Origin of the sequence: Alteraquisediminimonas sediminicola (genome assembly GCF_019740335.1) — a bacterium.
Lineage (GTDB): Bacteria > Pseudomonadota > Alphaproteobacteria > Sphingomonadales > Sphingomonadaceae > Alteraquisediminimonas > Alteraquisediminimonas sediminicola.
Genome location: NZ_JAHXZS010000002.1, coordinates 57672 through 114657, shown reverse-complemented (window position 1 = coordinate 114657; position 56986 = coordinate 57672). Strand labels below are relative to the sequence as shown.

Here is a 56986-nt window from a genome sequence, read left to right as displayed (position 1 = left end):
ATTTGAAGCAATGCCTGCCCGATTTCGTGGTGGACGCGATCCGCGAGGCCTTGCCGGTCTTTGGGCGGCAGTTGCCGGGCTATGACCATCCTGATGTCGTGCTGACGGGTGTGGAGACGCGCACATCGTCGCCGGTGCGGTTCACGCGCGGCAAGGACTGCCAGAGCCTGAACACCATCGGGCTATATCCGGCAGGCGAAGGCGCGGGCTATGCTGGCGGGATTCTCTCGGCGGCAGTCGATGGCATCCGCGTGGCGGAGACGCTGGCGTTGGAAATCATGCCGCAACAGGGCTGAGTTATACTTCAGCCACTTGCGTGTTTGCGGGCTAGGGCAATGCCAGCCAGATTATGCGACCGCCCGACATGGCGCAGCGTCAGCCGGGTGAACTGGCTGGCCAGCGTGTTGAACTGTGCCTGATGGATTTTCAGCGCAGGCGTGCGGCATTTCCACTGGCCCTTGGCCTGTTGGATGACCAACATGGAATCACCCCATAGATCGAGATCGTCCGCACCCAGCGCTATGGCGATTTCAAGGGCGTAGAGCAGTGCCAGCCACTCCGCATCATTGTTGGTGCCGGTGCCGATGTCATTGCGCTCATAGACCTGTCCACGCGCCACCACGGCGATTTCCATCGGGCCGGGATTGGGACGACAGCCGCCATCGAAAAATAGTTTCAGCCGTTGGCGATGCTCAGTCATGCGCGACTGTCCCGATTGCGCGCGGCGCTGTCAATGACACAGGCTGGCAATATGCGGATAGATGTATGAAACCACCAGCCAGATCGCTTGTCCCATTGCATCTCGCAAATGGGCAAAGCGTTGAAATGGTGACCCCTACGGGAATCGAACCCGTGTTTCAGCCGTGAAAGGGCCGCGTCCTAGACCGCTAGACGAAGGGGCCACATCGCTGTGGTGAAGGGGCCTTTACGGGGTGACTCAGGAGTGGTCAACCCCCGCAAAGGCGATTTTTGATTTAGCTGTGGATCAATCTGCAAAAGCCGCATCGTCGATATGCATTTCTGCGGCCGGACGGCTGCCCCAATCGTCCTTCTTGATCCGCCCTGCCAGCCATAAGCGGCGGTCGCGCGGCAGGGCCAACAGGATCTGGCCAAGTTCCTGATCCGCCAGACGGAAGCCCATCGCCTTGAATGACCCGCCATCATCGCCGCTGACGATCATCCGCAGATGGTTCTGCCCGACAATGTCCGCTTTCACGATCCGGACCGGCCCGGTGACGATGCGCGGCGCGGGCCAGCCCATGCCAAATGGTCCGGCGGCCTCCAATTGTTCGGCGAGGCCGGGATTGATTCCGCGCGGCGCGGTGATGGTATCGACCAAGAGCATCCGATCAAGGCTGGCGGCGGCGACATCGCCTGCTAGACGATCATTGAGGAAATGGGTGAGGCCGTCGACCTGATCGGCATTGATGGTGAGGCCCGCCGCCATCGCATGGCCGCCACCGCCGACCAACAGGCCGTGATCGCGCGCCGCCAGCACGGCAGCGCCGAGATCGACCCCGGTGATCGACCGGCCAGAGCCTTTGCCGATGCCGTCTTCATCAATGGCGATGACAATGGCGGGGCGGTTGAATTTTTCTTTCAGCCGACCGGCGACGATGCCGATCACGCCGGGGTGCCAGCCTTGGCCTGTCGCGACGATGACCGGCATATTGGCCTGTGATACGCACGCTGCCTCGGCTTGTTCCTGCACCTGCGCCTCAATCGCGCGGCGTTCTTCGTTCAGCCGGTTCAGCTCTGCCGAAATCTCGCGGGCCTCGTCTTCATCTTCGGTGATGAGCAGGCGGACGCCGAGATCCGATTTGCCGACACGCCCGCCCGCATTGATGCGCGGGCCAAGGGCAAAGCCAAGATCGCTGCATTGCGGGGCGCGTTCCAGCCGTGCCGCCGACAACAGGGCGTTCAGGCCAATGTTGCGGCGATTGGCCATGACCTTCAACCCCTGTGCCACAAAGGCGCGGTTGAGACCCTTCAGCGCCGCGACATCGGCAACCGTGCCAAGCGCGACAATATCGAGCAATGGCAGGATCGATGGCTCTGGCTGGCTGGCAAAGCGCCCACGCCCGCGTAATTCGCGCACCAGTGCCGCCGCCAGCAAAAAGGCGACCCCCACGGCGGCGAGATGACCATGCAGCGCGGCCTCGGGATGTTCATCCAGCCGGTTCGGATTGACCAGCGCCAGCGCCTCTGGCAGCGCCGCCACGCATTGATGGTGATCGACGACCATGACATCCAGCCCGGCGGCCTTGGCCATGCCCAGCGCCTCAAATGCCTGTGCGCCGCAATCGACGGTGACGACCAGTTGCGCGCCCTGCTGGCCTAGTTCGACCAGCGCCTTGCCGGACGGGCCATAGCCCTCCAGCAAGCGGTCGGGGATATAATAGCCCGCCTGATTACCCAAGGCCCGCAACAGGCGGATAAGCACCGCCGCCGATGTTGCGCCATCGACGTCATAATCGCCGAAAATGACCACGCGCTCATTGCGTTCGACCGCATCGGCCAGTCTTTTGGCGGCGGTCTCCATGTCCTGAAATAGCGATGGGTCCGGCATGAAATCGCGGATCGTCGGGTGGCGATGGCGGTCCAGATCATAGGGCGGGACACCGCGCCCCAGCAACAGGCTGTCCAATAATTGGTCGGGGGTGCCATCATTGGCAAGATAACGCCAGTGCCACGCTTGGCCTGTCATGGAGGTCGGGATTGATTGGATTTTTGGACGCATGAGACAAGCCTTATGCCGTCGCGCGGGGACTGTCCATTGCCACTGCAAGGCGTACGCGATAACGCCCCATAATCGCGCAGGAGGCACAGATGGACGCATTGGCACATTATATCGACGGGCAATGGGTGCAGAGCCAAGGCCGCAGTCAAGACATCGTCAATCCGTCAAATCGCGCGGTGATCGGCAAAGTGGCGCTTGGCACCGTGGAAGAGGGCGAGGCGGCGATCATGGCGGCACGGCGGGCCTTCCCTGCATGGTCCGCAACCAGTGTCGACACGCGCCTTGGCTATTTGCGGGCGATTCTTGATGCGCTGGTCGTGCGGAATGAAGAAATGGCAGACCTCATCTCCTTGGAAATGGGTGCGCCGCGCTGGCTCGCGCAGGGGGCGCAGGCCCCGTCCGGTGCGCAGCAGTTTCGCGAAACGATCAAGGCAGCGGAAAACTACCAGTTCGAATATGCGATGGGCAGCACGCTGATCCGGCGCGAGGCGGTGGGTGTGTGTGCGCTCATCACGCCATGGAACTGGCCGCTCAATCAGGTCGCGGCAAAGGTCGCCCCGGCCTTGGCGGCGGGGTGTTGTATGGTGTTGAAACCGAGCGAACTGGCCCCGTATGACGCCTTGTTGTTCGCGCAGATCGTGGATGAGGCGGGGGTGCCGCCGGGGGTGTTCAACCTTGTGTTTGGCGATGGCGCGATGTTGGGTGATGCGCTGACCCGCCACGCACAAGTGGACATGGTCTCCTTCACCGGATCGACCCGCGCAGGCATGGCGATTGCGGCCAATGCCGCCCGGACGATCAAGCGGGTGGCGCTGGAACTGGGCGGCAAGTCCGCCAATATCATCCTTCCCGATGCCGATCTGGCGGCGGCCATTCCGGCCAGCATCACGACCTGCATGAACAATAGCGGGCAAAGCTGCATCGCTGCGACCCGATTGCTGGTGCCTGCCGCGCATTATGATGAGGTGAGGGCGCTCGCCAAACAGGCGGCGGAGGCGATGACGCTCGGGCCGCCCAATAGCGATGCCGAGATCGGGCCGATTGCCAATGAGGCGCAATATCGGCGCGTGCTGGATCATATCGCGCGGGCCAAGACGGATGGGGCGGAACTGATCGCGGGTGGCGGCGATTGCCCGGCGGGGCTTGCGCCGGGGTTGTTCGTGCCGGTCACGATCTTCGGGCAAGTCACGCCCGATATGGCGATAGCGCAGGACGAAATCTTCGGTCCGGTGCTGGCGATCATGCCCTATGACACGGTGGAAGACGCGATCCGCATCGCCAATGATACGCCTTATGGCCTGTCGGGGCAGGTCTGGGGCAAGGATCATGCGTCGGCGCTGACGGTGGCAAAGCGACTACGCACCGGCATGGTGCATGTGAATGGCGCGCCGCTCGATCCGGCGGCTCCTTTTGGCGGTTATAAAATGTCCGGCCTTGGCCGCGAATGGGGCGTGCAGGGGCTGGAGGAATTTCTGGAGGTCAAAGCGGTCGCTGGCGGAGCCTAAGCCCCTAGGCCGGGTCGAAACTATCCGCCCGCGCTATGCGCCATTGATCGGCATAATGTTCAAACGCGCAATCGCCGGTCAGTAATGCACCGGGGGCGAGATATTCGAACACGCGGTCGAAGGTGCGGATTTCGGTCGGGCTGATCCGTCGTGCGAGATGTTGCGGACGGATTTTGGCTGGATGGTCCAGCCCCGCCGCCGCCAGCAATTCCGCCAGCACATGCAAGGTGCGATCATGATAAGCGCGAACGCGTTCGGCCTTGTCCTTTACCACCAATGCACGTTGACGGCCCGCATCCTGCGTCGCCACCCCGGATGGGCAGCTATTATTGTGGCAAGAGAGCGATTGGATACAGCCCAAGGCAAACATATAGCCGCGCGCCGCATTGACCCAATCCGCGCCCAACGCCATCGCGCGGGCGATGTCAAACGCGCTGATGATCCGGCCCGCCGCGCCGATCTTCACCTTGTCGCGCAAGCCTGCGCCGACAAGGCTGTTATGGACGAACAGCAGCCCTTCGCGCATTGGCGTGCCGATATGGTCGCTGAATTCCGCCGGAGCCGCCCCGGTGCCGCCTTCGCCGCCATCGATGACGATGAAATCCGGCACGATCCCGCTTTGGAGCATCGCCTTGACGATCGCCATGAATTCCCAGCCATGCCCGATGCACAGCTTGAACCCAACCGGCTTGCCGCCTGATAAACGGCGCAATTCGGCGATGAAGGCCAGCATCTCCAATGGCGTGGAAAAGGCCGAATGGCTGGGTGGCGAGATGCAATCTTGGCCCATCGGTACACCACGGGTCAGCGCGATTTCCGCCGTCAATTTCCGCGCAGGCAAAATGCCGCCATGGCCGGGCTTTGCGCCTTGGCTGAGCTTGACCTCGATCATGCGGACCTGCGGGGAGCTGGCTTGCAGCGCAAATTTATCGGGGTCGAACTGACCATCCTCGGTACGGCAACCATAATAGCCGCTGGCGATCTGCCACACGAGGTCGCCGCCAAATTCGCGGTGATAGGCGCTGATGCTGCCTTCACCGGTATCATGGTAGAACTGGCCCAACGCCGCGCCTTTATTGAGCGCGCGCACTGCATTGGGTGACAGGGCGCCGAAGCTCATGGCCGAGATGTTGAACACGCTCGCGGCATAGGGCTGGCTGCATTGGTCATTGCCGATCGTGATGCGAAAGCCGTCCGGGTCGGCGGGGGCATGGGCGCGCGCCGAATGCTGGATGAATTCATAGCCGGTGTCATAGACATCGCTGAGCGTGCCGAAGGGTTGGTCCGACGAGACGCCTTTGGCGCGACGGTAGACCATTGAACGCTGGGCGCGGGAAAAGGGGACGGGGGCGTTTTCGTCCTCGATCAGATATTGACGCAATTCGGGCCGCACCGTTTCCACCAGCCAGCGGACATGGCCGATCACTGGATAATTGCGCAGCACGGCATGTTCGGTCTGCATCATATCCCAGACTCCCAACAGCACCAGCATCCCGGCAAAGAGCGCAAGCGCGATCCCCATCGGGCTGTGCACCCCTAGGCTGATGCTCGCGATTAGCGCGACAATGCAGAGTATGAAAAAGAGATGGCGGCCAAAAATCTGGCGGATCATGTCGATTTGCCTTTCCCCCGATGGCCGACAGCGGCAATCCGGCGGGACCATCATGCCCTATCGGTTGCCGCAGATGCAACCGTTCGCGATAGCAACGCTTGAGTTGCATTAAGATTATTGTTTTTCAGTATCTTGTTAGTTAAACCTCTGTCGAAATCGCAAATATGGGGCGATATAGGTCTTCGCGCAACGTGCGCTTGATATCGATGTTGATCGGGGTCTGTGCAGCGCTCCAGTACCTCTACGCCATCACCCATCGGTTCTAATAATTTATCTTAGATTAACTTCATAAATATCAGTTTTTGCAGTTTATTGCGGCGGAATCGATGGCGGATGCCGCGCCACGCAGGCGGTAGCTATCGGCAAAACCCTGTCCGGTGCTGGAGACGGCCTCCACGCTGATGCTGCGACCGGACCGCATCGACTGGATGATCGCCAGATCTTGGCTGGCGCTCGCCGCCCATGCATCCGAGCCTCGCCCGGTCAGGGCGAAGCGGCGTTGGTCGATGGTCGCGGTGATGCGGCTGCCGGGGCGCAGGTTGAACCGCAGGCGGACATGCAATTGGCCATAGGTTTTTTGCGCCGGGTAGAAACCGATCGACACAAAGGGCTTCCATTCCCGCCCGGGCATCGCGCTTGTTGGCCTAGCAATGGCAAAACATCGGGGCGGTGCCTCGTCGCGAAATGCGCCCCAATTGTGATAAATGCCCAATGTTTCCCGCGCATGCGCCGCCTGCCCACCGATCAGGGCAAGCGTCAGGATGAAAATATGGCCCCGTGTGCGCATCGTCCAAGGCTTTACTGTTGATAGGGGGAGGATTGCAATCGCTCTAGGCGAAGCAGGCCGTTTCCGGTAAGGCTTCCGCCCCATGGCGCAGGAACATCTCTATCTCGTTGACGGCTCGGGTTATATCTTCCGGGCTTATCACCGCCTCCCGCCGCTCACGAACCCGCGTGGCGAGCCGGTGAACGCGGTTTATGGTTTTACCACGATGATGTGGAAGCTGGTCGACGATCTGCACAAGGCCGATGGACCGACCCATTTGGCGGTGATTTTCGATGCATCGGGCAAGAGCTTTCGCAATGAGATTTATGATCAATACAAGGCGCATCGTCCGCCCGCGCCGGAAGATCTTGTCCCGCAATTTCCATTGATCCGCGATGCGACCCGCGCTTTTTCTCTGCCGTGCATCGAACAAATGGGCGTGGAGGCGGATGACATCATCGCGTCTTATGCGCTGGCCGCCCATCAGCGGGGGTGGAAGGTCACGATTGTATCGAGCGACAAGGATCTGATGCAGCTGATCCAGCCGGGCATCGACCTGTATGATCCGATGAAGAATGTCCATCTCGGCCCGGAAGCGGTGATCGAGAAATTCGGCGTGGGGCCGGAACAGCTTGGCGATGTGCTGGCCCTGATGGGTGATAGCGCGGATAATGTGCCGGGCGTGCCGGGGATCGGGCCGAAAACCGCGTCCAAGCTGATTGCCGAATATGGCGATCTGGATAATGTGCTGGCGTCTGCACCAGCGATGAAAAAGTCGAAGATGCAGGAAAATCTGATCGCCCATGCCGATATGGCGCGGTTGTCGCGGACGTTGGTGACGCTGAAGGGCGATTGCGACCTGCCCGATGCGATTGACGATATGGCGATCAAGGGCATCCCGCCGGAACCATTGCGAGCGTTTCTCGATCATCAAGGCTTTCGCACGCTCTTGGCCAAGGTCAAGGGCGGTTCGGGCGATGCGGGCCTTGCCGGCACGGTACAAAATCGTTTCAGCACGAATGGCGAGGCCAGTGCGCCTGCCGTTGCCGCTGCGCCGGTGGTGGCCGCGCATGGGCCGGAAAGTTTCGATCACGACGCCTATGAGACTGTCGTCGATGTGGACGCGCTCGACCGTTGGATTGCCGAGGCGACGGCCTTGGGCGTGGTCGCGGTTGATACCGAGACCGATGCGCTCGATTCCATCGCGGCGCGGCTGGTCGGGGTCAGCCTTGCGACCGGTCCTAACCGTGCCTGCTATATCCCGCTTGGCCATGGCGGCGGCGATTTGCTGTCGGAAGTGCCGGTGCAAATCCCGATGCAAACGGCCATCGCGCGGTTGAAGCCGTTGCTGGAAGACCCGGCGGTGCTGAAAATCGGGCAAAATCTGAAATATGACCTGAATGTGCTGGCGCGGCACAATATCCATGTCGCGCCCTTTGATGATACGATGGTGTTGAGTTTCGATCTTGATGCCGGGCTGCATGGCCATGGCATGGATGAATTGTCGGTCGAACATTTTCAATATCAGCCTATCGCGTTCAAACAGGTCTGCGGCACGGGCAAGAGCCAGATCGGGTTCGACAAGGTCGATCTGCGTGCGGCCACGCGTTATGCCGCCGAGGATGCGGATGTGACGTTGCGGCTGTGGCAGCGGTTGAAGCCACGGCTGGCGCGGGAGCATGTGACCCGCGTGTATGAAATGGTCGACCGGCCCTTGGTGGCGGCGGTCGCGGGGATCGAACGCCATGGCGTGAAAGTCGACCGCGAGGCCTTGTCCCGGCTGTCCACCGAATTCGCCCGCGAAATCGCGGTGCTGGAGGGCGAGATTTTCGCGCTCGTCGGCGAACCCTTCACCATCGGCAGTCCCAAGCATTTGGGCGAGGTGCTGTTCGACAAAATGGGTCTGAAGGGCGGACGCAAGGGGAAAACCGGCGTCTATTCGACAGATGTGACCGAGCTGGAACGGCTGGCGGGCCAAGGGGTTGAGGTCGCGCGCAAGGTGCTCGATTGGCGGCAATTGTCGAAGCTGAAATCCACCTATACCGATGCGCTGCTGGCCCAGATCAATCCGGACAGCGGGCGGGTGCATACGAGCTACAGCCTTGTCGGCGCACAGACCGGGCGGCTCTCATCGACCGAACCGAATTTGCAGAATATCCCGGTGCGCACCGCCATCGGGCGGCAAATCCGCACGGCATTCATTGCCGAGCCGGGCAATGTCATTCTGGCCGCCGACTATAGCCAGATCGAGTTGCGGCTGGCTGCGCATATGGCGGATGTGCCGGAATTGAAGGCGGCCTTTGCGGCAGGTGAGGACATTCACGCGGCGACGGCGCGGGAATTGTTCGGCGAGGTCAATCGCGACACGCGCGGGCGGGCGAAGACGATCAATTTCTCGATCCTGTATGGCATTTCGCGCTGGGGCCTTGCCGGGCGGCTGGAAACATCGCCGGAAGAGGCACAGGCGATGATCGACGCCTATCACGCGCGTTTCCCTGGCATTTCGCGTTATATGGCGGAAACCATCGCACAGGCGAAAGAGAGCGGCTTCACCACGACCTTATTTGGCCGAAAATGCCATTTTCCCCGGTTGAGCAGCGCCAATGGCGCGGAACGCCAAGGGTCGGAACGCGCCGCGGTCAATGCCCCGATCCAAGGGACCAGCGCAGATATCATCAAGCGGGCGATGGTCCGCATGGGCCCGGCGCTTGAGGCGGCGGGGCTTCATCATGTCCGGATGTTGATGCAGGTGCATGACGAACTGGTGTTTGAATTGCCCGAAGGCGATGTCGAGGCCGCGAGCGCGATCATTCGCGATGTCATGGCCAATGCCGCCGAACCTTTGGTGCAATTGAGCGTGCCGTTGGAAGTGCAGATCGGCCATGGCCCGAATTGGGATGCAGCACATTGAGCGAGAACGGCGGCGATAAGGATATTCAGGCGCTTGCCAAGGGCGGGCGGACGAATGTCGTCGGCTTCGGCCTGCGCCTCGCCGCGCGGATTCCGTTCCTGTTCATCGCGGGCCGCTGGTATGGCGAGGAGGCACTCGGGCGCTTTGCTTATGCCGTGCTGGTCGTCGAACTGGCAGCGCAATTGGCGACATTGGGACTGAAACGCGGATTGGCGGAACAGCTTTCCGCGGCCAAGCGTCACCCGGTCTGGGTGGTGTGGGATGCGTTGTTGCTGGGAACGCTGGCCTCGGCGCTGGCGGCGATTTTGCTCGCGATTTTTCCACAGATCATGTTTCCCAATTCGCAGATCAACGGGCTGGAAGGGCTGTTGCCGCTGACGATCTTTGCCTTGGCGGGGTCGGATATTGCGCTGGCGGCGCTGGCCTATCGCCATGATGTCGCCTCGACCGTGCGGGCGCGGGCGGTGATCGAGCCTTGGGCGATCAGCATCGGGGCCTTTGCCTTCTCCTTTTATTCGCTGCGGGACGGGTTGATCATGTCCTATGTGCTGTCGATGCTGGCGGCATTATTGGCATCGCTTTGGCCATTTATCCGCGCTTATGGCCTGCCACAGGGCTGGCGGCCACATCCGGGCGTGTTGTTTGCGACCGTCCGGCGCAATGTCCCGCTCGCGGCGGCGGATGCGGTGGAATGGGCATCGCGACGGATCGATATTGCGATCCTCGGCCTGTTCTTTTCGCCCGCCATCGTCGGCATCTATTATGTCGCGCAACAGGTCGCGAGTCTGCCGCAAAAGCTGAAAACCAGCTTTGATCCGATCCTTGGCCCGGTCATCACCCGCAATCTGAAAGAAGGCAATCGCGTGGCGGTGGCCAAGCAGGTGTCGCAGGTCGGCTTCTGGATCATCGCCGCCCAGACCGGTATCGGCCTTGCGCTCGGCCTGCCGGGCGAGGCGGTGATGGGCCTTGTCGGTGCGAGCTTTGTGAGCGGCACCGGGGCGCTGGCGTTCCTGTTGGCGGCAGAGGCGGTTGCGGCGACGGCGGCGGTATCGGAAAGCGCATTGGTCTATGTCGCGCGGCATCTTAATCTGATGATCTCGCTGTCGATGATCGCGGTGCAGGCGGCGTTGAGCGTGATATTTATCCTGATCATGCGTGATGCCGGCATGTCTATCGCGGCGCAGGCGGCGGGGCCGGCCATCGCCTTGTGCGTTGCTCTTGGCCTTGCGTCGATTGCCAAGGCGCGATTGCTGTCCCATTTGCTGGGCGCGCCGGTATCGGGCTGGCGCTGGGCGTTGGTCTGGGCGAGCGGTGCTGCAACTTTGGTCGGCGGTGCATTCACCTTGTTGCCCAAGTCGTTTGAATGGGTGGAACTGGCCATCGGCATTCCGGCGGTGCTGGGCGTATATGGCCTGATTATCTGGCGGCGCGGCTTTGGCGCGGATGACCGGGCCTTATTTGCCAAAAAGGGCTGAAGTCCGTTTATCCGTCAATCAGGCGAAGCGGTCGGGTAGATAGGGGCGGTGATCGACGCCTGCCGCAAAATCGAGTGGGGCTTCATCCAGCAATATCGCGGCGGCAATGGCGGCGGCGGCAGGTGCGGTCTGAATGCCGAACCCCCCTTGGCCTGCGAACCAGAAAAAGCCTTTGGCCTTGGGATCAGGCCCATAAACGGGCAGGCGATCCGGCGCAAAGCTGCGCAAGCCCGCCCAACGGCGTTCGACCTTGATCACCCGCCAGTCAGTCGAGCGTTCCAGCCTGTCAATCGCGAGCGCCACATCCAGCTCATCCGGCGCGACATCGGATGGTGGCATCGGGGTTTCGTCATGCGGCGACAGCCAGAGCCGTCCGTCCGCTTCCGGCTTGAAATAAAAGCGGCCGGCAAGGTCAATCACCAGCGGCATCTGTTCCGCTGCCGGTGTATCGAGTTGGACCTGCACGATCGTGCGCCGCAACGGCGAGATCGCAATGGGCAGCGCGCCCGCTAGCGCGGCGATCTCGCCCGCCCATGCGCCCGCCGCGTTGACGATGCGTTCGGCATGGAAAATGCCTTGCGCGGTGTTAATTTCCCAGCCACCCGCATCGGGGCGGAGCGCGGTGACGCGCTGGCGGGTGAAGATTGTCGCGCCATCGCGCCTTGCCTTGGCCAGACAGGCCTGATGCAAGGCCGCCACATCAATGTCGGTGCAGCTTGGTTCCAGCACCGCATGCGCCCAGTCGGGCTTTAGGTGCGGGACCATTTGTTGGCACGCAGCAGCATCGGGCTGTTCGAAGGCGATGCCACTATGCGCAAAGGCATCAAGAAACGCCGCGCGGTCGGCCAGCGCGGATTCATGGGCAATGTGCAATGCGCCGCGTGGCCGCAGGAAAGTTTGCCCGCCATAATCGGCGGGGGGGTGGTGGAGCCATGGGCCGGAGGCGGTCGTCAGCGGTTGGACGCCGGGGCCGCCATAGCTTTCGTTCCAAAAGGCGGCGGATCGCCCGGTCGCGTGATAGCCGGGCTGGTCTTCTTGTTCCAGCACGACAACAGACATGCACCCGGCCAATGCCGCCGCAAGGCTGGCCCCCGCCATACCGCCACCGATGATCGCCAATTGAAACTTCATGCGGGGCGCGGTGCCACATCGTCCAGAAAGGCGTCAATCGCGTTCATCGCCTGATCGCGATATTGATCCGTTTCTCGCAGCAATTCATGAAAGGCACCGTCGATCATCAGCGTGCGGACATCGGCAAGGCGCGCTGCTGCTGCCTGTGTTGCCCGATTGGCGACGAGCCGATCACGACCCGCCATCATCATCAATAGCGGCGTATCGATGCGTTCCAACATGCCGGGCCGATGGAGCAGGGCCAAGGAACGGAATGCCGCGCGCAGCCAGCCCCAGCTTGGCGGGCCGAGTTCCAATGACGGCTGGCGGGCGATCCAGTCCTGTTCGTCTGCATAACGATCCGCATCATGGGTGAGGAGCTGCGCGCGGTTCAGCCACGGCAATAACGGGCGTTCGGCGCGTCGCCATGCGGCATGGCGCGCAAGGCCGAGATGGCACAATATATCGGCGATCTGCAATGCCCAGCTTTCCGGCAAGGGGCCGGTGGGCAGGCCGAGCATCGGCGCGGACATCGCAACGGCATCGACGCGAATGCGTTGTTCGGCCAGTGCGCGCAATGTGACATGGCCGCCCATGCTATGCGTCACCAGCACATGGGGCGGGGGCGTATGGCGCTGCCAATGATCGATGATGCGGGCGAGATCATCGACGAAAACGGCGTAATCATCGATATGACCGATATGGGGATTGGCGAGCAATCGCCCCGAATCGCCCTGACCGCGCCAATCAAAACCGGATATATTCCAGCCAGATTGGTGCCATTGATTGATCGCGCAGAGATATTTTTCGAAAAACTCGCCAAGGCCGGTGATGAACATCAGGCTGCCACGGGGTGGTGCTGAACCGCCTGCTAGATCATTAATCGATTGATAATCAAAGACGCGCACCGGCCAGCCGTCCACCATCGGGACCGTGCCAATCTCCATGCCGGGCGGATGGGTGCGAAGGGCGATGCGTGTTTCTGTCATGTCTCTGGTTAGCCATTATTAACTCTCAGCGTCTAGTGGCTGATTTATGGCGATTAATATTCCTCTGATTCTTTCGGTGTTGCCGATCCTGATTCTCTTGTGCGCAGCATATGGTGATTTGCGGTCGCGGACCATCGAACATTGGATTGTGATCGCAATGGCGGTCACTGCACCGTTGTTCTGGTGGTCTTTGCATTTGCCGATTTTGCCGGATTATGCGTGGGGAGCGCACCCTTGGTTGCAGTTTGCGTCGCTGTTCGACCCGGCCTCTGTCGTGATGATTGTCGCGCTTGCATTTGCGACATTGTTCTTTTTTATGCTGTTCTTTGTGGCTGGCTGGATGGGTGGCGGCGATGTCAAGCTATTGGCAGCGCTCGCTTTGTGGCTGATGCCTTGGGAATTGCCAAAGATGCTGGTGATCGAGGCGATTGCCGGGGTCGTCGTGACGATTGCCGCCGCCATACATCATCATGGCAACCATAAACCGGGCAAAACCGAGGTGCCGCGCGGCATCGCCATCGCGTTCGCGGGCATTTGGATAATCGTTGAACGTTATTTTAACCAATTTGGATGAAACTGCATTTGGGTCGGTATGATCCGGCAGGAGGCTGAAGACGTCATGGATGTGAAGAAGATAGCATTGTTGGTCGGCGCGCTGGTCGTGGCTGCGATCACAGCGCTCATGGCCAAGAGCATGTTTTCGGAACGCGGCGCTGCGGCGCCTCAGGCGGAAGCGGCCATCGCGCAAACCGGTCCCAAGATCCTCGTAGCGACGCGGCCATTGCCGGTCGGGACGATCATCACGGCGGATGCGTTTCGTTTTCAGCCATGGCCCAAGGAATTGATCCAGTCGGCCTATTTTCTGGAAGGCACCGCCGATCTGGCGTCGCTGACTGGCACGGTCGTCCGTCACGCGGTGACAGCGGGTGAGCCGGTGACGCAGGGCGCGTTGGTCAAGCCGGGGGATCGCGGTTTTATGGCAGCGGCACTTGGTGCCGGGATGCGCGCGATCACGGTGGCAGTATCGATGCAATCGGGCGTGGCCGGCTTTATTTTCCCGGGCGACCGGGTTGATCTGGTGCTGACCCAAGAGGTTACAGGCGGTGGCGATGGCCCGCCGTTGAAGGCGGCGGAAACGATTATCAGCAATTTGCGCGTGCTGGCGACCGACCAGCGCACCAACAGCGTTAACGCCGATGGCAAGACCGAGGTCAAGCCATTCGCCAGCGTCACGCTGGAAGTGACGCAGCGCATCGCAGAAAAGATCGCGGTGGCGCAGGCGATTGGCGAGCTGACTTTGTCCTTGCGTTCTATCGCCGATAATGCGGCGGAACTTGAACAGGCGATTGCCTCGGGCGCGGTGAACATGCCGGAAGGCGCGGACGGAAAGACCGAGCGCGCGATGCTGGCATCCCTGATGTCGCGTCCGCGCGATACGAATACCAGCGTCATGACGGGTGGCGAAGTGTCACGATATCAGCGGCGTACCGTTCCGGGCAAGGCTGCGGCAGCCGATCCGACAAGGATGCAGCAACCAAGCATGGCATCGACAGGTGGCGGACCGGCAACCGCAGGCGGTGGGTCTGGTTCGGTGGGGTCGATCGTTCGTATCGCGCGGGGCAACACCGTCAGTCCAACGCCGGTTGGGGGAAATTGAAATGAAGCGTAAAATGACATTTCTGGATCGCGGGATGAGCGCGATTTTCGCGGCGACGATCGCCACCGGCATGGCCTTGGCGGTCAATGTGGTCCCGGCCAATGCCGCGGGTACGGCCAGCAGCCCCCGTGAACTGATCACGCTTTCCATTGGCCGTGGCCAGATGGTGCGTCTCTCGGGGACGATGTCGGACTTGTTTGTCGCCGATCCTGCGGTGGCCGATGTGCAGGCGCCTTCCACCCATGAATTGTTCGTATTCGGCAAGGGCGCGGGTGAAACGACCGTCTATGCCACCGACGCGAGCGGTAATGTGCTGTATTCGGCACATGTCCGGGTGGGCGAGAATTTCGACTCTGTCACCTCGATGTTGCGGACAGCCATGCCGGAATCGAAGATTCAGGCGGCCACCATGAACAAGACGGTCTTGCTGACCGGCACAGTCGCGACGCCGGAAGATGTGGGCGAGGCGCAGCGTCTGGCGCAGGCCTATGTCGGCGACGGCATCAAGATTATTTCACGCCTGAAGACTGCGACGCCATTGCAGGTAAATTTGCAGGTGCGCATCGCCGAAGTCAGCCGTGATTTCAGCAAGAAAATCGGGGTGAACCTGACATCGCTCGATAACACCGGGGGCTTTTTGTTCGGCATCGGTCAGGGCCGGGGTATCGGCACGATCGAATCGAGCGCCGCCGGGACGGCCTATAAATTTTCGAACCTGCTTACGGCTGGGTCAACGACATTGGCGGGCGCGGGCAAGGTGCTCGGGATGAATTTGATGGGCGCACTCGACCTTGGTGAAAAGGACGGGACGGTGACGACCCTCGCCAATCCTAATCTGACGGCATTATCGGGTGAAACCGCCAGCTTCCTTGCGGGTGGTGAATTCCCGATCCTGGTCGCACAGGGGCAGGGCACCGTCGCGATTGAATATAAAGCTTATGGCGTCAGCCTTGCCTTTACCCCGGTCGTGTTGACCGATGGTCGCATTTCGATGCGCGTCCGTCCGGAAGTATCGCAATTGAGCGATGCCGGTTCGGTCGATTTGAACGGTTTCAAAGTGCCGGGCATCCTGACCCGCCGCACAGAAACCACGGTGGAACTTGGTTCGGGCCAAAGCTTCATGATCGGCGGCCTGTTGTCGAACAGCCAGAATAACTCGGTAGAAAAGGCCCCGGGCCTCGGCGATCTGCCGGTACTTGGCGCATTGTTCCGGTCCAAGAGCTTCCGTCGCAACGAATCAGAGTTGATGATCGTGGTCACGCCCTATCTCGTCCAGCCGGTATCGGCCAATGCGATTGCCCTGCCGACGGATGGATATAAGTCGCCAACCGATATCCAGAACTTCATCGAAGGCAAAACATTTGATGGCAAGTCGGGCGAAAAACGCCCCGTGCCAAAGGCTGCACCACCCGCAGTATCGGGACCGGCAATCGGCACCAGCGGTGACGCGCGCGATGTGCAATCGCCAGCCGCTATAGGTGGGGCCATTGTCGAGGAACAGGTTGCCGCGAACAACGCCACCGCGAAGCCGCGCAAGGGCAAGTCCGGCGTGCCAGCCGCCACCCCCGGCTTCAGCTTTTGATGCGCAACAGGAACAGGAGAAACATGATGTCGCTTCGTCCGTCACTCGCGCTCATGGCGCTTGGTATGACCCTTGCCGCTTGTGGTCCCGTCAATCGCGGCCTTGAATCCGTGAACCAGCCGATTGTCCAGCGCACCGATTATGTCTTTGACGTCCGCAGTGGCGGCGAAGGTCTGGTGTCGGGCGAAGCACAGCGGCTGGAGGATTGGTTTTCGACGCTGGAACTGCGCTATGGCGATCGCGTGTCGGTGGATGCCGGCACGTCGCGAGGTCCGCAGGCAGGCCGCGATGCCGTGGCATCGGTGGTCGCGCGCTTTGGCCTGCTGCTGGCCGATACGGCGCCGCAACTGGCGGCGGGTGAACCTGCCCCCGGCGCCGTCCGCGTGATCGTAAGCCGGACCACCGCGAGCGTCCCGAACTGCCCGAACTGGTCGCGCTCATCGCAACCGGAATTCCAAGGCTCGGGCATGTCCAATTATGGCTGTGCCATCAATGCCAATCTGGCAGCGATGGTCGCCAATCCCCAAGATCTGGTGCGCGGTCAGGCGGGGGCATCGGCGGGCGATGCCGCCGTGGCCTTCAAGGCGATCGACGTTTATCGCAAGACACCCCCGACCGGCGAGAAGGGTCTGAAGCTCGAGAAAATTTCAGAGGGGAAATAAGATGAACGCACCTTGGAATCCAGCGCGCGGCTCTATGCATCGCGAGCCATTTATCGGCTTTGTCTGTGATGATGCGACCGCCGAATTCGTCAAGCCGGTCGCCGCCGAATTCGGCTGGTCGATTGAAAAGATCAACAAGGGCGGGCTGCGGAATGCGGTCCAGACCTTGTCGGTTTCCGCCAGCCCGCACGTCCTGTTTGTCGATATGTCGGAATCGGTCAATCCGTTGCAGGATATCAATGCGCTGGCCGAAGTGTGCGAACCCGGCACGGTGGTGATTGCCGCCGGGCATGTGAATGATGTGCGGCTCTATCGCGATTTGCTGACGAGCGGCATTCAGGATTATCTGCTCAAGCCATTTACGCCGGATCAACTGCGCGATGCCTTTGCCCATGCCCAGATGGTGCTGGCTGGTCCGCGCAATGCGGATGGCGCACCGGCCCGGCCACATTCGTTGACGGCGGTGATCGGCATTCGCGGCGGGGTAGGCGCATCCAGCGTGGCGACATCGCTGGCCTGGAGCTTTGCCGAGAAGAAACAGCGCCTGACGGCGTTGCTTGATCTTGATCTGCATTTTGGCACGGCGGCGCTGTCAATGGATCTGGAGCCGGGTCGCGGTTTGGTCGATGCGATTGAAAATCCGGGCCGGATCGACGGGCTGTTTCTCGAACGCGCAATGGTGAAAGCGAGCGACATGTTGTCGATCCTGTCCGCCGAAGCATCGATGAACCGTCCGATGTTGACCGATGGCAGCGCGTTCTTTCAATTGCAGGAAGAAATCCGTGCCGCCTTTGAATGCACGGTTGTCGATATCCCGCGCAACATCCTGATCCAGCACCCGCATCTGTTGCATGTGGTCAATGCCGTGGTGGTGGTGACCGAACTGACGCTGGCCGCGACGCGCGATATGATGCGCTTGTTGGGCTGGTTCAAATCCAATGCGCCCGCCGTGCGCATCATTGTCGTCGCCAACAAGGTGCCGGTGGTCGGGGGCAGCGAGATTTCCCGCAAGGATTTTGAAAGCTCGATCGAACATAAGATCGATTATGTCATCGGCTTTGACCAGAAAGTCGCGGTGCAAGCCACGAAACTTTGCCGGACGCTGGCGGATGTGGGCAAGGGCAATCGCCACTTCAACCCATTGGGCGAACTGGTGGAAGAATTGCTCGCCTTGTCGGATGGCACGGATGATGGCGCCGGTTATGGCGCGGGCAAATCTGGCGATGGTGCAAAATCGGCAAAGGCGGCGGGCGGTCCCACGCTGATGAACAAGCTGAATGAACTGAAGGCCATGTTGCCGAGCAAGGGCAAAGCCAAGGTCGGGTGATGGGCAGTCAAATTTTCTCTGTGCACGAGATTGATCCGCGCGCCGGATCGTGCCGTGTCGCCGAGACAAGACGGGAAGATGGGCAATGACGATGATACAGACCATCATGTTGGGCGCTGGCGTCCTGACTGTTATGTTGCTGTTGATGGGCCTGTCATCCGGGCCGTCTGCCAACAAAATGGCTGCCAAGCGGTTGGAAGGATTGAAGGAACGCTATAGTTCCAATTCCAGCGTGACGGTGCAGGCGCAGTTGCGCAAGATTGTCGCCAATCGCCAGACCCGGCTGGACAATGTCATGTCGCAGTTCATCCCCCGGCCTGCCTTGTTGCGGGAACGCATCTTGCGGACCGGCAAGAACTGGACCCTGCCGCAATATATGATGGCATCAGGCGGTTTATCGCTGATGGTCACCATCATTTTGCTGGTCAAGGGCATGCCCATTATTTTTGCCATTGTCGCCGGTTTTCCGGTGGGTCTAGGCATGCCGCACATGGTGGTGAACTCCCTCATCAAGCGGCGTGTCCACGCCTTCACCGTCAAATTCCCCGATGCGATCGATTTGCTGGTGCGTGGTTTGCGTTCAGGTCTGCCGATTTCTGAAACTCTCAGTCTGGTCGGGCAGGAAGTGCCGGGGCCAGTGGGGGTCGAATTCCGAAACGTGTCCGATAAAATGCGGATTGGCCGGACAATGGACGTGGCGTTGCAGGAAACCGCCGATCGTCTTGGTACGCCGGAATTCCAGTTCTTTTGCATCTCGATTGCCATTCAGCGTGAAACCGGGGGCAACCTTGCGGAAACCTTGTCGAACCTTGCCGATGTGTTGCGCAAGCGTTCGCAGATGAAGCTCAAGATCAAGGCGATGTCATCCGAATCCAAGGCATCCGCCTATATTATCGGTTCATTGCCGTTCATCGTGTTCGGGCTGATCTGGTTCATCAACGACAGCTATATGCAGGGCTTCTTCGTCGAACAGCGTTTGATGATCGCGGGTGGGGCCGGGATGGTCTGGATGTCGATCGGGGCGATCATCATGGCCAAGATGATCAGCTTTGAAATCTGATCGCGGCCAGAGGGAATAGAGACCATGAACAATAACCTAGGTCCGACCATCATGGGTGTGGATGTCGCACTGGTGGGGACGACTTTGGCTGGTGTGGCGACATTGGCCATCATGGTCGCGATCTATGCCGCGACCACTGTCCGTGATCCAATGGCCAAGCGGGTCAAGATGCTGAACGATCGGCGCGATGAACTGCGTGCCGGCATCACCAAAGTAGCCACTGCCACTGGTCGCAGGGCCAAGCTGGTGCGCAAGAATCAACATACCGACTGGATCAAGGCCGTACTTGAACGGTTCCAGATGTTGCAGGGTGAACAGTTGCGCGCGGCACAGATCAAATTGATGCAGGCGGGCATTCGTTCCAAAGACCTTGCCGTGGCGGTCATTTTTGGGCGTCTTGTCTTGCCGATCGTGATCGGTGGCGGGATGGCCATCGGCGTTTATGTGTTGGATTGGTTTCCCTTATGGTCGCCGCTCAAACAGTTCATGCTTGTCGCCGGATCGCTGATCGTTGCTTACAAAGCACCTGATATTTATGTGCAAAACAAGGTGCAAAAGCGCAGCGATGCCATTCGCAAGGGGTTGCCGGATGGGCTGGATCTGCTCGTCATCTGCGCCGAGGCAGGTCTGACCGTCGATGCCGCTTTTGGCCGTGTCGCGCGGGAGTTGGGCAAGGCCTATCCTGAATTGGCAGATGAATTCGCGCTGACATCGATTGAACTGAGCTTTTTGACCGAGCGTCGTCAGGCGTTTGAAAATCTCTCGATGCGGGTGAATTTCGATTCCATCCGCGGCGTGGTGTCGACCATGATCCAGACCGAGAAATACGGTACGCCGCTCGCCAGTTCGTTGCGCGTCCTGTCTGCGGAATTTCGGAATGAACGGATGATGCGGGCGGAAGAAAAGGCCGCGCGGTTGCCGGCGATCATGACGGTGCCGCTGATTCTTTTCATTCTGCCGGTGTTGTTTATCGTTATCCTTGGGCCTGCGGCCTGTTCGATCTCCGACGCATTTGGGATGTAAGCTATGTGCCGGGGCAATGGCGACAGCCTCGCCCCGGCACGCATTTTATCAGCGGTATTTGAGCCGCGCGATGAAAAAGCCGTCCAGCCCGCCTTGTTCGGCGATCATGCCGGGCAGCAACCGGACCCAACCGCGATCATTTGCCGGGATGCCTGCGGGTAGTTCGTCTGCGGTGATCGGGTCGATCATGACATCGGGATGGCGTTCGAGAAACGTCTCGATCTGTTGTTCGCCTTCCGCCGGTTCAAGCGAACATGTCGCATAGACAAGCTTGCCCGAAGGTTTCAGCCAACCGAGCGCACGGTCGAGCAATTCTGACTGGAGTTCGGCGAGCGTCGCAATATCCTTGGGCCGCACCCGGTGCAGCACATCCGGGTGGCGACGGAAAATGCCGGTGGCGCTGCACGGCGCATCCAGCAGGATCGCATCGAATTGCGCATCGGTCTGCCATTTGCGGACATCGTCCACCACGATTTCCGCATCGAGCGACGTGCGTTCGAGATTCTCCAACAGCCGCCGCATCCGTTTTTCGGACAGGTCGAGCGCGGTGACTTTCCAGCCTGAAGCCGCCAATTGCATCGTCTTGCCGCCGGGCGCGGCGCACAGGTCGAGCGCGTCGCCGCCACGGCTGTTGCCCAACAGGCGGGCAGGCAGCGAAGCCGCGAGATCCTGCACCCACCATTCGCCCGAGGCAAAACCTTCAAGCGCCGGGATCGCTGCATTGTCGTGCAGGCGGACATGGCCGGGGGCAAGGCTATTGCCGCCCAGACTGTCGCAAAAGCCTTGGGTCGCGGCGGCATCGCGCAAAGTGATATCGGTCGGCGGCGGGCTGGCCAGCGCCTGTTTGGCCGCCGACAGCACATTCATGCCCCATGCGCTGCCCCAGCGCATCGCGACGGGTTCAGGCAGGCTGCCGCGATCATCGGGCAGGGTTGCGCCCTTGCGCAACAAGGTGCCGAGCACACCATGGACCAGCCGTTTCGGCCCGCCCTCGACCAAGGGCAGGCAGGTCGCGATCACCGCATGGGCCGGGGTTTTCAGCACCAGCGCCTGCACCAAGGCGATCCGCAGCACCATTCGCGCCTTGGCATCCATTGCCAGCGGCTGGGCCGTGGCGGAATCGATCAATTGATCAAGGTCGCCAAGGCGGCGCAGCACATGGCCCGCAATCGCATGGGCGAAGGCGCGATCTTCCGAACGCTCCAGACCTTTGGTGGCCGTCGACAGGGCCGCTTCCAACGGCGTGCCGGTACGCAGCACCGCATCCAACAGGCGCAACGCTGCGCGGCGGCTGTTCAGGCCCGCAATTTGGGCATTGGCGCTTTCGGAAGGGTCGATTTCGGAAATGGTTCAGCTCCGCGCGTTCGGGTCGAGTGCGCTTCGACGCGCCGAGCGTGGCACAACCGAAGGTGCGCTCCCATAGCTTGTCGGGCCTCCCATGTCCCGCGCAATCTGTTCCAGCGCGGCAATCCGGCTTTCGGTCGCGGGATGGGTGGAAAAGAGCGAACTGATGCTGGTCGGCACAATATAGAGTTGCGCTGCTGCCGGGTTATGTTGTGTGACCGGATCGGGAATGCGGGTGGCCGCGCCCGAAATCTTGGCCAAGGCCGATGCGAGCGCGCGCGGATTGCCGCTGATTTCCGCGCCAGCACGGTCGGCCCCATATTCGCGGGTGCGGCTGATCGCCATTTGCACGATCATCGCCGCAAAGGGCGCGACGATCACGGCCAGCAACGCGGCCATGCCCGCCGAACGATTGTCGTTGGAACGGAAAAACATCCCGAAATTTGCTAGCATCGAAATCGCCCCGGCAATGGTGGCGACCATTGTCATGATCAACGTGTCGCGGTTGCGGACATGGCCCAGTTCATGCGCCATCACGCCCGCGATTTCATCCGGGCTGAGCATCTGAAGCAGGCCGCTGGTGGCGGCAACGGCGGCATTTTCGGGGTTGCGGCCCGTGGCAAAGGCATTGGGGTTCGGGTTATCGATGATATAGACCTTGGGCATCGGCATTTGCGCGCGCAGGGCCAGTTGCTGCACCAGCGCATAAAAATCGGGCGCTGAGCGGGCATCGACCTCGCGCGCGTGATGCATGCGCAAGACGATCTTGTCCGCGTTCCAATAAGTGAACAGATTCATGGCCGCAGCGACGATGAGCGCGATCATCGCACCGCCCGATCCGCCGAGCATGAAACCCATGCCCATGAACAATGCCGTCAGCGCGGCCAGCAACATCATCGTCTTGACGGTATTCATCTTGAGTCTGGAACCTCCTTGGCGCTAGAATGGGGTTTAGCCTGCCTTTGTGCAATGCCTGCCTTTGAGCGATAATTGAGTCTGGTGAAAAATGTCCGTTGAACATCCCAAGACGACCCCCGGCCAACGCCCGGCCCATGTGAAGGCCCCGTCCTATCTGACACCGAGCCCGCCCTTGCCTGCGCCCCAGCCCGTGGTAGCGGCGGAAGAACATGGCGGTCGCAACGGGTTGGACCCGGTGCGTTATGGCGATTGGGAACTCAAAGGCATTGCGGTGGATTTTTGACGGTGGCTGAACCCCATAAAGATATCATTACCAGCGATGTGCTGATCCTTGGCGGCGGCCTTGTCGGGCTGACGCTGGCGCTCGCGCTTGATGTGCATGGGGTCAGCAGCATTGTCGTCGATCCGGCAAACCCGGCGGATATTCTCGCCCCCGGCCATGATGGCCGCGCCTCTGCGGTGGCGAGCGGGCCTTATGCGATGCTCGAAGCCATTGGCGTGGGCGCGCGTCTGGCGGGCAAGGGCTGTCCGATCCGCACGATCGAAGTGCGTGATGGCCTGCAAAAAAAGCCGCTGATTTTCGCGTCCGACCCGCATGAACCGCCGCTTGGCTATATGTTCGAAAACCGCGCCTTGCGGGTGGCGCTGCATGAGCAAGCGGCGCAGGCGGACAACATCCGGCTGATGATGCAGGATCGGGCGGTCGAGGTGGATCGCGGGCCTTTGGGCGTCGTGGCGACGCTCCAGTCCGGCGCGACGGTCAAGGCGGGGCTGTTGATCGGGGCGGAAGGGCGGCAATCGCCGACCCGCGATGCCGCCGGGATCAATGCCGCGCGCTGGCAATATGACCATTCGGCGGTGATCTGCATGGTCGAACATGAATTGTCGCATGAGAATGTGGCGCATGAAATCTTCTATGCCGATGGACCATTCGCGATTCTGCCGATGCTGCCGGGCAATCGCTCCTGCGTTGTCTGGACGGTGTCGCGCGAGGATGCGCCTGCGCTTGCCACCCTGCCGGAAAAAGCGTTTTTGGCGGAAATGCACCGCAAGACGGGCGGGCTGCTTGGTCAGATGAAATTGTTGTCGCCGCGCTCATTCTATCCGCTCAGCTTCCACCATACTGCCAAGATCACGGGCGAGCGGTTGGCGCTGGTCGGCGATGCGGCGCATGGCATTCATCCGATTGCGGGTCAGGGCCTGAACCTCGGCCTGCGCGATGCGGCGACGCTGGCGGAAGTGCTGGTGGATGGCATCCGGCTCGGGCTGGATGCGGGCGATGCGCAGTTATTGGCGCGTTATGAACGCTGGCGCGCGCTTGATAGCCTGATGGTGGCAGGCGCGACCGATGGCTTTGTCCATTTGTTTGGCGTGGGCGGCAAGATTGCCCGTGGCGTGCGGCGTTTTGGACTCAATCTGGTTGAACATTTGCCGCCGCTGAAACAAAGCTTCATGAACGAGGCGCGGGGCGCGAGCGGGGATCTGCCGAAATTGCTGCACGGCATGACGCTCTGACGATTGGGAACGCATGCGATATGGCGAGGCCGATATAATGTTACGGCGGATTATAGCGCGGAATAAGGCCGATTTTAAGCCAAATTGGTGATAATAATGATTATTTTTTAGACGCGCGCGGGGTTTAACGCGTCTTTCAGACTCTGAATGCTAGAACATATATCGTCGAGTAATCGGGGTTGCGTATATGTTTGATCAGCGTTCAGGACTTAAATCGAATAGCATTGAGCACCTATCCGGCACGGCGGGGCGTGATCTGGTCAGTGGTGCCATCGTCTTTGGGGCGATCATCATGTTTGCCGGATCGGCGGTAGATATGTTCGTCAATATTATCAAAAATGCGGTGGATGGCTCCGGCCAGCTTGATGCGGTGCTGGCATCGACGGTGTTGTTGAACATCGCCTTGGTCCTGTTTAGCTGGCGGCGTTATCGCGATGGTCTGTCCACCGCGAAGGCCAAGGAAAAAGCCGACCGGTTGGCGGATTCCCTGAAAGAGACCGATGCGCTGACGGGCTTGCTCAACCGCGCCAATATTGTCGATCGTGGTCAGGCGATGACCGAACATGAAATGAGTGTCGATCAATATATCGTCATGTTGATGGTCGATCTCGATTGCTTCAAAAATGTAAATGACGTGCATGGCAATAATGTCGGCGATCAGGTGTTGAAGGTGGTGGCAACGCGCCTGATGGCTGATGCGCCAGAGGATGCGGTGGTCGGTCGCATCGGCGGCGATGAATTTGCAATGATCCTGCGTTTTGATGGCAAGTCACTCGAACGCGTGGATGGGGTTGTCGAGAGTGTCTTGAAGGCCACGCGCCGGTCGTTCGACATCAATGGCGCGATTGTCTCGATCAGCAGTTCCATCGGCCTTGCCCGCAGCGATATCGACGGTTCATCGGCGGACGTCCTGCTGCGCCGCGCCAATATCGCGATGCATGCGGCCAAGCGTCGCGGCAAGAATCGTTCGGTCTGGTTCGATGCCGGGATGGAGAGCGAATTGCGCATTCGCAATGATATCGAACAGGGGATCAGGGACGGCATTCCCAAGGGGCAGTTTGTGCCCTATTTTGAAAAGCAGATCGATCTTGCGACCGGCACGCTGCGTGGCTTTGAAGTATTGGCGCGCTGGGAACATCCGATCAACGGCATTATTTTGCCGGATGTGTTCATTCCGATTGCCGAAGAAACGGGCATGATCGGCGATCTGTCGATGTCGATCATGGAACAGGCATTTGAAATGTCGCGCGACTGGGATCCGGCGTTGACATTGTCGGTGAATATTTCGCCGGACCAGTTGAAGGACCCTTGGCTGGCCCAGAAAATCCTCAAGCTACTGGTCAAAACCGGCTTTCCTGCCAATCGCCTTGAAATCGAGATTACCGAAACATCGTTGTTCGATAATCTTGGCCTTGCCCAGTCGATTGTCGCCAGCCTGAAAAATCAGGGGGTGCGGCTTGCGCTCGATGATTTTGGCACTGGCTATAGCTCGCTTGCCCATTTGCGCGCCTTGCCGTTCGATCGGATCAAGATCGACAAGAGTTTTGTAATGTCGATGAGCGAAAACAGCGACAGCGCGGCGATTGTCGATGCGATTACCCGGCTAGGAGAAAGCCTGAGTCTCAACATCACGGCGGAGGGGATTGAAGATCTCGATACGCTGGAACGGTTGAAAGAGATGGGCTGCGTCAAGGGCCAAGGCTGGCATTATGGCAAGCCCCTGTCCGCGATGCAGGTTGAAGTCCTGTTGAACGCCACCAAGGACGACCATGTCGCAAATGTGCCGGATGAAGCCGCCTCGGTCGATCTGACCGGCGCGCGTGGGGGAGAGGGGGCGTATCGAAATTATGGCTCCAACGCCTTTGGCTGAATACTGGACTCATGCCTGATGTCGGCATAGAGGCCGAAGGATGGGCATAAAATTTCATAAGATGCACGGGCTGGGTAATGACTTTGTCGTCATTGATGCCCGCAGCGCGCCAGTTGTCATTGATGCGGCCCGCGCCGCCGCGATTGCCGACCGTCATACGGGCGTGGGCTGCGACCAGTTGATCCTGATCGAATCTTCCGACGTTGCCGATGCGCGGATGCGGATTTTCAATGCGGATGGCAGCGAAGTCGGGGCCTGTGGCAATGCATCGCGCTGCGTCGCGTTGTTGTTGGGCGGCCATCCCCGGATCGAAACCGCAGGCGGCATGATCGAAGCACGGGTCAGCGGTGCGGCACCGAGCGTCGATATGGGGGCGCCGCATTTTGCATGGAATGAAATCCCGCTCGCTTTTGCGATGGACAGCGCCAACATGCCGGTGGCGTGGGATGACGGGCTGGAAACGCCGATGGCCGTCAATGTCGGCAATCCGCATGTGATCTTTTTCGTGCCCGATTGCGATGCGGTCGATCTCGCGCAGATCGGCCCGGTGATCGAACATGATCCGATGTTCCCCGAACGGGTCAATGTGAATGTCGCCCAGTTGGTTGGGCCTGATCATCTGAAATTACGGGTGTGGGAACGCGGCGCGGGCCTGACGCAGGCATGCGGCACCGGGGCATGCGCCACGGCGGTCGCCGCGATCCGGCGCGGGCTGGTGGGCCATCAGGTCAAGGTCAGCCTGCCGGGCGGCGATCTGCAGATTGATTGGCAACCGGGCGGCACGATCCTGATGACGGGGCCTGCGACCCATGTCTTTACGGGCGAGCTGGCCGATACTTTCGGCTGAGGCGATATGGCCGGGCCTGACATTATTTCGATGGGTTGCCGTCTCAACATCGCCGAAAGCGAGGCGATGGCGGCTGATCTTGCCGGGCGCGATGATCTGATCATTATCAATAGCTGTGCGGTCACGTCTGAAGCCGTGCGCCAGACCCGCCAGACCATCCGCCGATTAAAGCGCGACCAGCCGGACCGCGAGATCATCGTGACCGGCTGCGCCGCCCAGATCGATCCCGCGCAATTCGCAGCCATGCCAGAGGTCACCCGCGTCATCGGCAATGCGGAAAAGCGCGAGGCGGGGTTGCTTGCGAATGGCGGCGGCAATGCGGTGGCCGATATTTTCGGGGCCGTTGCGCCGTTGCAGCCTGCGGTCAGCGGCAAGGGCAACAGCCGCTGTTTCATCGAGGTGCAAAATGGCTGCGACCATCGCTGCACCTTTTGCATTATTCCGTTTGGGCGCGGCAATAGCCGTTCGATTGCCGCTGGGCCGGTGATCGACGCGGTGCAGGCGGCGGTCGCGCGCGGGCAATTTGAGGTGGTGCTGACTGGCGTCGATCTCACTAGCTATGGTCATGATCTCCCCGGTAGTCCCAGCCTTGGCCTGTTGGTCGAGCGTATCCTTGCGGCGGTGCCGGGGGTGCGGCGGTTGCGCCTGTCCTCGCTCGATTCGATTGAGATTGATGACCGGCTATTCGCCTTGTTGACGCAAGAAGCGCGGATGATGCCGCATGTCCATTTGTCGTTGCAGGCGGGGGATGACATGATCCTCAAACGCATGAAGCGCCGCCATTCGCGTGCAGAGGCGGTGGCGATTGTCGAACGGCTGAAATCCGCCCGACCCGACATCGCGATTGGCGCGGATATTATCGCGGGCTTTCCGACCGAGACCGAAGAGATGTTCGCCAACAGCCTTGCCCTGATCGATGATTGCGACATTGTGTTTGGCCATATTTTCCCCTTTTCGCCGCGTCCCGGCACGCCTGCGGCGCGGATGCCGCAATTGGGTTCTGCGATTGCCAAGGCGCGGGCGGCGCAATTGCGCGCGCGGGCGGATGCGCGCCGCGCCTTATGGCTGCAATCGCAGATCGGGACCGTGCAGTCGGTGCTGGTCGAAGCGAGCGGCAATATGGGCCATGCCGCCAATTATGCGACGGTTGCATGGGACAATGATCCTGCGAAAATCGCACGACAGGGTGAGATTGTGCAGGTCGTCATTGCCGATGCGGGCCATGATCGGCTAACGGGTCGATTGATATGAGCAACACCCCTTGGCACCAGCGCCTTTTTGGCGGATTTCGCAAAACGTCGGAACGGCTTTCCGAGAATCTTTCTGGCATCATCGCCAAGGAAGCCTTGCACGTCGATACGTTGGAACAGGTCGAAGAGGCGCTGATCGCTTCCGACCTTGGTCCGGCGGTCGCCGCCCGCATTCGCACCCGTCTGGCCGATGGGCGGTTTGAAAAGGGGCTTGATTCCAATGCGCTGCGGCAATTGCTGGCGGATGAGCTGGAGGCGATCCTCGCCCCCGTGGCCAAGCCGCTGGAAATCACCGCATGGCCGCGCCCACAGGTGATCTTGGTGATCGGCGTCAATGGTTCGGGCAAGACCACGACCATTGCCAAGCTGGCGCATGAATTCAAGGAACAGGATTATAGCGTGATGCTGGCGGCCGGGGATACGTTCCGCGCTGCCGCCATCGGCCAATTGGCGACATGGGCCGAACGCGCAGGCGTGCCGATTGTCTCCGGCAAGGAAGGCGGCGACGCGGCGGGCGTGGTGTTCGAGGCCGTCAAACAGGCCACCGCGACCGGGGTGGACGTATTGATCGTCGATACTGCCGGGCGGTTACAGAACAAGGCCGGGCTGATGGAGGAATTGTCGAAAATCCGCCGCGTGTTGGGCCGAATCAATCCGGAAAGCCCGCATGATGTCGTGCTGGTGCTGGATGCGATGACGGGGCAGAATGCGTTGTCGCAGATCGAGATTTTCGGCGAAGTGGCGGGCGTGACCGGATTGGTGATGACCAAGCTGGACGGCACCGCGCGCGGGGGCGTGATGGTGGCGGCTGCCGAACGTTTCGGCCTGCCGATCCATGCGATTGGTATTGGCGAAACCATGGATGATCTGAAACCCTTTAACGCCCGTGAAGTCGCCCGCGCTATTGCCGGGTTGCCCGTGGAAGAGGACGCGTAAATGGACGGCATCGAAGCCCCGGTCACCAAGCCGCATCAGCCGGGCAATAGTATCAGGCTGATGATCGAACTTGGCCCATTGGTGGTGTTTCTCGGCGCCTATGTGCTGTTGAAGGGGCCATCGGCGATCTTCATTTCAACCTTTGTCTTCATGCTCGCGATGGTAGCGGCGATGGTCGTTTCCAAGCTGAAGCTGGGCCATATTTCGGCGATGCTCTGGGTGTCGGGGGCGATGGTGCTGGTGATGGGGTCGCTCACCATCTGGCTGCACAATGACACGTTCATCAAGATGAAGCCGACGATCTATTATACAATGGTGTCGGGTCTGTTGTTGTTTGGCCTGATCACCGGGCGACCGATGCTGAAACTGGTGCTGGACGGCGCATTTCCTGGCATGAACGAACTGGGCTGGCGCAAGCTGACCCGCAATTTCATGATCTTCTTCATCCTGATGGCGGTGTTGAACGAACTGGTCTGGCGTCATTCGACGACCCAATTCTGGCTGGGGTTCAAGCTTTGGGGTGCGTTGCCGCTGACATTCCTGTTTGCCTTGTCCAATTATCCGATGGCATTGAAGCATGGCATGAAGGACCCTTCGGCTGAAGGTGCTGCCTCGGGAAATAGCGACGGCCAATAAAGTATAAGGGGTGGGAGCGGGCTGATGTTGCGTGCGATCAAGTTTATTGGCCGGCTATCGTTTCTGTTTGTGGGCATTTCGCTCATCTGGGTGTTTATCTATCGCTTTGTCCCGCCGCCCGTCACTGTGACGATGCTCGGTGATCTGGTTGCCGGGCGCGGCATCAATAAGGATTGGATGAGCTTTGACGACATCGATCCGGTGATGGCGCGCGCCGTGATCGCGGCTGAGGATGCAAAATTCTGCCAGCATCATGGTTTCGATTTCGCGGCGATCCAAAAGGCGATGCGCCGCAATGCCAAGGGCGGGCGCATTCGCGGCGGTTCGACGATCAGCCAGCAAACCGCCAAAAACGCGTTTCTATGGCAGGGTGGCGGCTATTTCCGCAAAGGGCTGGAAGCGTGGTTCACGCTGTTGATCGAAAATGTCTGGGGCAAGCGCCGGATCATGGAGGTCTATCTCAACCTCGCGGAAACCGGCCTTGGCACCTATGGCGTCAACGCCGGGGCGCAGCGCTATTTCGGCCATGATGCATCCAATCTGACCCGTGAAGAGGCCGCGCGGATTGCGGCGGTGCTGCCTTTGCCCAAAAAGCGCGAGGCGGTGCGCCCCACCGGCTATACCAAGCGCTATAGCCGCAAGATCGCCGCCCGGTCGGGGGTGGTGCGGCGGTCCGGGCTGGATAGCTGCCTCAACTAAGTCAGGGACGTGGCGGCGCCCAAGGCATGACGAGCGCACCATCCGGCGCGGCGGTGAATGTCGTCTGCGTCGGATAGGCGAACACATAGCCCTCGCGATTGCACAGATCGAGCAATTCAAGGCAAAAGCCCGCGCGAATGGCGAACAATTGTTCCGGCGAGATTTCCCGCAGGTCGAACGCGATTTCATAATCGATGCTGGAGGGCGCAAAGCCGATCATCCCCCGGCGCACCATCTGGCTATGCGGAATCTGGTCGACCAACGCATCGATCAATTGATCGAGTTTACGCAGCGCAGCGGGCGTGGTTTGATAGACAAGGCTGATGGTCAATTGCACCCGGCGGCGTTCGGCCTCGGCGAGATTGTGCAATTGTTTGGACAGCAGGTTGGTATTGGAAATGATCACCCGGTCGCCATTTGCGGCCCGAATGCGGGTGGATTTCAGCCCGATGGCCTCGACCTGCCCGGTCAGCGTATCGAACTGGATCATGTCGCCCGCCTTGAACGGCTTATCGAAAATGATCGTGAGCGCAGCGAACAGGTCGCTGAAAATGCCCTGTGCGGCAAGGCCGATGGCGATGCCGCCAATGCCAAGCCCCGCCACAAGGCCGGTGACGTTGATGCCGAGATTATCGAGGATCACAATCGCCGCGATGGCGAACAAGGCGACATTGACGAGCAGGCGGATCAACCCCATCGCCGTGCCGAGCCGTTCCACCCCTTCACCATCGCCCGCGCGATATTCGACCATCGCGAGGATCAGTTCGCGCAGCCAGATCGCGCCTTGAATGACTAGGGCGACGGTCAGCACACTATTGGTGATATGGACCACGGCGGCGGGGGCCATGCCGTAACGCGCGGTCATCCACAGACCGAGGGTGATTGCGACGGTCAATTTCGTACGCGACAGCACCCGATAGGTCAGGCGTTGCGGCGGTGAACAATGATCGACTTCGCGCAGCCGCCGGACAAGCACCATGCCGATGGTCCAGACGCCGCCGATCAGGATGGTCGCTACCGCCGCAGAGATGGCGAGGCTGGCCGTATGTTCTTGCAGCCATTGCGCCGCTACCGCCCAAAGGCCGTTCAGTTCATCAAGGAAAGTCGGTTCTTTTAACATGGTTCACCGACTGCCATGTCCGCGCCTAAGGTGCAATGCGGTTAGCGTTCGAGATGCGCCGCGATCAGAAATTCGACATTGCCTTCCGGCCCGGTGATGGGGGAGGGAGTGATGCCCTCGACCGACCAGCCAGAGGCCGTAAACCAAGCGGCGACCTCATCGCAGACGCGCTGATGCACCTCCGGGTCGCGCACGACGCCGCCCTTGCCGACCTCTTCGCGCCCGGCCTCGAACTGGGGCTTGATCAGCGCGATGCAGCGTGCCTTGGGTGCGGCGAAGGTGAACGGGCGTTCCAGCACCTTGGACAGGCCGATGAAGCTCGCATCGCAGACGAACAGGTCAATCGGTTCGGGGATATGCGCGGGCGTCAGGATGCGGGCGCTGGTCTGTTCATGGACGATGACGCGCGGGTCGTTGCGCAGCTTCCATGCAAGTTGGTTGGTGCCGCTATCGACCGCATAGACCTTGGTTGCCCCATGGTGGAGCAGGACATCGGTAAAGCCGCCAGTCGAAGACCCGACATCCATCGCGACCACGCCAGCGACATCCCAGCCGAAATGATCGAGCGCGCCCTGCAATTTGACCCCGCCGCGCGACACCCAGGGATGATCGCGTCCGCGCACGTCCAATGGCGCATCATGGGGCAGGGATTGGCCCGCCTTGTTGATCCGGGTTTCGCCTGAGAACACGAGCCCGGCGAGGATCAGCGCCTGTGCACGGGTCCGGCTTTCGGCAAGGCTGCGTTCGGCAAGTAGTTGGTCGGCGCGCATCGTTTTTGACATGGGGCCTGTCATAACGGCCCAAAGCCATGCTGAGAAGCGCGCGCATAAAATAGGGCACGCATAAAAAGAGGGCTGGCACTTTGCAGTGCCAGCCCCAGGCGGTTCGCAGGAGGAACCTAGTGAGAGCCGATTGGGCTCAATTCATATTCGATCAATAGTTGTAGGCGCGTTCGCCATGGCTCGCGAGGTCGAGACCTTCACGTTCCTGTTCTTCCGTCGGACGCAGACCCATGATCTTGTCGATGACGAAGAAGAGGATGGCCGAACCGATACCCGACCACAGCAAGGTGAACACAACAGCCTTGATCTGCACGATGACCTGCGCGGTCATGTCATAGGCACCAACCACCGCCGGGAAGACGGTATAGTCGAAGAAGCCCTGACCACCGAGTGCCGGATCAGCGACAACGCCCGTGGCGATGGCGCCGACGATACCGCCGATGCAGTGGACGCCGAAGACATCGAGCGTGTCGTCATAGTTCAGCTTGTTCTTCACGGTCGACACGAAGAAGAAGCAGATCGGCGAGACAAGCAGACCGAGGATGATCGACGTACCCGGTGCCGCGAAGCCCGCAGCCGGGGTAATCGCGACCAGCCCTGCCACAGCGCCGGTAACGGCACCCAGCAGCGACGGGCGACCATGCTTGATCTGTTCGACGATGGCCCAGCTCACAGCTGCCGCAGCGGTGGCGACAAAGGTGTTGATGAAGGCAACGGCCGCAACGGCATTGGCTTCAAGGTTGGAACCGGCGTTGAAACCGAACCAGCCCACCCACAGCAAGGACGCGCCGATCATGGTCATGGTCAACGAGTGCGGCGGGGTGGCTTCCTTGCCATGGCCGATGCGCTTGCCGATCATGATGCAGCCGACAAGACCTGCGATACCGGCGTTGATGTGGACCACCGTGCCGCCTGCGAAGTCGAGCGCACCCTTGCCCCACAGATAGCCGAAGTCGGTCGGCGCATCCGGCAGGAAGTCTGGGCCAGCCCAATACCATACCATATGGGCAATCGGGAAATAGACCACGGTCAACCATGCCACGCAGAACACCATCAGCGCGGAGAATTTTACGCGTTCCGCAAAAGCCCCGATGATCAGCGCAGGCGTGATGCAGGCGAAGGTCATCTGGAAGATCACGAACACATATTCCGGCAGATAGACATTGTTGGAGAATGTCGCCGCATAAGTGGAGGTGCTGACGCCAGCGAGGAAGGCCTTGCTGAGGTTGCCGATGAACGGCGTGCTGCTGGTGAAGGCGAGCGAATAGCCATAGCAGACCCAGACAAGCGCCGCGATCGAGACGATCATGAACACCTGCATGAGGATGCTGAGCATGTTCTTGGTGCGCACAAGGCCGCCATAGAACAGGGCCAATGCCGGGATCGACATCAACAGCACGAGGACGGAAGAGATCAGCATCCAGCTGACGTCGCCCTTATCGACCATGCCGGCCATTTGTTCAGCCGTCGGTGCCTTGATCGGGCCATCTGCCGCCGGTGCAGCCGCAGCGACGGTCGCGGCAGCTTCCTGTGCCCAAGCGGGCAACGCGGTAAACAGGGAAGCCGAAAGCCCCCCTATGCCCGCGAGTGTCTTGGTGAACGTTTTCATCATTCCCCCTTTGCTTAAAGTGCGACGTCGCCGGTTTCGCCCGTGCGAATGCGCACGGCCTGACCGACATCAATGGTGAAGATTTTACCATCGCCGATGGCGCCGCTGTTGGCGGCCTGCTGCACGGCTTCGACCACGCGATCGGCAAGGTCGTCAGTGGTGACAACCTCAACTTTGATCTTGGGGACCATGTTGGTTGAATATTCGGCACCGCGATAAATCTCGGTCTGGCCCTTTTGACGACCAAAACCCTTTACCTCGGTGACCGTCATGCCCTGCACGCCCAAAGCGGAGAGGGACTCACGTACCTCGTCGAGCTTGAACGGCTTAATTATTGCAACGATCAGTTTCATTGTGCCTCCCTCGCGGTGATTGCTTCAGGGGCTATGCATGACCCGTGCCAATTTGGAGTAAGGGGCGGGTTTCCGATCAACTTTGCTGTAATGGGCGGGTCCCTATGCCGCTTAAGGTCCGGATGCATGGCCCGGATTCCGGGCAGGCTCTGCGCTATGCCTGTTTTTTAAGCAGGCAGATCATGCGGTGGCATGCCGGCAAGTGCGCGAATTTTGGGCAGGGACTGAATCACTGTCTCGCGCCCGATACGGATCAATTCATCCGCGCGGGTGAAATTGCTGCCATCGATATGGGCAACGGGCGGCGCGAGTTCGAGATCTGGCGGATCGCGATCTAGCGAATAACGTGCGAGTTGCGTTAAGGTAAGGCCGGTTGCCGCACGGACGATTCCCATAGTGGACAATCGGCCACGGCGATCACGTTGCAGTCCGACCGCATGGGCGCGGCCATGATAATCGCCCTGCAAATTGATTGCGATGACCGGCAGATCAGGCGCGAGTTGCCGCGCGACCCGTACCGGCACCGGCATGGTCGCGCCGCCATCGATCAAGATGTGATGATCGAGATGCACCGGGGCGAAAATGCCGGGCAGGGCCATGGTCGCGCGCGCGGCGTCCACCAACAGGCCGTGGTCGATAATATGGGGCAGGCCGGTGGTGAGGTCGGATGCGACCACGGCGGCGGGCAGGGAGAGTTGCTCGATCCGCTTTGAGCCGAAATGTTGTCGCAGTTCGCGCTGGATGGTCCGGCCGCCCAGCACCGCGCCTTTTTTGAAATGCGGATCGAGATAGCGCAGCACCGACACACGGGTGGCCGAGCGGGCCAATGCCTCGAACACATCCAGTCGATCTGCTGCCAGGCATAAGGCCGCCAGCCCACCGATGGACGTTCCGGCGACGGCGGCGACTTCGATGCCTGCCTCCTGCAATGCGCGCAACACACCGATATGCGCCCAGCCCAAGGCTGCGCCACCGCCCAACGCCAATGCAACGCGTGTCATGGCCTCGGACCTGTGATCAGTGGCGACGAATCGGTTTCAGCAGATACCGCCCTTCGCGATAGCCATCGAACAGCGAGCCGATGCCGGGATGGTGGATCGGTTCATCGCTATCGTCTTGTACGAGATTTTGCTGGCTGACATAGGCGACATAGCTGCCATCGTCATTTTCCGCGAGCAGATGATAAAAGGGCTGATCCCGCCGGGGGCGCGTATCTTCGGGGATGGCGGCATACCATTCTTCGCTATTGGCGAAGACGGGGTCGATATCGAACACCACGCCGCGAAAGTCGAACAAGCGATGGCGCACGACGTCTCCGATTGCGAAACGCGCATGGGCAATGGGCGGCATGCCTTCGGGCGTGCCAGTTTCGGATAATCCAGTGAAGAGATGTGAAAAGCCTGTCATGATGTAACTAATGTAGGCTGAAATGCGCTTTTCACAAGGGTTGCTCTTGGCAAGTGCGTTTGGATCGGATATGCGCCCGCCACGACCAACGTTCGGAGCAAGTAGTTCCACACGTTCTATCTCGCGGAGAGGTGGCTGAGAGGTCGAAAGCACCGCACTCGAAATGCGGCGTGCCGGCAACGGTACCGTGGGTTCGAATCCCACCCTCTCCGCCAGTATACTGTCCGCGTCGATGCGCGGGCGTTCGAAATTAGCTGAAATATATGGGTTTTATGGCGCGCATTGTTCGTGTGCGTTCGAGCGCGTTCGCCCTAATCCGTGTCTGATGTGAGGGGTGGCGGAGCGGATGCGCAATCCTGAGTTCTCGGCCCTGTGGTGAGGTATCGAGAATCCGACATCCAGCATTGCCTTCCGGCGGATAGTTCGGACATGGAAATCAAGTGCAGCGAGGCTGATGAATGTGCCTGAACTGGTTGTCGGGCTTGTTCATTCGGCCTGCATCGATGCCAGTTTCGCCGCCTGCCAGCTTGGTTTTGCCAAGTCTTTTACCGCGACACTCTATAAATTTGCGCCTTTATATGTTGGATGATATGGTCTGACAAAATTACCCGGCAATAGTGCGGAAAATGCGCGGGCCGGGTGAGGTTATAAGCCTTGGGAAGGGGTGCGTGATATGCTGTTGCGGCGTGAAATCGCGGAGCGTACGGATCATATGGTCGCTCATTGCGGTCTGGGCAGTGCGTCGATCTTTTTGACTGAGCGATCCGCAGGTGCGGCGAATCTCATTCATCTCCATCATGTTGGCATCACGGAAGAGGTGAAGCACGCCTATAGTGCTGCTGGCGTTTTTCAGGATGATCCATTTGTCTCGGCGATGCAGTCGGGCACTTGCGACTTCACGGACAATTGGTTCCGTTGGGATGATAATCGTCTGGCCCCTTATAAAGGAGCGGCCCCGCGTTATCGCGGTTTTATCGAGCAATATTCGGTTGATGTCGTTGCGGCCTATGTCAAACACCTGACCCCGAATCTGTTTTTGCTGATCGGGACGCACACCGGACGCGCCCATAAGAAAAAGGCGCACCATTCCGATGCCGATCTGCGGCGCGAAGTGGATGCTGTCGCCAATCTGGTGATGATGCAATTGTTCGAGGAAACACTGCGTTATCCGGAAGCCGTGTCGGCCTTATGTAAAACTATCGCCAATCATGAGGTGTCGGGTGGCGCGATGATGCGGCCAGTGGCGAATGATGTGAATTTCATGCTGTCGCCGCGTGAGGGCCAGATCGCGAAACTTGTCTGCGCGGGTAAGCAGAACAAGGAGATCGCCTTTGAAACATGCCTGTCCGAATATACGGTCGAGAACCATTTGCGCCGCATCTATGGCAAAGTAGGGGTGCATAATCGGGCGGCGTTGGTGTCGGCGATGTTGCGGGCCGCGCCGGGCATGTTCGATGCGGCGTCCTCCTAAGTCTGTCGTCAACGGGTCTCGCTGCGCATTCCTTGGTTGCTGTTTGGTGGCGGCGGTTTGCTCTTTGGCAATTGAAAATCCGTGGGAGCAGCGCTTTTCATATTGATTATTGGTCGGATAGACGGCATAAAATCCGACGAAATCATCGGACGATATTTGCCAGTGGGCAACATTTGATCGTGCGGCGTGTGGCCGCATGTCGACATGGCGAAACTTTATGATTGTCAGACGATTTCGACGGACTATATTGGACGGACAATCTTGATTCGAGGATGCGAACGGGAATTGCCGGATGGTTGCGGCCAGAGAGGTTGGGCGGGGATTCATGGTTGATTATGTAAGGCTGCTTGAGGCGAACAACGCCATTCAGACAATCGGTGACGACACCTATTGGCTGTGCGTGACGCGGACCGTGCAGGAATCCAAATTGTTCCCGGTGCCGTCCTATATGCTGCTGTCCTATCTCTGCTGCTTCTATCGCTATCCGGAATTGCTGCGGAAAGTCGAAGCCAAGATGAAGGCCGAGGAAATCGGCGATCGTTCGCGCGCCATCGGCGGCAAATTCGGCAATTTGCCGGGTTGGGGCCTGCCGACCTTCTTCCTGTTGGGGCGTGAAATGCTCATCAACATGGGCGTGCTGCGTCCCGAGGATGCGGCGGAAGACGTGGCCTATGTCATGGATTTCTGGCGTCGTTTCAAATTGGCGCAGCAGCGCGAGGATGGCCATCTCAACGCCCGTGAATTCGGCCAGCGCGTGCAATTGCTGCCGGAACGCCGCATCCAGCGCTTCCACGCCGATCTTCATCACTGCGCCAATGGCGACCGCCTGCACAGCGCGGCGCAGACGTTTTTGGCCACCATCTCGCAATATGGCTTCCTCGTTTCCTGTGAGAGCCGGTGTACGCTGAACAATTCCGGCCCGTACAAGATCGGCCCGGATCGCGAGATGATCGTGCGCGAATTTTCCGATCTGGCGCAGGGCGATTATCCGTGGCTCGATGGCATTGCCGATGACGTGCCTTATCCCAACCTGACCGTGACGATGGAGGCGACCGATTGCCATTTCTATCTGATGGACGATTGGGGCAGCTTTGAATCGCGTCCGGAATTCACCTCGGAAAAGATGACCGGCATTGGCCTGTATACGTCCGACGTGTTGAGCGAGGGCTATACCCCGGTCGGCATGGGGTCGGCGGAAGAGCTGGCGGAGACATTTGAAAAGCTGACCGATGTATTCCGCGAGGCCACCGTCAAATTGTGGAAGCGCGTGGCCGGTTGGTCGCGCGATCAGATGATGGATGCGGGCGCGCTCGTCTATTTCTCGCTGATCAAGGATTTCGCGCATATCGCGGGCGTCTATGATGTCGATGATTGGATGAAGATCGATGAACGGGCGGATCGTTTCCGGCCATTGCTGAATGACGAATTCGGTCGTGATTTTCTGGGCGAAATGGTCGGTCTGGTCGATCTGCCGAGCCAGCAATTGCATGAATATGCGATGATGCAGCACAGCAATAACCCGGCGCGTTATATTTCGCACATTCCTTATTCCGTGCTGACGGACGGTCCGGGGCCAAGCATCCCGCCGATGCAGGGCGGCATCACCCATTTCGGTGAAAAGCAGGATTGCTATGTCACCAGCGCAGGACGCTTGACCCTGAAGGAATTCAATCAGCGGGCATCCGAATTCCGCCCGGCCCAGATGGCGGACGAATATCGGTTCCTGTGCGACACCAGCGTCCGGCTCGATCCGGCATCGGCGCGGGTGCAATCACTTTACAAACTAGAGCAGGAGCAGTCACCGGCACTGCGCGGCAAGGGCGCAGGCCTTTCCCGCAGCGAAGTCGAAGCACTGCGGGAGAAGCGGTCATGACCAACAGTCGCCAGATTTCAGATGTCGAACAGCTGATCGAAGAGTTCCAGCAATCGGGCATGCGTGAATTGCATGTGCGGGCGGATGGGTTCGAACTCTATCTGTCGACCAATGGGGATGATGCCGGGCTGGATGTGGCACAGGGCGCTGTGGCACCTGTCGCTGCGGCACCGGCACCGGTTGCCGCATCTGCCGCACCGGCAGCCGCGCCGGTCAGTGTTGCGCCCAGCGCGGCAGATGTCGCCATTCCGGATGGCGCGGAAATCATTCGTGCGCCTTATCTCGGCACCTTCTATCGCTCGCCCAAGCCCGGCTCACCCGTCTATGTCGATGTCGGGTCGGAGGTAACGCCGGAAACCGAAATGTGCTTGGTCGAGGTGATGAAATTGTTCACCGCCGTGCGGGCAGGCGTGAATGGCCGGGTGCATCAGATCCTCGCAACCGATGGCCAGATGGTGCAGGCGGATCAGCCGCTCTTCGTCGTGGTTGCGGCCTGATCATGGCGATCACCCGATTATTTGTCGCCAATCGTGGCGAAATTGCGCTGCGGATCGTGAAGGCGGCCAAGGGCCTCGGGATCGAGACCGTGGTCGGCGTGTCCGAAGCGGATGTCGGCAGCGCGGCGGCGCGTCTGGCGGATCGTGCCGTGGTGCTGGGGCCGGGACCTGCGGCCAAGAGCTATCTCGACCCTCGGTTGGTGGTGCATGCCGCCAAGGCCAGCGGGTGCGATGCGCTGCATCCGGGCTATGGCTTTTTGTCGGAACGCGCGATTCTGCCGCGCCTGTGCGCCGAACATGGCATTGCCTTTGTCGGGCCGGAACCGGACATGATCGATGCGCTCGGCGATAAGCTGCGGGCGCGGGCGATGGCCAAGGCGGCGGGCGTACCGTTGGTGCCGGGCAGCGATGAAATCAAATCGGCGGCGGAAGCGCGGCGCGAAGGCGACCGGATCGGCTATCCGGTCCTGCTCAAGGCGTCGGCAGGCGGCGGCGGGCGCGGCATGGTCATTGCCCATGATGGCGATGAAGTCGAAGCCGGCTTCGCCAAGGCCAGCGCCGAAGCATTGGCGGCGTTCAACGACGGCACGTTGTTCATGGAGCGCTTTGTCCCGCAGGCGCGCCATGTCGAAGTTCAGTTGATGGGCGATGGCACCGGTAATGTCGTGCATTTCGGGGAACGCGACTGTTCGGTCCAGCGGCGCTATCAGAAATTGGTGGAAGAAGCGCCCTGTCTGGCGATGCCGGACAAGGTCCGCAAGGAACTGCACGCGGCGGCGGTGGCGCTCGCCTCCAGCGTCAAATATCGCAATGCCGGGACGGCCGAGTTCCTGTATGACGTGGCGCGCGAAGAAGTCTATTTCATCGAGGTGAACGCCCGTATTCAGGTCGAGCATCCGGTGACCGAAATGGTGACGGGCTTCGATCTGGTGCAAGAGCAATTGCGCATCGCGGGCGGCAGCAAATTGTCGGTCAAACAATCCGATATCGTGCTGTCCGGCCATGCGATTGAATGCCGGATCAACGCCGAAGACGTCAAGCGCGGGTTCGTCCCGGTCCCCGGCAAGATCACCCGTTGGGAAGCGCCGCAGGGCGAGGGCATCCGTCTCGACACCCATATTTCGGAAGGCGCGGAAATCCCGCCTTTTTACGACAGCATGATCGGCAAGCTGATCGTGCATGGCAAGGATCGGGCCGAGGCGGTGGCGCGGCTGACGGCGGCGCTCGATAATTTCATTGTCGAAGGTGTGCCGACGACCATCCCGCTGCATCGCGCCATCGTCCGCCACCCGGATTTTATCGCCAACACTTTCCATACGCGCTGGCTGGAGCAGGTCTTGCTCGCCGATGGCGCAGTCATTTCGGAGTAAGATCATGGCCCATATTACATTTCTCGACGAAACGATGCGCGATGGCCAGCAGAGCCTGTGGGGCATGCGGATGCAGGCGGGCATGGCCCTGCCGGTCGCGCCGATCATCGACAAGACCGGCTATAATATCATCAGCCTTGCCGGGTCGTCGCTGTTTGAAGTGCTGATCCGCCATTGTCAGGAAGACCCTTGGGCGGGGCTGGACCTGTTGGTCGGCGCGATGCCCAAGACCCCGTTGCGCGGCGGTATCCGTTCGAACGGGTCGGTCACCTTCGGCTTTACCCCGGATGTGCTGATGGACCTGTGGATGAGCCGCTTGTGCGAACATGGGGTGCGCAGCTGGTGGATCTATGACGTGCTGTTCAACATCGACAAGATGCACCGGCTGGCCAAGCTGGCGAAGACCTATAATTGTCAGGTCGCGGGTACGATGTTGTTCACCCTCTCGCCGGTCCATGATGACGCTTATTATGCCGATAAGGCGAACAAGCTTTCGGCCCTGCCGGAAGTTGATAGCCTGTTGCTGTACGATACCGGTGGCGTGTTGGACCGTGATCGCATTTCGACCTTGGTCCCGGCGATTGTCGCCAATGCCCGTGGCAAGCCGATTGAAATGCACTCCAACAATATGCTCGGCCAATCGGCCAAGGCCTATATGGATGCGGTGGAATTCGGCGTGACGGTGCTGCATACCGCCGTGCGTCCGATGGCCAATGGGCCGTCGATCCCGTCGATTGAAATCATGACCAAGAATATCGAGATCATGGGCCATACCCATAATATCGATACGAGCCTGCTGGCCCCGGTCGCAAACCATTTCGAACGCGTCGGCAAGGCTGCGGGCTTTTTGGTGAACCAGCATTTCGAATATGATGTGACGGCGCTGCGCCATCAGATCCCGGGTGGCATGATGGGGACATTGCGCGCCCAATTGGTCCAGCAGAACATGCTCGACAAATTGCCGCAAGTGTTGGCCGAAGTCGCTGCCGTGCGGCGCGAATTGGGCTATCCTGGCATGGCGACCCCGTTTGCCCAGCTGGTGGGGACGCTGGCGGTGCTGAACATCGTGACGGGCAAGCGTTATTCGGTCGTGCCGGATGAAGTCATTCAATATGCGGTCGGCTATTATGGCGATCCGGTCGCGCCGATTGATCCGAACGTACTTGATCAGATTCTCTCGATGCCACGTGCCAAGGAAATCATGGCCAACCCGCCGGAACAGCCGGATCTGGCCGAATTGCGCCGTCGTCATGGCACCGGTGAAAATGACGATGAATTGATCTTGCGTGCGCTCGTGCCAGCATCGGACATTGATCGCATGCGGGCGGCGGGTCCGATCCGCAGGGATTACCCGACCTTGTCCTCGCCGGAATTCGAACAGGTCCAGCGCCTGATGCGGGTGGCGACGGCACCGTTGGTGCAGATCAAGTCCAGCGAACTCGACCTCACATTGCGGCGTTGACCTGATATGCGGATGATCGACTATTTCGACCGGGGCGCGCGCATCGCGCACGATCGTCCGTGCATGATCGCCGGGGATGTCAGCCGCACCTATGCGGAAATGTCCCGGCGGACGCATGACATTGGCCGGATGCTGATCGCCGATGGCTTTCCGGCAGGCGCGCATGCGGCGGTGTTGAGCGGCAATGCGATGGTCGCGTTTGAGGCGGTGTTGGGCATCTTGCGCGCGGATGGCGTGTGGGCGATGGCCAATAATCGCGCGAGCGTGTCGGAAAATGCCTATTTGTTCGACCTGCTCGATGTCGATACCTTGTTCGTGCATTCGGATGCGGCGGACCGGATCGCGACATTCCGCGCCGAATGCCCGCGCATCCGCCGCTATATCGCGCTCGATCGGCCATTTGCGGAGGCCGATTTCTATCTTGAAGATCGCATTGCGCCGGGGCCGGACGTGCCGCAGCGCCGGGCGGGCAAGGCCGATGAACTCGGTTTCTTGGGCAATACCGGCGGTACGACCGGTCGTTCCAAGGGGGTGATGCTGACCAATGGCAATTGGCAGGCCTTGGTGTCGAGCCTCGTCGCCTCCATGCCGATGAAAACCCCGCCGGTGAACCTTGTCGCCGCGCCGATGACCCATGCGGCTGGCCCGCTCGCCTTGGCGAGCATGGCACTGGGCGGCACGGTGGTCGTGCTGCCGAAATTCGAACCCGCCGATGTGATCGCCGCGATTGAGCAGCATCGCGTGACCTATATGTTCCTGCCGCCGACCGCGATTTATATGTTGTTGGCGCATCCGGGCGTGCGGGAGGCGGATTTCTCATCGCTCGAATATATTTCCTATGCCGGTGCGCCGATGTCGCTTGAACGGCTTCAGGAAGCGATTGAGGTTTTCGGCCCGGTGATGAATGCGAGCTTCGGCCAGACCGAAGCGCCGATGTGCGTCACGGCGATGCCGCCGCATGAACATTTGAACGCCAAGGGTGAATTGGCCCATCCGGGCAGTTGCGGTCGGCCTAATCTATTGTCGATTGTCGAGATCATGGACGATGACGGCAATATCCTGCCCCCCGGCGAACGCGGCGAAATCGTCGTGCGCGGGCCATTGGTCATGGCCGGATATTACAAGAACCCGGAAGCCACCGCAGAAGTCTCGACCTTTGGCTGGCACCATACCGGCGATGTCGGCATTCGCGACGAGGATGGCTGGTTCTATGTCGTCGACCGCAAGAAGGACATGATCATTTCCGGCGGCTTCAACGTCTATCCGGCGGAGGTCGAACAGGCCTTGCTGGCCCATGAAGATGTGCAGGATTGTGCGGTGATCGGCGTACCTGATGAAAAATGGGGCGAGGCGGTCATCGCCTTTGTCGAGCTACGGACAGGTGTTGCGGGCGATATGCAGGCGATCTTGGACCATGCGCGCGATTTGCTCGGGCCGGTCAAAACGCCGAAGCGGATCGAGCGGATTGAAACGCTCCCCCGCACCAATGCGGGCAAGGTCTCGCGGGCGGAATTACGCAAGCCCTTTTGGGCGCATGTCGGAAAGGCAATATAATGCGGCAGGCTTATGTGATCGGTGTCGGCATGACGCCATTCGGTCGCCATCTCGACAAGAGCCATACGGACCTCACCCAAATGGCGGTGTCGCAAGCCTTTGCCGATTCCGGGGCGCAGGCGAGCGACCTTGGCATGGCGATCTATGCCAATGTGGTGCAGGGCTTTTTCGCGGGCGAAATGTCGGTGCCGGGCGAATATGCGCTGCGGCCCATGGGTATTCAGGGCGTGCGCGTGATGCATATCGAGGCCGCCTGCGCCAGTTCGACCATCGGCTTGCATGTCGCGGTCGATTATGTCCGGGCGGGGCTGGCCGATGTGGTGTTGGTCGTCGGTGTGGAGAAGCTGTACAGCGAAGACCGCGCCAAGCGGTTCGCGGTGTTTCAGCAGCCATTGGATGCGTTGGAAGCCCAGCGTTATATCGACTGTACCCAAGGCATGCTGGCCCCGGCACCTGCGGGCATGGATGGTCCCGGTCCGAACATCATGATGGATGCCTATGCGGCACAGGCGCGACTTTATATGGCGACCTATGGCACGACCCAGCGCCAGATCGCGGCCATTGCGGCCAAGAATCACCATCATTCGCAGTTCAATCCGCTGTCGCAATATCGCAATGCGATGTCGATTGACGAGATCATGGCCGCGCCTGCGGTATCATGGCCGTTGACCGTGCCGATGTGCGCCCCGATCAGCGATGGCGCATCGGCGGCGATTGTCTGTGCCGAGGATGTGCTGTCCCGCTTCAAAGAGGCAAGGCCCGTCAAGGTGCTGGCGGTGGAATCGCAAAGCGGTCAGGATCGCGCGCCCAATGATTATGCCCGGCATGTCACCCGGCTGACGGCGGCACGCGCGTTTGAAAAGGCGGGTCTTGGTCCACAGGACATGCATGTCGCCGAAGTTCATGATGCCAGCTCGTCCGGGGAAATGACCCAGATCGAGGCCTTGGGCCTGTGCGCGCCCGGCCAGTCGGGCTATGATGCCGAAAAGGGCGTGATCGCACTTGGCGGGCGTATTCCGGTCAATGTGTCCGGCGGGCTGGTGTCCAAGGGGCATCCGCTGGCGGCCACCGGTATTGGCCAGATACATGAACTGGTGCAGCAATTGCGCGGCACGGCGGGGCAACGTCAGGTTGAAGGCGCGCGCTTTGCGATTGCCGAAAATTCCGGCGGTTTTTATGGCGTCGAAGACGGGCTGTCCGCCGTCACCATCTTGGGGCGGGTGTAATCTTTGCTTGAACGCCCGGCCCTGATGCGGTCGGGCGGTTCAGTCACTCAACGGCTTGTGGCGGCAACCGATCGACCATCTGGCGGGTCGCCTCGAAATGCGCGCGCACGGCGGCTTCGGCCTTGACGGGATCGCCGCTCAACACCGCTTGCGCGATCAGGCCATAGCCCTCGGCATGTTTGCGCTGTTCTTCATGCGACTGATAGGGGCGGATTTGCGCCCGAAACAGATCGGCCCGGCTTAATGGCGTGACGCGCGGCAGTTCATCATTGCCGGAGATTTCAAACAAGGTGTCGTAAAAGGTCTGGCGGACCAGCATCGGATTGCCGTTGTCGACGCCATTCAAGGACTTGCCGGATGCCTCGACCGCCGCATCGAGCAATCGCCGTTTTTCCAGCGGGGCTTTGGTCGCGCGACGGGCGGCGAGGCTGACCAATTGTTCCAGCACCTCCAGCAGATCGTCGATGGCCCTGCGGTCCAGCCGACAGATATGCGTGCCGCGATAGCGCCCCATCGACACGATGCCGTCGCCATTCAGATGGCGCAGCGCCTCGCGCAATGAACTGCGGCTGATTTGCAGCCGTTGCGTCAGGTCGATTTCGACGAGATGCTGACCCGGCACGAACTGGCTGGTGCGGATGCCTTGGCGAATGATTTCGGCCACGCGTTCGGTCGTCCCCATCGCCCGACCATCGGGGTCGGGCGTGGCAACGGCTGTCCGTTTGGGCGTTTTGGGCTTGACCCCGCCGCTCATCCCTTGACGGTCTCCACACCGTCGAAATGACGGGTGAATTTGTCCATCAGATGATGGGCGGTCATATCAAGCTGCATCGGCGTGATCGATACGGCATTTTCACGCACCGCACCCAGATCGTTATGATCCGCTTCGCCGCCATCCGGAAACGCGATCTTGATCCAGTAATAAGGCACATGGCGCTCATCGACGCGGCGCATCGGCTTGAACGAGCCGGGCGGACGCATGCCCTGCGTTGTAACGCGCACCCCGGTCACGGCATCGGGCGGGCAATTGGGGAAGTTGACGTTGACGAACGTTCCTTTCTCCCATTCCATATCGAGCAAATGCTTGATCACGCCGGGGGCGTATTTCGCTGCCGTGCCCCAATGGATTTCGCTTTGATAGGTGATGATCTGGCTCAACGCGACGGAAGGGATTCCAAGCATCGCGCCCTCAATCGCCGCCGAGGCGGTGCCGGAATAGGTGATGTCCTCCGCCAGATTCGGGCCGCGATTGATGCCGGACAACAGGATGTCCGGCCTGCGGTCGCCCATCAGTTCATATACGCCGAGCAGGGCGCAATCGGTGGGCGTGCCTTTGACGGCGAAATGGCGTTCGTCGCGCTGTTTGATGCGAATCGGGTAGGACAAAGACAGTGAATGGCCCGCGCCCGAACGTTCTTCATCCGGCGCAACCACCCAGACATCGTCGGTAAATTGGCGGACGATCTCCTCCAGCAAGATAATGCCGGGGGCATCAATGCCATCATCGTTCACGATCAGGACGCGCGGTGATGTGGAGGGGGCCAAAATTTTTCTCCTAGGGATTTTATATCAATAAATCTTGTCTAGTGATTCAACACTGGTTCGTCAATATCGTCTGACGATTTCATCTGGCAGATGCTTGACACTGGATGCGGACTGCGGCACTAGATCAAGTCGAAATCACCGATTGGGAGAGTGAGAATGGGTGCCAATTTGCCCATGGATAGGATGCAGCCGACAAAGCCGCCGATGTCGCCCTTGGTCGAGGCCGTATTGAGCATGACCCAGGAAATGGCGCGGGCGAAATTTGCCGAATCGTCGAAGCCCTGGAATGAATTTTGTTTCGATGAAGCGGACAAGGCGATCACCTCGGCTGATTTCGTCGCGATGGAAGAGCGCATCTTGGCGACCGGTTATCGGTTCGATTGGTCGTCCGGCATTTCGGTCGATTGCCGACCTGAAATCTATAAGCCGCGCGGCGAGGGCGGATCGGTGGATGAGAGCTTTTCCCATCCGGACGCGCCGCAGGGCGAACCGGATGAAAACGGGCTGGCGCTTGCGGGCGTGGGCGACAATGTCGTGCGCGCCGATCAGAATATGCGCGGCACCGCGCGGTTCATCCGCACCAATGAACGGGTGCTTGATTATCTCACCAATGGCGTGCCAGCAGGGACCATCGCGATCATCGACGATTCGGGCGGGACATTGACCGCGCCGATCATCGAACAATTCGCGGGCGTGATCTGCGCCGGTGGCACGGTGCGTTCGCACCTTGGCATTCTGACGCGCGAATACAACATCCCCTGCCTGATGAACGCGAAGATCGCGGGCATCAGCGAGGGTGATGAAGTGGTGATCGAAAACAGCGCTATGGCGAAGACGACCGAGGATTATCAGCAGGGCATCGACCGTGTGGCCCGGGTCTGGCGTCTGGTAAAGCAGGAGGCTTGAGATAATGGATAACCGTGATCTGGTGTATCATGGCTTGGCCATCAAGCGCCATGCCGAAGCCCCGGCCATTGCCGAACTGATCGGCCTGCCCAAGGATCATGTCGCAAGCCTGCTCCAGACGGCGGCGGCCACGGGCCGGGCGGTCGAGGCCAAGGGCGCGTATATCCTGAGCCCATTGGCGCGGATTGGTCTGGAAGCGCGTTATGCGCTGCATTTCGGGCATCTGCGCGAGGATAAGGCGTTCAATGCGGCCTATGAATCGTTTGAGCGCATCAATCGCACCCTGAAGCAGGTCATCACCGAATGGCAGACGATTGAAGTTGGTGGCCGCAAGGTCGCCAATGACCATAGCGACAAGGCGCATGATGAGGCGATCATCGATCGTCTGGGCGCGGTGCATGAGCAGGTGGAGACGGTGCTGAATGCGCTCGGGGCCAAGCTGCCGCGCATGAAGATCTATGCCAAGAAATTGCTGCACGCGCTCGAAGCGGCGGAAGATGGCGACCATGAATGGGTCAGCGATATTCGTCGCGAGAGCTATCACACTGTCTGGTTCGAATTGCATGAAGACCTGCTCCGGATCATGGGGCAGGTACGAGAGGAATAGTCCTGATGACTGATTTACGTTGGACCGTCCGTCTGGATGGTTCTTGCCTGCCGGAACGGTCGCTGATCGGTGGCAAGGCATGGTCGGTGGCGCGGATGCGCGCGCTTGATTTGCCGGTGCCGCCTGCCTTTGTGATCACCACAAAGGCTTGTCTCGCCTTTCTTGAACATGGCGATTTCCCGGAAGGGTTGGCGGAAGAAATCGACGCCAATCTGGCGTGGCTCAATCAGGAAACCGGGCGACAGTTCGGCAGCACCGAGCGGCCATTCCTGTTGTCGGTCCGTTCGGGCGCGGCCATTTCGATGCCGGGCATGATGGATACGGTGCTGAACCTCGGCATCGACGATGTCACCGAAAAGGCGCTGGCCGATGAAACGGGCATGGCGGATTTCGCCCATGATACCCATCGCCGCTTTATCGAGCTTTATGCATCGATCGTGCTGAAAACGCCGGTCGAATTGGAAGGCCATGCGACGGCTGCGGAATGGCGGCAGCAGCTTGCGGATGCGGGCGGTGAATTGCCGGCGACCGCGCGCGATTGCCTGACCGGCGCGGTGCGGGCGGTGTTTGAAAGCTGGAACACCCGTCGTGCGCGGCGTTATCGCGAGCATCACAATATCGCCCATGATCTCGGCACGGCGGTGACGGTGCAGGCGATGGTCTTTGGCAATCTCGATGATCGCAGCGGCACCGGGGTGCTGTTCAGCCGCAATCCGTTGACCGGCGAAAATCTGCCTTATGGCGAATATCTGCCGCGCGCGCAGGGCGAAGATGTGGTGTCGGGCAAGTTCACGCCGCTGTCGCTGGCGGCGATGCACGAACTTGACCCGGAGGCGCATGACCAATTGTTGCTGGCGTCGGATCGGCTGGAGCGTGAAAATCGCGACATTCAGGATATCGAATTCACGGTGCAGAGCGGCAAGCTCTATCTGTTGCAGGCCCGTTCGGCCAAGCGCGCGCCGGATGCCGCCGTGCGTTCGGCGGTGGAAATGGTCGCAGAGGGCATGATCGACATCGATACCGCCTTGTCGCGGATCAGCCCGGAGCAGATCAAGACACTGCTCTTGCCAAGGCTGGTGCCGGGCGCAAGCGATGGCGCGGCGGTTGTGGCGCGTGGCGAAGGCGCTTGCCCGGGCGTTGCGACCGGGGTGCTGGTCACCGATCCGGACGAGGCCGAACGCCGTGCAGAGGCGGGTGAGCATGTCATCTTGTTGCGCGCGACCACTAGTCCCGATGATATTCACGGCATGATCGCGGCCTTAGCTGTCGTCACCGAACAGGGCGGGTCCACCTCCCATGCGGCGGTGGTCAGCCGAGCGTTGGGCCGTCCCTGTGTGGTCGGCACCGGTGCGCAGGCGGGCCTGAAAGCGGGCGATGTCGTCACCGTCGATGGCGAGGCGGGCCTTGTTTATGCGGGCGCGCTGGCGGTTGAAATCCCGGATGAACGGGCCGATGCAACCTTGTCGCGGCTGGTCGAATGGGCGAGCGAGCGGTCAAAGGTGCGGGTGGTCCATCCCGATGAAATCGCAGCGGGCGAGACCTATCTCGATGTCGACGATCATCTGGCCGGTGGCGAACTGGATGCCTTGCCGGCATTGCTGGCCGGGGTATCGGCGGCGGGCGGGTTAATGCTCGCCAATCCGGATGCGGCTCGAGTTGCTGCCGCGCAAGGGGTCAAGACCATTGTTACCCAGCCGGTGCTGCCTGCACTGCTGGCCGTGATGGGAGCAGAAGCATGAGCCATGTTGTTCAGGATGCCCGCGCCTTGTTGCGTATGTTCCGTCAATCCGACGCGCGCGACATGCATGTGCGCGTCGGCGATTTCGCGATGTTCATGGCGAAACAGAATGGCGGCGCGAACCCGTTGAAACAGCGAGCGGTGGCGCAACCGTCAGTTGCGGCCGTGGCTGCGCCTGTGGCGGCTGCTGTGCCGCGCACGAATATGCTGACCGCACCGCATATCGCGTCCTTGGTGTCGGCCCTGCCGGTCGGCACGGCGGTTGAGGCCGGTCAGGTGCTGGCCCGGTTGGAATTGTTGGGCGAGTTCATCGACCTTGCCGCCGAAGGGCCGGGCTTTGTCGAAGCGGTGTTCGCCAATGAGCTGGAGCTATTGGAATATGCCGCGCCGATCCTCAAGCTGGTGCTGCATTAATCGTCCGCACCTCGACACTGCCAGAAATGAAAACGGCCACCGATTTGGTGGCCGTTTCCTTTTATGCATGGTCGTTGCGGTGAGGGATCAACCGGCGGCCATGGCCCGTTTCGTGAGCAATTTGAGATAGGCAGGCAATACCGCGCCGAACGCCTGAAAACGCGCGTCCTGCGTTTTGCCGCTGGAGAAGAGATAGGCGCCCAAGGCGATGATCGCGGCGACCTTGGCCTGACCCAGCACTGTATAGCGCGCCATATCGACGGCGGTGCGGCCCGTGCCCTTTTCCCATTCCGCGATCATCCGTTCCGGCGACCACCAGTTGGGCAGTTCGAACCCGGCATCGGCCAATGAGGCCTCGCCTTGATCGTGGAACATCAGGATATAGCCGAGATCGAGCAGAGGTTCTGAAATCTGGGCCATTTCCCAGTCCAGCAATGCCGTCAAACGCCCTTCATGCCACATGCAATTCCCATGTTTGGGATCGCCATGCACCGGGGTCGGTGCGCCGGAAGTGCGCGGCGGCGATTTGACGAGGCTTTCCAGCACCTCGATCAGCGATGCATCGGATTCCGCCGATTTTGCGACGTCCAGCCAATGCTGCGCCTCTTGCTGCACCGTGCGGCTGCCGGGCGGCATATAGGCGACCGGCATATTGTGCAGGCCGATGACGGCATCGAACCATTGGCGGCAGATGCTTTCCGGGGCATTGGCCAGATCGGCGTTAACCCAGTCGGGCAGGGCATATTCAAATGCTTCGCCCGGCACGCATTCCATCAGGAAGAACGGATCGCCGATGACCTTTGGATCTTCGCATAATTCCAGCATGCCCGGCAGCGGCACTCTCGGCGCATGCGCTTTCACCGCAGACAGGATCGCATGTTGGCGAGCCATGTCATATGGCGGCAGCAGGCCCTCTTCCGAGGGCGGCATGCGCAGGATTTCATTCAGGCCCTGAACGAGATAGGTCTCGTTCGAATGGCCGGCGGAAAGCGTCTTGACGCCGGTGATCCGGTCCCCGCGCGGCAGATACGCGCGGAGACCTTCGGCCAATTGATGAACATCACGAGCCATTTTTTATCCCTTTAGATCAGCGAATTTGCCGCCGTCAGCCCCAGTTCCGGATGTGTGCCATGGATGATCGTTTCCATGATGCCATGACCTTTTGCATCGCCTTCCGTGACTGTGATCGGGCAGTCGCGCAATTGGCGAATGCGACGCAGCGTCGGGATATCGAGCGTGTCGGCGAATTTTTCGCCTTCGACTTCGAGTTCGCCCTTCCACGATCCATGCTTCTTGCCGTCAAAGCCGAGATACAGCCCTGGGCCGAGGTGAACGGCGCTCGGGCCACCGACTTCGACCTGCACAGTGCGGGTGCCGCCCTGCATCATGTCGAAATGGACCTCGCCGCCAAGCAGGCGACGGGTGCGGTCATCATAACGCAATTCCGGACGGACGCGCGCGACCTTTTCCTGCGTGCCATCGGGGTGGTTGCAATAGCCCGACGAATAGAAAATCCGGCCCTGTTTCGACATATAATAGAAATGATAGGCGTATTTATCGCCATTCGGCTTGGTCAGCATGAACGGTGACCAGACCAATACGAATTCACCTTCGCCGAACTTGGCATCGCCAAAGTCCGAGGTCGGGCGGATGTCGGGATTATGTGCGCCCACGTCGAGGCGCGTGCCCCAGCTATGGTCGCGATATTCGGTCCATTCTTCCGGCTTGACCTCGATGCGCTCGCCTTCGATTTCGACCCAGCCCGACGGTACGCCGATCTGGTGATAGCGGATCACGTCCGAACCGATGCGGAAGCCGTCGCGTTCGCGCTGCTTGTGGCGGTCTTCGAAGAACGGCACCATTTCAGAGGTGAAAGTGATGTCGTAAGAGATCGGCTGCGCATCGTTCTTGGCGAGGGTGTAACGTACCTTATGCAGCGGTTCGATGACTTCATAGGTGATCGGACCGACCGAGGTGATCGTCGGATCGTCGCGCAGTTCGCGGCTGGCGCGGACGGTCCATTGTTCGCTGCCGCGCGCCACGGCGGCCCAGCCGTCCATCACGCCGCGATTGTGGTAGCGGCCAAGGCCGAAGTCGATCGCCAGCGTGCCGTCCTTGCGGACGATTGCGGACCAGATCTTTTCTGTCCAGCTATGATCTGACGTAGCGGTCGATGCAAAAGTATCCACGATCTGGTGGTTCAGCATCTCGTCGATGTCGAGCAATTGGCCGATGTCATCCATCTGATGTCGCACGATGTTGCGCATGTCAGTTCTCCTTGAAATTATGATGCGGGTTCGTTGGCCGTGCGGCTGATTTGCAGCACGGGCGTAATATCGGTGTAGGCCTTGGTATCGGCGAACAACGCCTCGCCACAGGCCGCGATGGCGGCATCGAAAGCCGCGCGCGTCGGAAAGATCAATTCGCTGATCGCCCAAAAGGGCGGGGGCGCGCCATCAAGGCCGGCAACGCCCAAGGTGAGGCTGAGGCCGGACAGGCCGTGCGGGGTCAGCAGCTTTTCCGCGAAAGGGGCGTGCCGATTGAGATAATAATCGCCATCAAAGCGACTATTCTCGACGTTCGGATATACAGCCGAGATGCGGATCACAAACCTCTCCTATAGTCTTGATTCGCTCAAGTTGAGGTGATGCTAAATGCGTCGGACGATTTCGTCCAGCTATATTGACAGCGGATGTGAGTTTGCAGCACAAATCATGGCAGAAAACATAAAGGATGGATGTAATGACGGGACGGCTTGAAGGTAAAATTGCCATTGTAACCGGGGCGGCCAGCGGGATCGGCCGCGCGATTGTCGAGCGCTTCTGTGTTGAAGGCGCAAAAGTGTTGGCAGTCGATCTGGCCGAGGCGGCGTTGCGGGCGGCGCATGTCGAGGGTGACGGCTTGCGGTTCGTCGCGGTCGATCTCAGCGATGTTGACGCGCCTGCCAAGGTATTGGCGGCGGCACAGGCGCATTTCGGGCGGCTGGATATCCTCATCAACAATGCGGGCATCTGCGAATATCAAACGATTGAAGAGACGACGGACGCCCTTTGGGATCGCACCATCGCTGTCGATCTGACGGCGGTTTTCCGGATGAGCCGGGCGGCGGTGCCCATGCTGCGGCAAAGCGGTCAGGGACGGATCGTCAATACGGCCTCGATCATGGCGGAGCGCCCTTATGGCGGCCTGATCGCCTATATCTCGGCCAAGCATGGCGTGGCGGGCGTAACCAAGTCGCTGGCGGTCGAACTTGGCGCTTATGGCATTACCGCCAATTACGTCATGCCGGGCGCGACCGTGACCGGGATCACCAAGCCGTTGATCGATCAGGATGCGGCGTTGCGGGCGGCCTATGACGATATGGGCGTGTTGGGCCGCATGGCGCAGCCGGAGGAAGTGGCATCTGCATTCCTCTTTCTGGCCTCGGATGAGGCGAGCTTCATCACCGGCCATGGCCTTGCAGTGGATGGCGGGGCGCTGTTGCGGATGTAGTTTTGGGCAAGGGGGCAGGGTATCGCGTCCACCCCCTTCGCACCATATTTAAGACGTCGCGGCGGGGAATGCGCTTTCCGGCAATTCCTGCATGGTTTTTCTGGTGCCGTCGAAATGCTTCTTGACCGCTTTTTCTGCGGCATCCGGATTGTTGGCGATGATCGCGTCCGCAATCATGCGATAGCCGGAGAAGTGGCGTCGACGCTGGGTTTCGGACTGGGCGGTTTCGACCTGTGCGCGAAACAGGTCGGTGCGCGACAAGGGCATGACCCGCGCCAGTTCCTGATTGCCGCCAATCGTGATCATGGTGTTGTAGAAATGCCGACGATGATCAAGATATTGCGCGCGATTGCCGGTCTTGCCCGCATTTTCGATCAGGTCGGCAGCTTCGTGCATATTGTCACGGTCTTTGGCACTCGTGCAGTGGATGGCTGCGAGCCTTGCCGCGAGCCGTGCCAGCGGTTCGAGTGTGTCCAAAAGGTCAAAGATCGATTTGCGGTCAAGGCTCGCAATATATGCCCCTCGATAGCGGTTGAGCGTCACGATGCCCGCAGCGGCCATATGTTTCAGCGCTTCGCGCAAAGAGCCGCGACTGATGCCCAATCTTTGGGTGAGGTCGGGTTCCAACAAATGCTGGCCGGGCACAAATACGCCTGATCTGATGCCCTGTGAAATAGCTTCTGTAACCTTATCGGTCGCGCTGGTGACGGGCGTTGCGATGCTCTTTGCGTTGGAGCTCTCTGAATTCGTCATCTTTGAGAGATTTTCTTTCGGCTGATGAAGGTGATCTGAGACGTTGAACTGTATCAGCCTTCCATATCCGAATGCGCGGGGATCGTCCAGCAAAGTACGAATTTGCCCGATGAGCGGGTTGGACGGGTTCATCTCACGAAATCGTCGAACGATATTGACAGATCGTCTGGCCTGTGACAGTTTCCAGTCAAGCTGCCGCTTTGTGTGTGGTGGCGCCATTGCATCAAGCCTCCAAAGGAGGTGCGCAACAAAGGGAGAAGGATGATGGGGTCTGTCAGCAATTTTTCGCGGTTCATGGGCAGTTCGCTGCTCGTAATCGCTTGCTCCGCCTCGGCGTACGCACAGGATGCGGCACCGGCGGCCAGCGCCAACGATGCGGATTACGGTGAAATCGTCGTCACCGCCAACAAACGCGCCCAGTCCATTAATGACGTTGGTCTGTCGATCACGGCAGAAACGGGCGATACGCTGTTGCAGCGCGGTATTTCCTCACCGACCGACCTTGGCAAGATCGTGCCGGGTCTTACGGTGCAACCGTCCCCATTCAACACGCCGGTCTATACGCTGCGCGGTGTTGGCTTCTATGAAACCACCTTGTCTGCCGCCCCGACCGTGGCAGTCTATACCGACGAAGTGGCGCTGCCTTTCAGTGCGACCACCCGTGGCGCGGCCTTTGATATTGAGCGCGTTGAAGTGCTGAAAGGTCCGCAGGGCACACTGTTCGGCCAGAACACCACCGGCGGCGCGATCAACTATATCGTTGCCAAGCCGACCGATAAATTTTCGGCGGGCGCCGATGCCAGCTTCGGTCGTTTCGCGACCACTGATGTGCAGGGCTTTGTCAGCGGGCCACTGGCCGACACCGTGAAGGGCCGCATTGCCGTCCGTACGATCCAGTCGGGCACTTGGCAGAAGAGCTACACCCGTTCGGATGATCTGGGTAAGCAGAACATGCTGCAAGGTCGTATCCTGTTGGATTGGCAGGCCTCGGACAAGCTGAAGTTCGAACTCAACGCCAATGGCTGGCGCGACAAGGGTGATACTCAGGCGGCGCAGTTGATCGAAGACACTTGCGGCGCATCGACCGCCGGCACCTGCGGTAGCCCGGATGCGACGAACTTCCGCAACTATCCGCGCAGCCCGCGCAATGCGCGTGCCGCCGATTGGGGCTATGGCATCTTCGGTCGCCGCCCGCAGCGCGATGATCGTTTCTATCAGCTCAGCCTGCGTGGCGATCTGGAGTTGAACGACAATCTCACGCTGACCTCGATCACGGCCTATTCCGATTACAAGACGGACTCGGTGCAGGATTTCGATGGTTCGACGTATTTTTCGGTCGATACCAACACTACCGGCTACATCAAGGATATCTCGCAGGAAGTCCGCATCAGCGGGACTTATGATCGCGTGAACTTCATCCTTGGTGGTAATTACAACAAGTCGAAGACCTTCGACCGCTTGTTCTACAACTTCAGCGAAGGCCCATCATCGAACCCATTGTACATGATTCCGGGTGCTGCACGCGGTTTGCTGACGTTCAACTATTCCGATCAGGATGTGAAGAACGTGGCCGTCTTCGGTAACGTGGAATTCAAAGTGACCCCGGAACTGACATTGCTCGCCGGTGCGCGTTATACCGACAGCAAGCGCAGCTTCGAAGGTTGCACGAACGATTTCGGCGGAGGCACGGCGACTTGGTGGAACCAGATTTTCGCGACGCGTGATAATCTGGGTAACATCACGAGCTACAATACCAATGTGCAGCCGGGCGGTTGCCTGACCTTTACCAAAACCTTCCCGGTCATCTTCGATCCGGCTGTTTTTGATAATTTGAACGAAGACAATGTCTCTTGGAATATCGGTCTCAACTACAAGACGCCGGGCGATACCTTGCTCTATACCCGCGTCAGTCGGGGCTATAAGTCGGGCAGCTTCCCGACGGCATCGGTGGCCAGCTACACCGGCTATGTGCCGGTGAAGCAGGAATCCGTGACCGCTTATGAACTGGGTGCAAAGGGACCGCTGCTTGGCCGTGCCCTCGAATATGCGGTCGCCGGTTTCTATTATGACTATCAGGACAAGCAGCTGCGCGGTCGTAAGCCTGACGCTGTGTTCGGGACTTTGGACGGTCTGGTCCAGATTCCGAAGAGCCGCATCTGGGGTGTCGAAGCATCGATCACCGCCCGTCCGATCGAAGGCCTGCGCCTGAACGTCGGTGGTACCTATATCGATACGAAGATCACGGAGTTCGAAGGCTATGACGCCTTCGGGGTGCTGGCCAATTTCGCGGGTCAGAAATTCCCTTATGCGCCCAAGGTCACGATTGTGGCTGACGCCGAATATAAAACAGCACTGAGCGGCAATGCGGATGGG

At 60.0% G+C, this 56986-nt stretch carries 53 protein-coding genes and 2 tRNA genes (2 of these 55 only partly in view); 34 read left to right on the top strand and 21 right to left on the bottom strand.

All coding sequences use genetic code 11. The features are described 5' to 3' along the window. Nucleotides 1–296 carry the final stretch of an NAD(P)/FAD-dependent oxidoreductase gene (locus K6117_RS06585; RefSeq protein ID WP_221793157.1) on the top strand. It extends 1333 nt beyond the left edge of the window, so the window shows 296 of its 1629 coding nt (coding positions 1334–1629); its start codon lies off the left edge, out of view; the stop codon is at nt 294–296. A gap of 8 nt (nt 297–304) precedes the next feature. Here the strand turns inward: K6117_RS06585 and K6117_RS06580 are convergent, their stop codons facing one another. The 3 genes from K6117_RS06580 to recJ form a co-directional block, all read right to left on the bottom strand. After that, a complete protein-coding gene (locus K6117_RS06580) occupies nt 305–700 on the bottom strand; it encodes a ribonuclease HI family protein (RefSeq protein ID WP_221793155.1) in 396 nt (131 codons plus the stop codon). A 126-nt stretch (nt 701–826) separates the two neighbouring features. Continuing rightward, nucleotides 827–902 (bottom strand) — tRNA-Glu (locus K6117_RS06575). 83 nt (nt 903–985) lie between these two features. Next, complete coding sequence (gene recJ, locus K6117_RS06570) at nt 986–2740, bottom strand: single-stranded-DNA-specific exonuclease RecJ (protein WP_221793153.1); 1755 nt, start codon at nt 2738–2740, stop codon at nt 986–988. An 89-nt stretch (nt 2741–2829) separates the two neighbouring features. On the opposite strand from recJ, the gene K6117_RS06565 reads away from it, so the two are divergent. Then, entirely contained in the window at nt 2830–4245 is a 1416-nt protein-coding gene (locus K6117_RS06565; RefSeq protein ID WP_221793151.1) for an aldehyde dehydrogenase family protein, read from the top strand. A 4-nt stretch (nt 4246–4249) separates the two neighbouring features. Here K6117_RS06565 and K6117_RS06560 read toward each other — a convergent pair whose 3' ends face one another. Next, entirely contained in the window at nt 4250–5857 is a 1608-nt protein-coding gene (locus K6117_RS06560; RefSeq protein WP_343211751.1) for an FMN-binding glutamate synthase family protein, read from the bottom strand. Nucleotides 5858–6152: 295 nt separating this feature from the next. Beyond that, complete coding sequence (locus tag K6117_RS06555) at nt 6153–6644, bottom strand: hypothetical protein (protein WP_221793149.1); 492 nt, start codon at nt 6642–6644, stop codon at nt 6153–6155. Between the two features lie 82 nt (nt 6645–6726). Here K6117_RS06555 and polA point away from each other — a divergent pair, with 82 nt between their 5' ends. Then, the gene (gene polA, locus K6117_RS06550) at nt 6727–9534 is read left to right on the top strand and encodes a DNA polymerase I (RefSeq protein ID WP_221793146.1); all 2808 of its coding nucleotides are present in this window, start codon (nt 6727–6729) and stop codon (nt 9532–9534) included. Further along, complete coding sequence (locus K6117_RS06545; protein ID WP_221793144.1) at nt 9531–11009, top strand: lipopolysaccharide biosynthesis protein; 1479 nt, start codon at nt 9531–9533, stop codon at nt 11007–11009. The genes polA and K6117_RS06545 overlap by 4 nt, the downstream gene beginning before the upstream one ends. An 18-nt stretch (nt 11010–11027) precedes the next feature. Here the strand turns inward: K6117_RS06545 and K6117_RS06540 are convergent, their stop codons facing one another. Further along, entirely contained in the window at nt 11028–12140 is a 1113-nt protein-coding gene (locus K6117_RS06540; RefSeq protein ID WP_221793142.1) for an NAD(P)/FAD-dependent oxidoreductase, read from the bottom strand. Then, complete coding sequence (locus tag K6117_RS06535; RefSeq protein WP_221793140.1) at nt 12137–13108, bottom strand: alpha/beta fold hydrolase; 972 nt, start codon at nt 13106–13108, stop codon at nt 12137–12139. Before K6117_RS06535 ends, K6117_RS06540 begins: the two co-directional genes overlap by 4 nt. 46 nt (nt 13109–13154) lie before the next feature. On the opposite strand from K6117_RS06535, the gene K6117_RS06530 reads away from it, so the two are divergent. From K6117_RS06530 to K6117_RS06500, 7 genes are all read left to right on the top strand, one after another. Then, on the top strand, nt 13155–13682 hold the full coding sequence (locus tag K6117_RS06530; RefSeq protein ID WP_221793138.1) for an A24 family peptidase: 528 nt from the start codon (nt 13155–13157) through the stop codon (nt 13680–13682). A gap of 45 nt (nt 13683–13727) precedes the next feature. Beyond that, nucleotides 13728–14765: a Flp pilus assembly protein CpaB gene (gene cpaB, locus K6117_RS06525; protein WP_221793137.1), complete on the top strand. Its 1038-nt coding sequence runs from the start codon at nt 13728–13730 to the stop codon at nt 14763–14765. Between the two features lies 1 nt (nt 14766). Beyond that, the gene (locus K6117_RS06520; protein ID WP_246604917.1) at nt 14767–16347 is read left to right on the top strand and encodes a type II and III secretion system protein family protein; all 1581 of its coding nucleotides are present in this window, start codon (nt 14767–14769) and stop codon (nt 16345–16347) included. Between the two features lie 23 nt (nt 16348–16370). Further along, nucleotides 16371–17009, top strand: coding sequence for a CpaD family pilus assembly protein (locus K6117_RS06515; RefSeq protein WP_221793135.1), 639 nt, complete (start codon nt 16371–16373; stop codon nt 17007–17009). A 1-nt stretch (nt 17010) separates the two neighbouring features. Continuing rightward, nucleotides 17011–18336, top strand: coding sequence for a pilus assembly protein CpaE (locus tag K6117_RS06510; RefSeq protein ID WP_221793133.1), 1326 nt, complete (start codon nt 17011–17013; stop codon nt 18334–18336). An 85-nt stretch (nt 18337–18421) separates the two neighbouring features. Beyond that, nucleotides 18422–19396 carry a type II secretion system F family protein gene (locus K6117_RS06505; protein ID WP_221793131.1) on the top strand — a complete coding sequence of 325 codons (975 nt, stop codon included), beginning with the start codon at nt 18422–18424 and terminating at the stop codon, nt 19394–19396. A 24-nt stretch (nt 19397–19420) separates the two neighbouring features. Next, nucleotides 19421–20419: a type II secretion system F family protein gene (locus tag K6117_RS06500; protein ID WP_221793129.1), complete on the top strand. Its 999-nt coding sequence runs from the start codon at nt 19421–19423 to the stop codon at nt 20417–20419. Nucleotides 20420–20467: 48 nt separating this feature from the next. On the opposite strand, the gene K6117_RS06495 is transcribed toward K6117_RS06500, so the two are convergent. Together K6117_RS06495 and htpX are read right to left on the bottom strand one after the other, a co-directional pair. Further along, on the bottom strand, nt 20468–21766 hold the full coding sequence (locus K6117_RS06495) for an RsmB/NOP family class I SAM-dependent RNA methyltransferase (RefSeq protein WP_343211757.1): 1299 nt from the start codon (nt 21764–21766) through the stop codon (nt 20468–20470). A 3-nt stretch (nt 21767–21769) separates the two neighbouring features. Further along, entirely contained in the window at nt 21770–22678 is a 909-nt protein-coding gene (gene htpX / locus K6117_RS06490) for a zinc metalloprotease HtpX (protein WP_221793127.1), read from the bottom strand. Between the two features lie 91 nt (nt 22679–22769). Between htpX and K6117_RS06485 the strand changes: the two genes are divergently transcribed. The 8 genes from K6117_RS06485 (at nt 22770) to mtgA (ending at nt 30434) form a co-directional block, all read left to right on the top strand. Next, nucleotides 22770–22964, top strand: coding sequence for a DUF1674 domain-containing protein (locus K6117_RS06485; protein WP_221793125.1), 195 nt, complete (start codon nt 22770–22772; stop codon nt 22962–22964). Nucleotides 22965–22966: 2 nt separating this feature from the next. Then, a complete protein-coding gene (locus K6117_RS06480) occupies nt 22967–24196 on the top strand; it encodes an FAD-dependent monooxygenase (RefSeq protein ID WP_343211750.1) in 1230 nt (409 codons plus the stop codon). 187 nt (nt 24197–24383) lie between these two features. Further along, nucleotides 24384–26066 (top strand): putative bifunctional diguanylate cyclase/phosphodiesterase, encoded by a 1683-nt coding sequence (locus K6117_RS06475; RefSeq protein WP_221793123.1) that lies wholly within the window; start codon nt 24384–24386, stop codon nt 26064–26066. Between the two features lie 40 nt (nt 26067–26106). Further along, a complete protein-coding gene (gene dapF / locus K6117_RS06470; RefSeq protein WP_221793121.1) occupies nt 26107–26913 on the top strand; it encodes a diaminopimelate epimerase in 807 nt (268 codons plus the stop codon). Nucleotides 26914–26919: 6 nt separating this feature from the next. After that, nucleotides 26920–28164: a tRNA (N(6)-L-threonylcarbamoyladenosine(37)-C(2))-methylthiotransferase MtaB gene (gene mtaB, locus K6117_RS06465; protein WP_221793118.1), complete on the top strand. Its 1245-nt coding sequence runs from the start codon at nt 26920–26922 to the stop codon at nt 28162–28164. Beyond that, the gene (gene ftsY / locus K6117_RS06460; RefSeq protein WP_221793115.1) at nt 28161–29099 is read left to right on the top strand and encodes a signal recognition particle-docking protein FtsY; all 939 of its coding nucleotides are present in this window, start codon (nt 28161–28163) and stop codon (nt 29097–29099) included. Before mtaB ends, ftsY begins: the two co-directional genes overlap by 4 nt. Beyond that, nucleotides 29100–29735 carry a septation protein A gene (locus K6117_RS06455; RefSeq protein ID WP_221793113.1) on the top strand — a complete coding sequence of 212 codons (636 nt, stop codon included), beginning with the start codon at nt 29100–29102 and terminating at the stop codon, nt 29733–29735. Nucleotides 29736–29759: 24 nt separating this feature from the next. Continuing rightward, a complete protein-coding gene (mtgA, locus tag K6117_RS06450; protein WP_221793111.1) occupies nt 29760–30434 on the top strand; it encodes a monofunctional biosynthetic peptidoglycan transglycosylase in 675 nt (224 codons plus the stop codon). Nucleotide 30435: 1 nt separating this feature from the next. Here the strand turns inward: mtgA and K6117_RS06445 are convergent, their stop codons facing one another. The 6 genes from K6117_RS06445 to hspQ form a co-directional block, all read right to left on the bottom strand. Then, a complete protein-coding gene (locus K6117_RS06445) occupies nt 30436–31554 on the bottom strand; it encodes a mechanosensitive ion channel family protein (protein WP_221793109.1) in 1119 nt (372 codons plus the stop codon). Between the two features lie 41 nt (nt 31555–31595). Beyond that, nucleotides 31596–32336: a TlyA family RNA methyltransferase gene (locus tag K6117_RS06440; RefSeq protein WP_221793106.1), complete on the bottom strand. Its 741-nt coding sequence runs from the start codon at nt 32334–32336 to the stop codon at nt 31596–31598. 151 nt (nt 32337–32487) lie between these two features. Then, nucleotides 32488–33945, bottom strand: coding sequence for an ammonium transporter (locus K6117_RS06435; RefSeq protein ID WP_221793699.1), 1458 nt, complete (start codon nt 33943–33945; stop codon nt 32488–32490). A gap of 14 nt (nt 33946–33959) precedes the next feature. After that, entirely contained in the window at nt 33960–34298 is a 339-nt protein-coding gene (locus tag K6117_RS06430; RefSeq protein ID WP_221793104.1) for a P-II family nitrogen regulator, read from the bottom strand. 167 nt (nt 34299–34465) lie between these two features. After that, complete coding sequence (locus K6117_RS06425; protein WP_221793102.1) at nt 34466–35299, bottom strand: patatin-like phospholipase family protein; 834 nt, start codon at nt 35297–35299, stop codon at nt 34466–34468. 16 nt (nt 35300–35315) lie between these two features. Next, on the bottom strand, nt 35316–35705 hold the full coding sequence (gene hspQ / locus K6117_RS06420; RefSeq protein ID WP_425514689.1) for a heat shock protein HspQ: 390 nt from the start codon (nt 35703–35705) through the stop codon (nt 35316–35318). A 125-nt stretch (nt 35706–35830) separates the two neighbouring features. On the opposite strand from hspQ, the gene K6117_RS06415 reads away from it, so the two are divergent. The 9 genes from K6117_RS06415 to K6117_RS06380 all read left to right on the top strand — a co-directional run bounded on the left by K6117_RS06415 (nt 35831) and on the right by K6117_RS06380 (nt 45158). Beyond that, a tRNA-Ser gene (locus K6117_RS06415) sits at nt 35831–35920 on the top strand. A gap of 239 nt (nt 35921–36159) precedes the next feature. Beyond that, entirely contained in the window at nt 36160–36294 is a 135-nt protein-coding gene (locus tag K6117_RS14545; RefSeq protein ID WP_281422105.1) for a hypothetical protein, read from the top strand. A gap of 84 nt (nt 36295–36378) precedes the next feature. Next, entirely contained in the window at nt 36379–37176 is a 798-nt protein-coding gene (locus K6117_RS06410; protein ID WP_221793100.1) for a LuxR C-terminal-related transcriptional regulator, read from the top strand. A gap of 325 nt (nt 37177–37501) precedes the next feature. Next, nucleotides 37502–39049 (top strand): hypothetical protein, encoded by a 1548-nt coding sequence (locus tag K6117_RS06405; RefSeq protein ID WP_221793098.1) that lies wholly within the window; start codon nt 37502–37504, stop codon nt 39047–39049. Beyond that, nucleotides 39046–39546 (top strand): acetyl-CoA carboxylase biotin carboxyl carrier protein, encoded by a 501-nt coding sequence (gene accB / locus K6117_RS06400; protein WP_221793096.1) that lies wholly within the window; start codon nt 39046–39048, stop codon nt 39544–39546. Before K6117_RS06405 ends, accB begins: the two co-directional genes overlap by 4 nt. Nucleotides 39547–39548: 2 nt before the next feature. Beyond that, nucleotides 39549–40916, top strand: a complete 1368-nt coding sequence (locus K6117_RS06395) for an acetyl-CoA carboxylase biotin carboxylase subunit (protein ID WP_221793093.1) — start codon at nt 39549–39551, stop codon at nt 40914–40916. A 4-nt stretch (nt 40917–40920) separates the two neighbouring features. After that, nucleotides 40921–42378 (top strand): pyruvate carboxylase, encoded by a 1458-nt coding sequence (locus K6117_RS06390; protein ID WP_221793091.1) that lies wholly within the window; start codon nt 40921–40923, stop codon nt 42376–42378. A gap of 6 nt (nt 42379–42384) precedes the next feature. Next, on the top strand, nt 42385–43932 hold the full coding sequence (locus K6117_RS06385; protein ID WP_221793088.1) for a class I adenylate-forming enzyme family protein: 1548 nt from the start codon (nt 42385–42387) through the stop codon (nt 43930–43932). Next, the gene (locus K6117_RS06380; RefSeq protein ID WP_221793086.1) at nt 43932–45158 is read left to right on the top strand and encodes a thiolase family protein; all 1227 of its coding nucleotides are present in this window, start codon (nt 43932–43934) and stop codon (nt 45156–45158) included. Before K6117_RS06385 ends, K6117_RS06380 begins: the two co-directional genes overlap by 1 nt. Nucleotides 45159–45201: 43 nt before the next feature. Here K6117_RS06380 and K6117_RS06375 read toward each other — a convergent pair whose 3' ends face one another. After that, nucleotides 45202–45912, bottom strand: a complete 711-nt coding sequence (locus K6117_RS06375; RefSeq protein WP_221793084.1) for a GntR family transcriptional regulator — start codon at nt 45910–45912, stop codon at nt 45202–45204. Next, nucleotides 45909–46703, bottom strand: coding sequence for a 5'/3'-nucleotidase SurE (surE, locus tag K6117_RS06370; protein WP_221793081.1), 795 nt, complete (start codon nt 46701–46703; stop codon nt 45909–45911). The genes K6117_RS06375 and surE overlap by 4 nt, the downstream gene beginning before the upstream one ends. 174 nt (nt 46704–46877) lie before the next feature. On the opposite strand from surE, the gene K6117_RS06365 reads away from it, so the two are divergent. From K6117_RS06365 to K6117_RS06350, 4 genes are read left to right on the top strand one after another with little or no spacing between them, the layout of a single operon-like run. After that, nucleotides 46878–47609, top strand: coding sequence for a PEP-utilizing enzyme (locus K6117_RS06365; protein ID WP_246604915.1), 732 nt, complete (start codon nt 46878–46880; stop codon nt 47607–47609). Nucleotides 47610–47613: 4 nt separating this feature from the next. After that, nucleotides 47614–48216: a hypothetical protein gene (locus K6117_RS06360; protein ID WP_221793079.1), complete on the top strand. Its 603-nt coding sequence runs from the start codon at nt 47614–47616 to the stop codon at nt 48214–48216. A gap of 5 nt (nt 48217–48221) precedes the next feature. Continuing rightward, nucleotides 48222–49955, top strand: a complete 1734-nt coding sequence (locus K6117_RS06355; protein ID WP_221793077.1) for a pyruvate, phosphate dikinase — start codon at nt 48222–48224, stop codon at nt 49953–49955. Further along, complete coding sequence (locus K6117_RS06350) at nt 49952–50368, top strand: hypothetical protein (RefSeq protein WP_221793075.1); 417 nt, start codon at nt 49952–49954, stop codon at nt 50366–50368. Before K6117_RS06355 ends, K6117_RS06350 begins: the two co-directional genes overlap by 4 nt. Before the next feature lie 87 nt (nt 50369–50455). On the opposite strand, the gene K6117_RS06345 is transcribed toward K6117_RS06350, so the two are convergent. From K6117_RS06345 to K6117_RS06335, 3 genes are read right to left on the bottom strand one after another with little or no spacing between them, the layout of a single operon-like run. Next, nucleotides 50456–51439 (bottom strand): phosphotransferase family protein, encoded by a 984-nt coding sequence (locus K6117_RS06345; protein WP_221793073.1) that lies wholly within the window; start codon nt 51437–51439, stop codon nt 50456–50458. An 11-nt stretch (nt 51440–51450) separates the two neighbouring features. Continuing rightward, the gene (locus K6117_RS06340) at nt 51451–52635 is read right to left on the bottom strand and encodes an Rv3169 family protein (protein ID WP_221793071.1); all 1185 of its coding nucleotides are present in this window, start codon (nt 52633–52635) and stop codon (nt 51451–51453) included. Between the two features lie 17 nt (nt 52636–52652). Then, on the bottom strand, nt 52653–52976 hold the full coding sequence (locus K6117_RS06335; RefSeq protein ID WP_221793069.1) for an EthD family reductase: 324 nt from the start codon (nt 52974–52976) through the stop codon (nt 52653–52655). A gap of 134 nt (nt 52977–53110) precedes the next feature. Between K6117_RS06335 and K6117_RS06330 the strand changes: the two genes are divergently transcribed. Further along, on the top strand, nt 53111–53860 hold the full coding sequence (locus K6117_RS06330) for an SDR family NAD(P)-dependent oxidoreductase (protein WP_221793067.1): 750 nt from the start codon (nt 53111–53113) through the stop codon (nt 53858–53860). A 48-nt stretch (nt 53861–53908) separates the two neighbouring features. Here K6117_RS06330 and K6117_RS06325 read toward each other — a convergent pair whose 3' ends face one another. Next, nucleotides 53909–54613: a GntR family transcriptional regulator gene (locus tag K6117_RS06325; RefSeq protein ID WP_221793065.1), complete on the bottom strand. Its 705-nt coding sequence runs from the start codon at nt 54611–54613 to the stop codon at nt 53909–53911. Nucleotides 54614–54874: 261 nt separating this feature from the next. Here K6117_RS06325 and K6117_RS06320 point away from each other — a divergent pair, with 261 nt between their 5' ends. Then, on the top strand, nt 54875–56986 hold the 5' portion of the coding sequence (locus K6117_RS06320; RefSeq protein WP_246604914.1) for a TonB-dependent receptor. It continues 285 nt past the right edge of the window; 2112 of the gene's 2397 nt are visible here — the first part of the coding sequence; the start codon lies at nt 54875–54877; the stop codon falls past the right edge of the window.

What these genes read in the sequence shown, in the direction of transcription:
- K6117_RS06580 (WP_221793155.1), bottom strand. Translation starts at nt 700, where the DNA reads ATGACTGAGCATCGCCAACGGCTGAAACTATTTTTCGATGGCGGCTGT.
- recJ (WP_221793153.1), bottom strand. Translation starts at nt 2,740, where the DNA reads ATGCGTCCAAAAATCCAATCAATCCCGACCTCCATGACAGGCCAAGCG.
- K6117_RS06565 (WP_221793151.1), top strand. Translation starts at nt 2,830, where the DNA reads ATGGACGCATTGGCACATTATATCGACGGGCAATGGGTGCAGAGCCAA.
- K6117_RS06560 (WP_343211751.1), bottom strand. Translation starts at nt 5,857, where the DNA reads ATGATCCGCCAGATTTTTGGCCGCCATCTCTTTTTCATACTCTGCATT.
- K6117_RS06555 (WP_221793149.1), bottom strand. Translation starts at nt 6,644, where the DNA reads ATGCGCACACGGGGCCATATTTTCATCCTGACGCTTGCCCTGATCGGT.
- polA (WP_221793146.1), top strand. Translation starts at nt 6,727, where the DNA reads ATGGCGCAGGAACATCTCTATCTCGTTGACGGCTCGGGTTATATCTTC.
- K6117_RS06540 (WP_221793142.1), bottom strand. Translation starts at nt 12,140, where the DNA reads ATGAAGTTTCAATTGGCGATCATCGGTGGCGGTATGGCGGGGGCCAGC.
- K6117_RS06535 (WP_221793140.1), bottom strand. Translation starts at nt 13,108, where the DNA reads ATGACAGAAACACGCATCGCCCTTCGCACCCATCCGCCCGGCATGGAG.
- K6117_RS06530 (WP_221793138.1), top strand. Translation starts at nt 13,155, where the DNA reads ATGGCGATTAATATTCCTCTGATTCTTTCGGTGTTGCCGATCCTGATT.
- cpaB (WP_221793137.1), top strand. Translation starts at nt 13,728, where the DNA reads ATGGATGTGAAGAAGATAGCATTGTTGGTCGGCGCGCTGGTCGTGGCT.
- K6117_RS06520 (WP_246604917.1), top strand. Translation starts at nt 14,767, where the DNA reads ATGAAGCGTAAAATGACATTTCTGGATCGCGGGATGAGCGCGATTTTC.
- K6117_RS06515 (WP_221793135.1), top strand. Translation starts at nt 16,371, where the DNA reads ATGATGTCGCTTCGTCCGTCACTCGCGCTCATGGCGCTTGGTATGACC.
- K6117_RS06510 (WP_221793133.1), top strand. Translation starts at nt 17,011, where the DNA reads ATGAACGCACCTTGGAATCCAGCGCGCGGCTCTATGCATCGCGAGCCA.
- K6117_RS06505 (WP_221793131.1), top strand. Translation starts at nt 18,422, where the DNA reads ATGACGATGATACAGACCATCATGTTGGGCGCTGGCGTCCTGACTGTT.
- K6117_RS06500 (WP_221793129.1), top strand. Translation starts at nt 19,421, where the DNA reads ATGAACAATAACCTAGGTCCGACCATCATGGGTGTGGATGTCGCACTG.
- htpX (WP_221793127.1), bottom strand. Translation starts at nt 22,678, where the DNA reads ATGAATACCGTCAAGACGATGATGTTGCTGGCCGCGCTGACGGCATTG.
- K6117_RS06485 (WP_221793125.1), top strand. Translation starts at nt 22,770, where the DNA reads ATGTCCGTTGAACATCCCAAGACGACCCCCGGCCAACGCCCGGCCCAT.
- K6117_RS06475 (WP_221793123.1), top strand. Translation starts at nt 24,384, where the DNA reads ATGTTTGATCAGCGTTCAGGACTTAAATCGAATAGCATTGAGCACCTA.
- dapF (WP_221793121.1), top strand. Translation starts at nt 26,107, where the DNA reads ATGGGCATAAAATTTCATAAGATGCACGGGCTGGGTAATGACTTTGTC.
- mtaB (WP_221793118.1), top strand. Translation starts at nt 26,920, where the DNA reads ATGGCCGGGCCTGACATTATTTCGATGGGTTGCCGTCTCAACATCGCC.
- ftsY (WP_221793115.1), top strand. Translation starts at nt 28,161, where the DNA reads ATGAGCAACACCCCTTGGCACCAGCGCCTTTTTGGCGGATTTCGCAAA.
- K6117_RS06455 (WP_221793113.1), top strand. Translation starts at nt 29,100, where the DNA reads ATGGACGGCATCGAAGCCCCGGTCACCAAGCCGCATCAGCCGGGCAAT.
- mtgA (WP_221793111.1), top strand. Translation starts at nt 29,760, where the DNA reads ATGTTGCGTGCGATCAAGTTTATTGGCCGGCTATCGTTTCTGTTTGTG.
- K6117_RS06445 (WP_221793109.1), bottom strand. Translation starts at nt 31,554, where the DNA reads ATGTTAAAAGAACCGACTTTCCTTGATGAACTGAACGGCCTTTGGGCG.
- K6117_RS06440 (WP_221793106.1), bottom strand. Translation starts at nt 32,336, where the DNA reads ATGTCAAAAACGATGCGCGCCGACCAACTACTTGCCGAACGCAGCCTT.
- K6117_RS06435 (WP_221793699.1), bottom strand. Translation starts at nt 33,945, where the DNA reads ATGAAAACGTTCACCAAGACACTCGCGGGCATAGGGGGGCTTTCGGCT.
- K6117_RS06430 (WP_221793104.1), bottom strand. Translation starts at nt 34,298, where the DNA reads ATGAAACTGATCGTTGCAATAATTAAGCCGTTCAAGCTCGACGAGGTA.
- K6117_RS06425 (WP_221793102.1), bottom strand. Translation starts at nt 35,299, where the DNA reads ATGACACGCGTTGCATTGGCGTTGGGCGGTGGCGCAGCCTTGGGCTGG.
- hspQ (WP_425514689.1), bottom strand. Translation starts at nt 35,705, where the DNA reads ATGACAGGCTTTTCACATCTCTTCACTGGATTATCCGAAACTGGCACG.
- K6117_RS14545 (WP_281422105.1), top strand. Translation starts at nt 36,160, where the DNA reads ATGAATGTGCCTGAACTGGTTGTCGGGCTTGTTCATTCGGCCTGCATC.
- K6117_RS06410 (WP_221793100.1), top strand. Translation starts at nt 36,379, where the DNA reads ATGCTGTTGCGGCGTGAAATCGCGGAGCGTACGGATCATATGGTCGCT.
- K6117_RS06405 (WP_221793098.1), top strand. Translation starts at nt 37,502, where the DNA reads ATGGTTGATTATGTAAGGCTGCTTGAGGCGAACAACGCCATTCAGACA.
- accB (WP_221793096.1), top strand. Translation starts at nt 39,046, where the DNA reads ATGACCAACAGTCGCCAGATTTCAGATGTCGAACAGCTGATCGAAGAG.
- K6117_RS06395 (WP_221793093.1), top strand. Translation starts at nt 39,549, where the DNA reads ATGGCGATCACCCGATTATTTGTCGCCAATCGTGGCGAAATTGCGCTG.
- K6117_RS06390 (WP_221793091.1), top strand. Translation starts at nt 40,921, where the DNA reads ATGGCCCATATTACATTTCTCGACGAAACGATGCGCGATGGCCAGCAG.
- K6117_RS06385 (WP_221793088.1), top strand. Translation starts at nt 42,385, where the DNA reads ATGCGGATGATCGACTATTTCGACCGGGGCGCGCGCATCGCGCACGAT.
- K6117_RS06380 (WP_221793086.1), top strand. Translation starts at nt 43,932, where the DNA reads ATGCGGCAGGCTTATGTGATCGGTGTCGGCATGACGCCATTCGGTCGC.
- K6117_RS06375 (WP_221793084.1), bottom strand. Translation starts at nt 45,912, where the DNA reads ATGAGCGGCGGGGTCAAGCCCAAAACGCCCAAACGGACAGCCGTTGCC.
- K6117_RS06365 (WP_246604915.1), top strand. Translation starts at nt 46,878, where the DNA reads ATGGATAGGATGCAGCCGACAAAGCCGCCGATGTCGCCCTTGGTCGAG.
- K6117_RS06360 (WP_221793079.1), top strand. Translation starts at nt 47,614, where the DNA reads ATGGATAACCGTGATCTGGTGTATCATGGCTTGGCCATCAAGCGCCAT.
- K6117_RS06355 (WP_221793077.1), top strand. Translation starts at nt 48,222, where the DNA reads ATGACTGATTTACGTTGGACCGTCCGTCTGGATGGTTCTTGCCTGCCG.
- K6117_RS06350 (WP_221793075.1), top strand. Translation starts at nt 49,952, where the DNA reads ATGAGCCATGTTGTTCAGGATGCCCGCGCCTTGTTGCGTATGTTCCGT.
- K6117_RS06345 (WP_221793073.1), bottom strand. Translation starts at nt 51,439, where the DNA reads ATGGCTCGTGATGTTCATCAATTGGCCGAAGGTCTCCGCGCGTATCTG.
- K6117_RS06340 (WP_221793071.1), bottom strand. Translation starts at nt 52,635, where the DNA reads ATGCGCAACATCGTGCGACATCAGATGGATGACATCGGCCAATTGCTC.
- K6117_RS06330 (WP_221793067.1), top strand. Translation starts at nt 53,111, where the DNA reads ATGACGGGACGGCTTGAAGGTAAAATTGCCATTGTAACCGGGGCGGCC.
- K6117_RS06325 (WP_221793065.1), bottom strand. Translation starts at nt 54,613, where the DNA reads ATGACGAATTCAGAGAGCTCCAACGCAAAGAGCATCGCAACGCCCGTC.